General features: G+C 42.9%; 46 protein-coding genes, 1 tRNA gene, 1 pseudogene and 1 other annotated feature. Of the genes and pseudogenes, 41 read left to right on the plus strand and 7 right to left on the minus strand.

All coding sequences use genetic code 11. The features are described 5' to 3' along the window. Positions 1-187: 187 nt before the first annotated feature. Together ADH27_RS06435 and ADH27_RS06440 are read right to left on the minus strand one after the other, a co-directional pair. Positions 188-586, minus strand: coding sequence for a DUF6556 family protein (locus ADH27_RS06435; RefSeq protein ID WP_048716729.1), 399 nt, complete (start codon positions 584-586; stop codon positions 188-190). A gap of 102 nt (positions 587-688) precedes the next feature. Then, positions 689-1,252 carry a hypothetical protein gene (locus ADH27_RS06440; RefSeq protein WP_048716731.1) on the minus strand — a complete coding sequence of 188 codons (564 nt, stop codon included), beginning with the start codon at positions 1,250-1,252 and terminating at the stop codon, positions 689-691. Positions 1,253-1,490: 238 nt separating this feature from the next. Here ADH27_RS06440 and ADH27_RS06445 point away from each other — a divergent pair, with 238 nt between their 5' ends. Then, complete coding sequence (locus ADH27_RS06445; RefSeq protein WP_048716734.1) at positions 1,491-2,633, plus strand: cysteine desulfurase family protein; 1,143 nt, start codon at positions 1,491-1,493, stop codon at positions 2,631-2,633. A gap of 21 nt (positions 2,634-2,654) precedes the next feature. Continuing rightward, positions 2,655-3,875 carry a tRNA uracil 4-sulfurtransferase ThiI gene (gene thiI / locus ADH27_RS06450; protein WP_048716737.1) on the plus strand — a complete coding sequence of 407 codons (1,221 nt, stop codon included), beginning with the start codon at positions 2,655-2,657 and terminating at the stop codon, positions 3,873-3,875. Between the two features lie 129 nt (positions 3,876-4,004). Here thiI and ppdK read toward each other — a convergent pair whose 3' ends face one another. Continuing rightward, positions 4,005-6,626 (minus strand): pyruvate, phosphate dikinase, encoded by a 2,622-nt coding sequence (ppdK, locus tag ADH27_RS06455; protein WP_048716740.1) that lies wholly within the window; start codon positions 6,624-6,626, stop codon positions 4,005-4,007. Positions 6,627-6,865: 239 nt separating this feature from the next. On the opposite strand from ppdK, the gene ADH27_RS06460 reads away from it, so the two are divergent. From ADH27_RS06460 to proC, 11 genes and pseudogenes are all read left to right on the plus strand, one after another. Next, complete coding sequence (locus ADH27_RS06460) at positions 6,866-7,504, plus strand: helix-turn-helix transcriptional regulator (protein WP_048716742.1); 639 nt, start codon at positions 6,866-6,868, stop codon at positions 7,502-7,504. A gap of 2 nt (positions 7,505-7,506) precedes the next feature. Beyond that, a complete protein-coding gene (locus ADH27_RS06465) occupies positions 7,507-8,319 on the plus strand; it encodes a pyruvate, water dikinase regulatory protein (RefSeq protein WP_048716744.1) in 813 nt (270 codons plus the stop codon). Positions 8,320-8,372: 53 nt separating this feature from the next. Continuing rightward, positions 8,373-10,283, plus strand: coding sequence for a fructose-bisphosphatase class III (locus tag ADH27_RS06470; RefSeq protein WP_048716746.1), 1,911 nt, complete (start codon positions 8,373-8,375; stop codon positions 10,281-10,283). Positions 10,284-10,470: 187 nt separating this feature from the next. Further along, positions 10,471-10,557, plus strand: a sequence feature (ribosomal protein L21 leader region). 33 nt (positions 10,558-10,590) lie between these two features. Continuing rightward, positions 10,591-10,905: a 50S ribosomal protein L21 gene (gene rplU / locus ADH27_RS06475; RefSeq protein ID WP_003007734.1), complete on the plus strand. Its 315-nt coding sequence runs from the start codon at positions 10,591-10,593 to the stop codon at positions 10,903-10,905. A gap of 15 nt (positions 10,906-10,920) precedes the next feature. Further along, entirely contained in the window at positions 10,921-11,265 is a 345-nt protein-coding gene (locus ADH27_RS06480; protein WP_006596492.1) for a ribosomal-processing cysteine protease Prp, read from the plus strand. A 17-nt stretch (positions 11,266-11,282) separates the two neighbouring features. Continuing rightward, positions 11,283-11,576, plus strand: coding sequence for a 50S ribosomal protein L27 (rpmA, locus tag ADH27_RS06485; protein WP_003002805.1), 294 nt, complete (start codon positions 11,283-11,285; stop codon positions 11,574-11,576). A 447-nt stretch (positions 11,577-12,023) separates the two neighbouring features. Then, on the plus strand, positions 12,024-12,926 hold the full coding sequence (locus ADH27_RS06490; RefSeq protein ID WP_048690250.1) for a LysR family transcriptional regulator: 903 nt from the start codon (positions 12,024-12,026) through the stop codon (positions 12,924-12,926). A 3-nt stretch (positions 12,927-12,929) separates the two neighbouring features. Beyond that, on the plus strand, positions 12,930-13,391 hold the full coding sequence (gene lspA, locus ADH27_RS06495) for a signal peptidase II (RefSeq protein WP_048716749.1): 462 nt from the start codon (positions 12,930-12,932) through the stop codon (positions 13,389-13,391). Further along, on the plus strand, positions 13,381-14,271 hold the full coding sequence (locus ADH27_RS06500; RefSeq protein WP_048716752.1) for an RluA family pseudouridine synthase: 891 nt from the start codon (positions 13,381-13,383) through the stop codon (positions 14,269-14,271). The genes lspA and ADH27_RS06500 overlap by 11 nt, the downstream gene beginning before the upstream one ends. Positions 14,272-14,390: 119 nt before the next feature. Beyond that, positions 14,391-14,522: pseudogene (locus ADH27_RS10175) on the plus strand (gamma-glutamyl-phosphate reductase); the annotation flags it as partial. A 3-nt stretch (positions 14,523-14,525) separates the two neighbouring features. Beyond that, a complete protein-coding gene (gene proC, locus ADH27_RS06505) occupies positions 14,526-15,341 on the plus strand; it encodes a pyrroline-5-carboxylate reductase (RefSeq protein WP_048716754.1) in 816 nt (271 codons plus the stop codon). Between the two features lie 34 nt (positions 15,342-15,375). Here proC and ADH27_RS06510 read toward each other — a convergent pair whose 3' ends face one another. Next, a complete protein-coding gene (locus tag ADH27_RS06510; protein WP_048716757.1) occupies positions 15,376-16,899 on the minus strand; it encodes an ATP-binding cassette domain-containing protein in 1,524 nt (507 codons plus the stop codon). A 318-nt stretch (positions 16,900-17,217) separates the two neighbouring features. On the opposite strand from ADH27_RS06510, the gene hemW reads away from it, so the two are divergent. From hemW to ldcB, 20 genes are all read left to right on the plus strand, one after another. Further along, positions 17,218-18,348 (plus strand): radical SAM family heme chaperone HemW, encoded by a 1,131-nt coding sequence (gene hemW, locus ADH27_RS06515; RefSeq protein WP_048716760.1) that lies wholly within the window; start codon positions 17,218-17,220, stop codon positions 18,346-18,348. A gap of 3 nt (positions 18,349-18,351) precedes the next feature. Continuing rightward, positions 18,352-19,110: an acyl-ACP thioesterase domain-containing protein gene (locus ADH27_RS06520; RefSeq protein WP_048716761.1), complete on the plus strand. Its 759-nt coding sequence runs from the start codon at positions 18,352-18,354 to the stop codon at positions 19,108-19,110. Next, positions 19,092-19,796 (plus strand): hypothetical protein, encoded by a 705-nt coding sequence (locus tag ADH27_RS06525; protein ID WP_229099923.1) that lies wholly within the window; start codon positions 19,092-19,094, stop codon positions 19,794-19,796. The genes ADH27_RS06520 and ADH27_RS06525 overlap by 19 nt, the downstream gene beginning before the upstream one ends. Then, a complete protein-coding gene (locus tag ADH27_RS06530) occupies positions 19,786-20,556 on the plus strand; it encodes a TIGR01457 family HAD-type hydrolase (RefSeq protein WP_048716764.1) in 771 nt (256 codons plus the stop codon). The genes ADH27_RS06525 and ADH27_RS06530 overlap by 11 nt, the downstream gene beginning before the upstream one ends. Continuing rightward, positions 20,549-21,178, plus strand: a complete 630-nt coding sequence (locus ADH27_RS06535; RefSeq protein WP_048716767.1) for a TIGR01906 family membrane protein — start codon at positions 20,549-20,551, stop codon at positions 21,176-21,178. The genes ADH27_RS06530 and ADH27_RS06535 overlap by 8 nt, the downstream gene beginning before the upstream one ends. A gap of 12 nt (positions 21,179-21,190) precedes the next feature. After that, entirely contained in the window at positions 21,191-22,150 is a 960-nt protein-coding gene (locus ADH27_RS06540; protein WP_048716770.1) for a CPBP family intramembrane glutamic endopeptidase, read from the plus strand. 355 nt (positions 22,151-22,505) lie between these two features. Continuing rightward, positions 22,506-22,913, plus strand: a complete 408-nt coding sequence (locus ADH27_RS06545) for a hypothetical protein (protein ID WP_048716774.1) — start codon at positions 22,506-22,508, stop codon at positions 22,911-22,913. Positions 22,914-23,143: 230 nt separating this feature from the next. Next, positions 23,144-24,145 carry a hypothetical protein gene (locus ADH27_RS06550; RefSeq protein ID WP_048716777.1) on the plus strand — a complete coding sequence of 334 codons (1,002 nt, stop codon included), beginning with the start codon at positions 23,144-23,146 and terminating at the stop codon, positions 24,143-24,145. Between the two features lie 62 nt (positions 24,146-24,207). Continuing rightward, positions 24,208-25,053, plus strand: a complete 846-nt coding sequence (locus ADH27_RS06555; protein ID WP_048716779.1) for a CPBP family intramembrane glutamic endopeptidase — start codon at positions 24,208-24,210, stop codon at positions 25,051-25,053. A gap of 118 nt (positions 25,054-25,171) precedes the next feature. Then, positions 25,172-27,004 carry an excinuclease ABC subunit UvrC gene (gene uvrC / locus ADH27_RS06560; RefSeq protein WP_048716782.1) on the plus strand — a complete coding sequence of 611 codons (1,833 nt, stop codon included), beginning with the start codon at positions 25,172-25,174 and terminating at the stop codon, positions 27,002-27,004. 95 nt (positions 27,005-27,099) lie between these two features. After that, positions 27,100-27,948: a metallophosphoesterase family protein gene (locus ADH27_RS06565; protein WP_048716784.1), complete on the plus strand. Its 849-nt coding sequence runs from the start codon at positions 27,100-27,102 to the stop codon at positions 27,946-27,948. A gap of 11 nt (positions 27,949-27,959) precedes the next feature. Beyond that, complete coding sequence (locus ADH27_RS06570) at positions 27,960-29,591, plus strand: hypothetical protein (protein ID WP_048716787.1); 1,632 nt, start codon at positions 27,960-27,962, stop codon at positions 29,589-29,591. A gap of 125 nt (positions 29,592-29,716) precedes the next feature. Continuing rightward, positions 29,717-30,322 carry a nitroreductase family protein gene (locus tag ADH27_RS06575; protein ID WP_048716790.1) on the plus strand — a complete coding sequence of 202 codons (606 nt, stop codon included), beginning with the start codon at positions 29,717-29,719 and terminating at the stop codon, positions 30,320-30,322. Positions 30,323-30,458: 136 nt separating this feature from the next. Next, on the plus strand, positions 30,459-31,865 hold the full coding sequence (pepV, locus tag ADH27_RS06580; RefSeq protein ID WP_048716794.1) for a dipeptidase PepV: 1,407 nt from the start codon (positions 30,459-30,461) through the stop codon (positions 31,863-31,865). Between the two features lie 52 nt (positions 31,866-31,917). Further along, the gene (locus tag ADH27_RS06585) at positions 31,918-32,520 is read left to right on the plus strand and encodes a uracil-DNA glycosylase family protein (protein ID WP_048716797.1); all 603 of its coding nucleotides are present in this window, start codon (positions 31,918-31,920) and stop codon (positions 32,518-32,520) included. A gap of 24 nt (positions 32,521-32,544) precedes the next feature. Further along, positions 32,545-33,036, plus strand: a complete 492-nt coding sequence (locus ADH27_RS06590) for a prolyl-tRNA synthetase associated domain-containing protein (RefSeq protein ID WP_048716800.1) — start codon at positions 32,545-32,547, stop codon at positions 33,034-33,036. Positions 33,037-33,057: 21 nt separating this feature from the next. Beyond that, a complete protein-coding gene (locus ADH27_RS06595) occupies positions 33,058-33,339 on the plus strand; it encodes a rhodanese-like domain-containing protein (protein WP_048716802.1) in 282 nt (93 codons plus the stop codon). A 98-nt stretch (positions 33,340-33,437) separates the two neighbouring features. Beyond that, entirely contained in the window at positions 33,438-34,694 is a 1,257-nt protein-coding gene (locus ADH27_RS06600) for a DUF6574 domain-containing protein (RefSeq protein WP_048716806.1), read from the plus strand. Between the two features lie 78 nt (positions 34,695-34,772). After that, positions 34,773-36,563, plus strand: coding sequence for a TcaA second domain-containing protein (locus ADH27_RS10430; protein ID WP_223355909.1), 1,791 nt, complete (start codon positions 34,773-34,775; stop codon positions 36,561-36,563). 10 nt (positions 36,564-36,573) lie between these two features. Then, the gene (gene ldcB, locus ADH27_RS06610; RefSeq protein ID WP_048716809.1) at positions 36,574-37,347 is read left to right on the plus strand and encodes an LD-carboxypeptidase LdcB/DacB; all 774 of its coding nucleotides are present in this window, start codon (positions 36,574-36,576) and stop codon (positions 37,345-37,347) included. A 101-nt stretch (positions 37,348-37,448) separates the two neighbouring features. On the opposite strand, the gene ADH27_RS06615 is transcribed toward ldcB, so the two are convergent. From ADH27_RS06615 to ADH27_RS06625, 3 genes are all read right to left on the minus strand, one after another. Further along, positions 37,449-37,691 (minus strand): type B 50S ribosomal protein L31, encoded by a 243-nt coding sequence (locus ADH27_RS06615; protein WP_023023047.1) that lies wholly within the window; start codon positions 37,689-37,691, stop codon positions 37,449-37,451. A 221-nt stretch (positions 37,692-37,912) separates the two neighbouring features. After that, positions 37,913-38,926 (minus strand): hypothetical protein, encoded by a 1,014-nt coding sequence (locus tag ADH27_RS06620; RefSeq protein ID WP_048716812.1) that lies wholly within the window; start codon positions 38,924-38,926, stop codon positions 37,913-37,915. 179 nt (positions 38,927-39,105) lie between these two features. Then, complete coding sequence (locus ADH27_RS06625; RefSeq protein WP_048716826.1) at positions 39,106-40,044, minus strand: DHH family phosphoesterase; 939 nt, start codon at positions 40,042-40,044, stop codon at positions 39,106-39,108. 176 nt (positions 40,045-40,220) lie between these two features. Between ADH27_RS06625 and ADH27_RS06630 the strand changes: the two genes are divergently transcribed. The 8 genes from ADH27_RS06630 (at position 40,221) to ADH27_RS06665 (ending at position 46,085) form a co-directional block, all read left to right on the plus strand. Further along, the gene (locus tag ADH27_RS06630) at positions 40,221-40,664 is read left to right on the plus strand and encodes a flavodoxin (protein ID WP_023026746.1); all 444 of its coding nucleotides are present in this window, start codon (positions 40,221-40,223) and stop codon (positions 40,662-40,664) included. A gap of 133 nt (positions 40,665-40,797) precedes the next feature. Further along, positions 40,798-41,070, plus strand: coding sequence for a chorismate mutase (locus ADH27_RS06635; protein WP_048716815.1), 273 nt, complete (start codon positions 40,798-40,800; stop codon positions 41,068-41,070). 9 nt (positions 41,071-41,079) lie between these two features. Beyond that, positions 41,080-42,291, plus strand: coding sequence for a chloride channel protein (locus ADH27_RS06640; protein WP_048716818.1), 1,212 nt, complete (start codon positions 41,080-41,082; stop codon positions 42,289-42,291). A gap of 117 nt (positions 42,292-42,408) precedes the next feature. Further along, entirely contained in the window at positions 42,409-42,756 is a 348-nt protein-coding gene (rplS, locus tag ADH27_RS06645; protein ID WP_003003254.1) for a 50S ribosomal protein L19, read from the plus strand. Between the two features lie 44 nt (positions 42,757-42,800). Further along, positions 42,801-42,872 (plus strand) — tRNA-Arg (locus ADH27_RS06650). Between the two features lie 648 nt (positions 42,873-43,520). Continuing rightward, positions 43,521-44,507 (plus strand): ABC transporter ATP-binding protein, encoded by a 987-nt coding sequence (locus tag ADH27_RS06655; protein ID WP_003010129.1) that lies wholly within the window; start codon positions 43,521-43,523, stop codon positions 44,505-44,507. After that, on the plus strand, positions 44,504-45,298 hold the full coding sequence (locus ADH27_RS06660; RefSeq protein WP_003013825.1) for an ABC transporter permease: 795 nt from the start codon (positions 44,504-44,506) through the stop codon (positions 45,296-45,298). Before ADH27_RS06655 ends, ADH27_RS06660 begins: the two co-directional genes overlap by 4 nt. Position 45,299: 1 nt before the next feature. Next, positions 45,300-46,085, plus strand: a complete 786-nt coding sequence (locus ADH27_RS06665) for an ABC transporter permease (protein ID WP_003013947.1) — start codon at positions 45,300-45,302, stop codon at positions 46,083-46,085. Positions 46,086-46,137 lie beyond the last annotated feature (52 nt).

The following is a 46,137-nucleotide window of genomic DNA, read 5'->3' on the forward strand; positions in this document are numbered from 1 at the left end:
AAGATAAGTTCTCCTAGAATCTAAAGATTCTGCGTCAAACTTCCTATTTTGACTTTATCCGCAGACGCCCTTTGTATCTTAATTAGTCATGGAACTTCTTCGAAGTTCGCTGACGTCCGTACTCACCTAAGGAAAGTTTTTTTAAAAGTACTCTTTTCTATAATAAAAAGACCAACTGGTCTTTTTATTAATTAGCAGATGATTCGGTATCCGTAGCAGACGGTGTTGTGTCTGCAGGAGCTTCACTGGCACTGGTTTCTACCTGTGACGAGTCAGTTTGTTCAGAGCTTGCTTCGGATGCTTGGCTACTGCTAGCACTGGTATCTGTTCCCGTAGCACTTGAATCAGTAGCAGATCCATCCTTTTCATGGACAACAACAACGCTAGTGGAGCCATCTTTTTTCTCCTCTGTTTTAGCTGTTGGTTTCATGATACTGTAAATAGTAAAGGAAGTAACGATAATACCGAGAAGACTAGCAATCGTTGCGACAATCATCTGGAATAAAGAAAGGCTCTGTTTCACTTTTTCGCTTCTTGATGGTCTGTTGCTGTCTTGGTGTTTTTCTTTTCGTGAGTATTGTGACATATTCTATTTCCTCTTCATTTCATTTTTTGTTCTTTTATGTGAACACTTTAGTCATTATACGTTATTTTTATGAAAATGTCTAAGAAGAAATGGAAGAGATTTTTAAAATTTCAAATTGCTTTCAAACTGGACGCTTTGAGTCTCGCTTGCCTCAGAGGACGTTTCAAAGTTTGCCTGTTCTTTTTCAGAGACGGAAATTGGTTGGTTTGTTTGACTAGGCTGGCTGATGATTTCATGGTTACTAAAACTAGAGGAGTCATTAGGAGAGATAAACTGACCGTTCGCCTGAACCTCTATCTTGTTTGGATCCGGGATAGAGTAGTCAATCTTACCCTTGAATTCCTTGGTTTTTGAAATCACTTTTACATCTTTGACACGGATGATACGACGGAACCAGCCATTGTATTCGACCAAGCAATTGAATTTGATGTAGCTATCGGATTCACCAGGGATTGGTTGGATAAGGCTCATTTCGCGGAGGCTGCCTTCATCTTCCCTAAAGTAAGGTGGCTTCTCCAAGGGCTGTTGTAGGTCACACTGTCCTTTACCGTGACAGGCTAGTCGGGCAGAAGGGAGGGAAAATGGAAGTGGTGGTAGGACAGTGAGCAGTCCTCCAAGAGCAAGACTTCCACCTAGGGCAATGGAAAAATAGATCGGTCGTTTCATGCTTGTCTCCTTGTAACTTCAATCAGTTCCAGTTCTGGACTTGAGTAGGTCATAAAAAACAACAGGGGGTCTTGTAAGCGTTTTACAAAACTCTCCATCTTCATCATAAGCTATTTTGAAAAATTTACAAGTTTTCTGTCTGAAACTAGGAACAAAATGAAGCCTGCCAAATCCTTGTCCCTCCAACCTATAAATGTTACAATAAGATGATTGAAAATTGACTAGGAGAGAGTGGAAGATGATTTACTTTGATAATTCAGCAACAACCAAACCTTATCCCGAGGCCTTGGCTACCTACACGGAAGTCGCAAGCAAAATTTGGGGCAATCCATCTAGCTTGCACAACCTGGGAAGTCAAGCGACCCGGATCTTGGAGGCATCCCGCAAGCAGATTGCTTCCCTCCTAGGCAAGAAAGCAGAAGAAATCTATTTCACCTCAGGTGGGACTGAAGGAGACAACTGGGCGATCAAGGGAGTTGCTTTTGAAAAAGCTCCTTATGGCAAGCATATCATTGTCTCAGCTATTGAGCATCCAGCTGTGAAGGAATCGGCCCTTTGGCTACAAGGTCAAGGATTTGAAGTGGATATTGCTCCAGTCGATGCGCATGGCTTTGTCCAAGTAGAAGAGCTGGAAAAACTCTTGCGTCCGGATACAACCCTCGTTTCGATCATGGCTGTCAATAATGAAGTGGGTTCTATCCAGCCGATTCAAGCTATTGCAGACCTATTGGCGGATCGTCCGACCATCACTTTCCATGTCGATGGGGTTCAGGCGCTGGCTAAGGTTTCAACCGCTCTCTATTTGCCAGAACGGGTGGATCTAGCGACCTTCTCCAGTCACAAGTTCCATGGACTTCGTGGGGTTGGTTTCCTCTATCTCAAAGAAGGCAAAAAGATCAGTCCCCTCTTAACAGGTGGCGGACAAGAAAAGGACCTTCGTTCGACGACTGAGAACTTAGCTGGAATTGCAGCGACTGCCAAGGCCTTGCGCTTGGCGATGGAGCGTCAAGAGGATTTTGAGCGTAAATGCCATCAGTTGAAGGAAGTCATTCGTGAGGAATTAACTCATTACCCAGATGTGACTGTCTTCTCAGGAGATGAGGGCTTTGCACCCCATATCTTAACTTTTGGTATTAAGGGAGTGCGAGGAGAAGTCATCGTCCACGCTTTCGAAGAGTATGAGATTTATATCTCGACAACCTCTGCCTGTTCTTCCAAGGCTGGCAAACCAGCTGGAACCCTGATCGCTATGGGAGTCGATAAGGCTCTGGCGCAAACAGCTGTCCGTCTTAGCCTCGATCTCGAAAATGACATGAGTCAGGTCGAGCAATTTTTGACCAAGTTCAAACTGATCTATGAAAAGACGCGAAAGGTGCGTTAAGGAAAAGAAAAGGAAGTTACTATGCCATTAACTTATTCAGAAATTATGATCCGCTATGGGGAGCTTTCTACTAAAGGAAAGAACCGGATGCGCTTTATTAATAAATTGCGTAATAATATCTCAGATGTCTTGTCCATTTACCCAGCTGTCAAAGTGACAGCCGATCGGGACCGGGCCCATGCCTATCTAAATGGAATGGATTATGAACAGGTAGCTGAATCCCTCAAACAGGTCTTCGGGATTCAAAATTTTTCACCCGTTTACAAGATTGAAAAATCAGTCCCAGCCTTGATTTCAGCCGTTCAAGAAATCATGCAGGATATTTACCAAGAAGGGATGACCTTCAAGATTTCCAGCAGACGAAGTGACCATTCTTTTGAGTTGGATAGCCGTGAGCTCAACCAAACCTTGGGTGGCGCTGTCTTTGAAGCGATCCCAAGTATCCAAGCCCAAATGAAAAAACCGGATATCAACCTCCAAGTAGAGATCCGGGAAGAAGCAGCCTATATCTCTTATGAAACCATTAAGGGAGCAGGTGGTCTGCCAGTTGGGACATCTGGTAAAGGCATGCTCATGCTATCTGGTGGGATTGATTCTCCAGTAGCGGGTTACCTAGCCTTGAAGCGTGGTGTGGACATCGAGGCGGTCCACTTTGCTAGCCCGCCTTATACCAGCCCGGGTGCGCTGAAAAAAGCCCACGATTTAACTCGTAAATTGACCAAGTTTGGGGGCAATATCCAGTTTATCGAAGTACCTTTTACTGAGATTCAAGAAGAGATTAAAGCCAAGGCGCCGGAAGCTTATCTCATGACCCTGACCCGTCGCTTTATGATGCGCATTACAGACCGTATCCGTCAAATCCGTGGAGGCCTAGTCATCATCAATGGGGAAAGTCTTGGTCAGGTAGCTAGCCAAACGCTAGAGAGCATGCAGGCTATCAATGCCGTGACCAATACGCCCGTCATTCGTCCAGTGGTGACTATGGACAAGTTGGAGATTATCGATATCGCCCAAGCCATCGACACCTTTGAAATCTCCATCCAGCCTTTCGAAGATTGCTGTACCATCTTTGCTCCGGATCGTCCAAAGACCAATCCAAAACTCAAAAATGCGGAGAAGTATGAGGAACGTATGGACGTGGAAGCTTTGGTGGAGCGGGCTGTCGCAGGTATCATCGTGACAGAAATCACGCCTCAAGCGGAAGCGGATGAAGTCGATGAGCTGATTGAGGATTTGTTGTAAGAGATGAAGGTGATCAGATCTCACTAAGAGCCCTGACCACTGGCGTGAGTTTGATAAAGAAAAATAGCACCCTTGAATGTAGATGCGATGCTTCTAGCTTCAAGGGTGCTTTTCTAATGTAAGGGGGACTTAATTCTGTCCTTCTTTGAGTGCTGCTTGAGCGACGGCTAGTCTAGCAGCAGGAACCCGGTAAGGAGAGCAGGAAACGTAGGTGACTTGTATGTCTTGGAAGAAGGAGATTGAAGAAGGATCTCCGCCAACTTCGCCACAGATACCGATAGTGAGGTTCGGTTTTACTTGACGGGCCTTGCTGATAGCAATTCTCATTAATTCACCGACTCCCTCCCTATCGATTTTTTGGAAGGGGTCAAAAGAAAGAATATCCTTGTCCTTGTAGTGGCCGATGAACTTGCCAATATCATCCCGAGAGAAGCCATAGGTCATCTGGGTCAAGTCATTGGTGCCAAAGCTGAAGAAATCTGCTTCTTGAGCCAGCTTATCAGCAGTTAGGCAGGCGCGGGGCAGTTCAATCATGGTACCAATTTCATAAGGGAATGGCTCCTGACCATACTGTTTGAAAAGCTGTTCAATATGCTGAACAAGATACTCTTTGATACATGCTAATTCTTTTTGATCAGCAATTAAAGGAACCATGATTTCCGGCTTAATCTTTTGACCTTCTTGATGCAATTTGATAGCACTTCTAAAAATAGCTTCTGTCTGCATCTTGTAGATATCCGGCTTGGTTATGCCGAGACGGCAACCCCGGTGTCCCAACATCGGATTGCTTTCCTGCAGACTTTCAATACGGTCGGCAAGTTTATCAGGAGATTTTTTTAGTTTGCTTGCTAATAATGCAATTTCTTGGGAATCCTTAGGTAGAAACTCATGCATAGGTGGATCGAGCAGGCGGACAATCATCGGTTTATCTTGGACGGTTTGGAACATTTGGTAGAAATCTTTTTCTTGGAATTCTAGGAGCTTATTGAGGGCTTCTTTTGTTTCTTTTTCGGTATCCGCTAAGATGAGGCGACGCATTTCAAGAATCCGTTCTTGTCCAAAGAACATGTGTTCCGTCCGGGCCAACCCGACCCCTTTGGCCCCAAAGTTCATGGCGGTCGTCAAGTCTTTGACGGTTTCTGCATTGGCTCGAACTTGGAGGATGGCGACTTCATCTGCCCAAACAAGCAAGCGCTGGAGGTCTTGGTTGTTCTCAACTAGGACAGTAGGAAGTTCGCCACGATAAATGCGACCAGAATAACCATCGACGGAGATGAGATCTCCCTCCCTTAGTACCAGATTGCCACAGGAAAGGGTTTTATTTTCTTCACTGATAGTCAATTCCCCGCAACCTGCGACACAGCAAGTTCCCATGCCACGAGCTACAACAGCAGCGTGGGAGGTCATTCCCCCTTGGCTGGTAACAATAGCTTGGCTGACAATCATGCCTTCAATATCTTCTGGGGAAGTTTCTTGCCGAACCAGGATGACTTTATTACCTTCTTGATCGATTTCTTTAGCTCGGTCGGCGGTAAAGACGATTTGGCCAGTAGCTGCACCTGGACTGGCTGGTAGGCCTTGAGCTAAGAAGGGTGATTTCTCTAAAGCAGTTTCTTCAAAGACTGGATGAATCAGTTGACTGATGGAAGTAGGAGCGACTCTCAGGAGAGCTTCTTCCTTACTAATTAGACCTTGATCCACCATATCTAGAGCAATCTTTAAAGAAGCTTTGGCTGTTCGTTTACCATTTCGGGTTTGGAGGATGTAGATCTTGCCTTTCTCAATGGTAAATTCAATATCTTGCATATCCTTATAGTGATTTTCAAGGATCTTGGCGTAGTCTCTGAAAGCCTGATAGGTTTCAGGTTGGATTTCTTTTAAGGCTGCAATCGGCTCAGGAGTGCGGATCCCAGCGACCACATCTTCCCCTTGAGCATTGAGCAAAAATTCACCAAACAGTTCTGTCTCACCAGTTGCAGGGTTTCTAGTGAAGCAAACCCCTGTACCACTGGCTTGGTCACTATTTCCAAAGACCATGGCCTGGACATTGACAGCTGTTCCTAAATCATGAGGGATCTGATGAAGCTCCCGATAAATTCTAGCCCGATTGTTGTTCCAGGATTTGAAGACAGCTTGGATGGCAGCGAAGAGTTGTTCATGAGGGTTCTCAGGAAATTCTTGCTTGTGTTTGGAGTAGAGATCTTTATAGTGCTGGATCAATTCCTGTTGCTGGGCTAGGTCAAAATCATGGACCTTTTTATTCTGTTTTTGTTCAAAAGCTGCTAGTTGATCATCAAAAAGTCCCTTATCGATGCCATAGACTACATCAGCAAACATCTGGAGTAGACGGCGATAGCAGTTGTAGGCAAAATCTAGATTGGTTTCTTTGGCCAGTAATTGAGTCCGCTGATCATTGAGACCAAGATTGAGAATGGTATCCATCATCCCAGGCATAGAAAATTTAGCCCCGCTTCTGACAGACACTAAGAGTAAGTGAGGATCTTCTCCGCTAAAAGACTTACCCGTTTTTTCTTCAAGTTTAGCAACCGCTTTCAAAACTTCCTCTTTCAAAGAGGACTCAAAGAAGTCGGGATTATCGAGATAGTGGATACAACTTTTTGTGGTGATGGTAAATCCAGGAGGAACCGGTAGTCCCAGATGGCTCATCTCAGCTAAATTAGCGCCTTTCCCACCCAGTAGATCATTGGCCTTCGCACTTCCTTCTTCGAAGGAGTAAATCCATTTTGTCATATAAGCCTCCAAAAAACTAAATATGTGTCATATTTAAGACAAAATCATTGTATTATACATCACATATATTTGTCAAACAAAACATACATCTTTTTATGTTGACTAATTGGATTATTCTGCTATAATGTTTATTAAAAATGATGATTATTTAAAACTAAATGATGAAAATATGACAAATATTGCTTTAGAGATGCCTGATATCATCATCATGGAGCTAGAAATAGAAAGGCTAGGAAATTTTGAAATTAAGTGAACGACAAAAGAAAATAGTTGAAATTGTAAAAATGCATCAGCCCTTAAGTGGGGAGAAGATTTCTGATTTATTGGATATTTCAAGAGCGACCCTGCGACCAGATTTGTCCTTTTTGACCTTGGTTGGTATATTGAAAGCGACTCCCAAAATTGGCTATACTTATTCTGGATTAGATCTCGAAACACTTTTCTTTTTTGATACTTTTCAAAAAGAAGTGGCAGAGATCATGACCTCTCCTGTATTAGTCACCCATGATTCCTATATTCAGGATGCCATTATCACCCTATTTATGTATGATGCCGATGTCCTTTATGTTATCGATGAAGACAAGCTCTTACTGGGTATTATGTCCCGTAAAGATTTATTGAGGGCATCTCTTAATTCGAGTATCCAGACCACCCCTGTAGCAGTTTGTATGACTCGAATGCCACATATCATTACCTGTACAAAAGACATGAACATCCTAGAAGCGGCTGCCCTCTTGCAGGATCATGCCATCGATTCCTTACCGGTAGTCGATGAGGATAATAACCGAAAAATTGTGGGAACGGTGACCAAATCAGTCTTGCTCGATTACATTATCTTACAAGCAAGAAATGCTGAACTGAAGAGTGAAGAGGAATAAATATGAAAAAAGAGATCATTGTATATAGTATTTCAGATTCTTTGGGAGGGACTTCCCAAAAATTATTGTCAGCAGTTACCGCACAGTATCCAGATATCATTTTTAATAATAGTTACCGTTTCCCTTTTATCAATCAAGAAGAGGAACTCTTGGATATCTTATATGATGCCTTGAAGGATAATGCACTTGTCATCAGCACCTTGGTCAATAGTCAGTTAGCATCAGTAGCTAGAGAATTTAGCCAAAAAAATGGTCTGGCTTATTTAGATCTCATGCATCCATTCTTTGAAATCATCCAAGAAAAGACCGGAACCAGACCAATCGAAGTTCCAGGAACCTTGCACCGCCTGGACAGTGATTATTTTAAAAAGATTTCAGCAATCGAATTCGCTGTGAAATATGATGACGGTAAGGCACCCCAGGGGTTTTTAGAAGCCGATTTGGTCCTGCTTGGTGTTTCCCGTACCTCAAAAACTCCCCTGAGTATTTACCTGGCCAATAAGGGCTACAAGGTTGCAAATCTACCTTTGATCCCAGAAGTTCCCTTACCTCAGGTCTTAGATAAGGTTGACTCTCGTCGTTTGATTGGTCTGATCTGTGAGCCCGAAAAATTAATGAAAGTTCGAAGTCATCGCTTGGATTCTTTAGGATTAACACAAGAAACAAGTTATACGGATTTAGAAAAAATCTATCAAGAATTGGATTATTCCAAGAAGGTCTTTAAACAATATGGCGCTCAAGTCATCAATATGACGGATAAATCGATTGAAGAGACAGCTTTCCTAATTGAGGAGCAAGTAAAAAAGATGAACTGATTCTTGAATCAGCCTAGATTGGGTTGTAACTGCAGATTCCTTGGAGAAATGATATGGAGCAATATAAGCGTATTTTACTAGAGAAATTTGATTCTCGTCAAAAAGTCATTACTGAACTCACTAATCTTGAGGCCATTTTAAACCTACCCAAAGGGACAGAGCTCTACATAAGTGATATTCATGGAGAATTTGCGGCTTTTGATTATATTTTGAGAAGTTGCGCTGGAATTTTAAATGAGAAAATTAATGATTGCTTTGCAGCTTCCTTGTCACAAGAGGAAAAGAACACACTGTCAGCTCTGGTATCTTATCCAGAGAGGGTTTTGGAAGAAGTGAATAAGGAGAAAGAGTGGTATAAATCAACGATTTCTCAACTCTTGACTCTATTGAGTTTTGTAGCAGCTAAATATAGCCGTTCCAAACTGAGAAAGGCCTTGCCCCAGGAATATGCATATATCATTGAAGAATTGATCTATAGTGATCTTACGCTAGCCGATAAACATTCTTATTACCAGACTATCTTAAGTTATGTTATTGAACTAAGAGAAGCGGATCCCTTTATCTTGGGAATTGCCAGCAGTATTCGTCGCTTATTGATAGATCACCTGCATGTGGTAGGAGATATTTTTGATAGAGGGGCTGGAAGTGCCCAGGTAATGGATGAGCTCCTTCAGTTTCATTCCTTAGATATTCAATGGGGCAATCACGATATCATTTGGATGGGAGCTTTCTTTGGATCCAAGGCCTGTTTATTGAATGTATTGCGCATTGCAGCACGGTACGGTTATTTATGGGATATCGAAAAAGCCTACGGCTTAAACATTCGATCCTTAACCCTGTTTGCGGATAAAACCTACAAAGCCAATCCTAAGTTTAGGCCCATCCTTGGGACAAGAGCAGAGGAATTTACAGCTGAAGAAATATTGCAGCTGGAAAAAGTCCATCAAGCGCTGGCCATTCTCCAATTTAAGATAGAAACTCAATTGATGAAGAGACGGCCGGAATTTCAGATGGACAATCAAATCTTGCTGGATAACATTGATTATTGGAAGAATACAATCAGCATTGACGGGAACAGCTATTCCTTGAAAAACACCTGCTTCCAAACCATAGATCGGGAAAATCCTTCTGAATTATCCTTAGAGGAAAAACAAATAGTAGACAGCATGCTGGCTTCCTTCCAAGGATCTCCCAAAATGGCCAAACATATGGAGCTGTTAATGAAAAAAGGTTCCATGTATAAGGTTTACAACCACCACTTGCTTTTTCATGGCTGTATTCCCTTGAAACCCTCTGGGGAATTTCAACCTCTAGTTCTTCATCAAGCCCAGTATGCTGGGAAAGAATTACTAGACTTTTTCGAATACCATATTCGACTTGCAGCAAAAAACAAAGAAGTTGGGGACGACCTTTCAACCGATATAGTATGGTATTGCTGGCGAGGGCACTTATCTCCTCTCTTTGGGAAGAATAAGATGACGACCTTCGAACGGTATTTTATTGAGGAGACAGAAACGCATAAGGAAATAGAAAATGAGTATTTTAGCTATCGCAATTCAAAAAAGATTTGCCAATTAATTTTAGAAGAATTTGGTCTTGAAGCCAAGGTATCTCGCATTGTGAATGGACATACACCAGTGAAGACAGGAAAAGGGGAATCGCCTATTCGAGGTGAAGGCCTACTCTTTGTCATTGATGGGGGTCTTTGCGAAGCATATCAAAAGAAGACAGGTACAGCAGGCTATTCACTCCTTAATAATTCCTATGGTTTTCAACTGGTAACCCACCAGCCCTTCCAAGACATTCAAAAGGTAGTAGATTCGCCATTTGAGCAAACTTCCTTGAAGAGGGTAATTGAAGACCTGGAGGACCGTACCCTCATCCAATCCACCACCATCGGTCAGAACTTACTAGAACAACAGCAAGAACTGATCCAATTGCTCCATGAATTTTATGATGGGTGAGATCATTCATCAAAGGAAACAACTAAATCATAAATAGCTCCTTTATAAAGATAGCTGAGATTTATAGAAGCCGTTTAATTCTTGTAAACACTTAAAAGAAATTTTTAAAAGAAAATCCGTTTTCAAGGAACAAAAATGCTTGTCTTTGTCTGATAGAAGTGATATACTTAGAGAGTTGACTATGCACATGCCTGTGCAACCGCTCGATCATCGTTGCTCATCCTTTGAGCTTAAGTGGTTCGTCCCACGATGCTAGGCGAGTCTTCACAAAATACGGGGAAACCCAAAAATACATAGGAGGTGCATAATGAGCACATACGCAATCATTAAAACTGGCGGAAAACAAGTTAAAGTTGAAGTTGGTCAAGCAGTCTACGTTGAAAAATTGAACGTTGAAGCTGGTCAAGAAGTTACATTTAACGAAGTTGTTCTTGTTGGTGGTGAAAACACTGTTGTCGGAACTCCACTTGTTTCAGGAGCTACTGTTGTTGGAACTGTTGAAAAACAAGGAAAACAAAAGAAAGTTGTTACTTACAAGTACAAACCTAAAAAAGGTAGCCACCGTAAACAAGGTCACCGTCAACCTTACACTAAAGTTGTCATCAACGCAATCAACGCTTAATTTTTAGGAGAACACATGATACAAGCAGTCTTTGAACGAGCCGAAGATGGCGAGCTGAGGAGTGCAGAAATTACTGGTCACGCCGAAAGTGGCGAATACGGCTTAGATGTCGTGTGTGCATCGGTTTCTACGCTTGCCATTAACTTTGTCAACTCAGTTGAGAAATTTGCAGGCTATGAACCGGAACTAGAATTAAACGAAGAAGAGGGTGGCTTCATGCGGGTCACAATCCCGACAGACATTCCACCTCATCAAAGAGAAATGACCCAACTATTCTTTGAATCATTTTTCTTAGGGATGGCAAACTTATCGGAGAACTCATCCGAGTTCGTCCAAACAAGAGTTATCACAGAAAACTAACATGGAGGAAAACAATTATGTTGAAATTGAATCTTGCTAACTTGCAACTTTTCGCCCACAAAAAAGGTGGAGGTTCTACATCAAACGGACGTGATTCACAAGCTAAACGTCTTGGAGCTAAAGCAGCTGATGGACAAACTGTAACAGGTGGATCTATCCTTTACCGTCAACGCGGTACTCACATCTACCCAGGTGTGAACGTTGGACGTGGTGGAGACGATACTTTGTTCGCTAAAGTTGAAGGCGTAGTACGCTTCGAACGCAAAGGTCGCGATAAGAAACAAGTTTCTGTTTACCCAATCGCAAAATAAAAAGCGAAGAAACGGATTTAAAAACTCTCTGATTCATCAGAGAGTTTTTTTGCTATGTGTAAATTATTAGTTGCTTATCTGATTTCTAATAAGTCTTTTTATTTTTCATAAATTCAGATCATAAAAAAATTTTTAAAACTTTCCTTAGGTGAGTACGGACGTCAGCGAACTTCTACGAAGTTCCATGACTTAGTTTTGAACCTAAGGTTTCAAAACTCCCGAGTGCTTGAAACATGATTGTTTCAAGCACTTTTCTCACAGCGGAAAGTTTCAAAATTTGCTTGAAATACTCCATCAAATAGAAATTATTTAATACTTAACACTTTTCTTATAATATTTATGAGTAAAAATTCCACTCCTAGTCTCTCTCTCTCGATTGATGTCCCTATCTTTTTTCATCCTCTAGATTATGGTATAATGGAGTGATATTGTTAGAAGGAAGAAGACATGAATATTCAACAATTACGCTATGTTGTCGCGATTGCCAATAGTGGTACTTTTCGTGAAGCAGCTGAAAAAATGTACGTCAGTCAGCCGAGTCTGTCCATCTCTGTGAGAGACTTGGAGAAGGAACTGGGCTTTAAGATTTTCCGTCGGACTAGTTCAGGGACTTTCTTGACCCGCCGCGGGATGGAATTTTATGAAAAGGCCCAAGAATTGGTCAAGGGCTTTGATGTTTTTCAAAACCAATATGCCAATCCTGAGGAAGAAAAGAAGGAATTCTCAATCTCGAGTCAGCACTATGATTTCCTTCCCCCTTTGATTACCCAATTCTCAGTCCTTTATCCTGAGAATAAAGACTTCCGGATTTTTGAGTCTACGACAGTTCAAATCCTGGATGAAGTGGCTCAGGGTCATAGTGAATTGGGGATTATCTACCTCAATAAGCAAAATACTAAAGGGATCATGCAACGGGTGGATAAATTGGGCTTGGAAGTCGTTGACCTGATTCCTTTCCAGACCCATATCTATTTGCGTAAGGGCCATCCATTAGCCAAGAAAGAATCCTTAGTGATGGAGGACTTGGCACACCTACCGACTGTTCGCTTTACCCAGGAAAAGGATGAGTATCTCTACTATTCGGAGAACTTTGTCGATACGAGTAGCAGTTCCCAGCTCTTCAATGTGACGGACCGCGCAACCCTGAATGGGATCTTAGAGCGGACCGATGCCTATGCGACTGGTTCTGGCTTCTTGGATAGCCAGTCGGTGAATGGGATTACGGTTATCCCCTTGATCGATGATCTGAATAATAAAATGGTCTATGTCAAACGGGAAGAGGTAGATCTCTCACCAGTGGCTGAGAAGTTTGTCCAAGTCATGGAAGCTTACTTTGATGAGAAGAGGTAGGCAATGAAGAGAAAAGTAAGTATTTTTATTAGTATCCTCCTCTTGATCCTTCTGGATCAAGCGGTGAAGGGATATGTCGTCAAGGAAATCCCACTGGGGGGTATGCGTCGCTTCATTCCCAAAGTGGTCAGTTTGACCTACCTCAAGAACTCTGGAGCGGCCTTCTCCATGCTAGAAAACCAACAGTGGTTCTTTACCATCATTACTTTGATTGCGATGGGGGCAGCCTTTGTCTATCTCTATCGTCATATCAAAGGCTCCATTTGGCTTTTGTTGGGGTTGACCTTGATTATTTCAGGGGGAATTGGCAACTTTATTGACCGGCTCCGTCAGGGCTTTGTCGTCGATATGTTCCACTTGGATTTTATGAATTTTGCCATCTTCAATGTAGCGGATATCTATTTAACCATCGGGGTGGGACTGCTACTGATTTATCTATTGAGAGAGGAGAGCCATGGAAGTTAGAGTAGAAGTCGCTGGAGCGCGACTGGATAAGGCCGTCTCAGAGTTGACTGAACTCTCACGTGGCTTGGCCAATGAGCAGATCAAGGAAGGAAAGATCCTCGTCAATGGTCAAGTCAAAAAGGCCAAATATACCGTAAAAGAAGGGGATGTTATCAGCTATGAAGTCCCTCAAGTGGAAGAAGTGACCTACGAGGCAGAAGATATTCCCTTAGAGATTGTCTATCAAGATGCGGATGTCGCAGTGGTCAACAAGCCCCAGGGCATGGTGGTCCATCCGAGTGCCGGTCATACCAGTGGGACCCTGGTCAATGCCCTTATGTATCACATCAAGGACTTGTCAGGGATCAATGGTGAGCTTCGTCCGGGGATCGTCCATCGGATTGACAAGGACACCTCTGGCCTTCTCATGGTGGCCAAGAATGATGTGGCCCATGTAGCCTTGGCAGATGAGCTCAAGGCTAAGAAGTCCCTGCGCAAGTATTGGGCTATTGTCCACGGCAATCTTCCCAACGATCGGGGTGTCATTGAGGCGCCGATTGGACGGAGTGACAAGGACCGCAAGAAGCAGGCTGTGACAGCCAAAGGAAAACCAGCTCTGACCCGTTTCCGTGTCTTGGAGCGTTTCGGAGATTATAGCTTGGTCGAGTTGCAATTGGAGACAGGCCGGACCCACCAGATTCGGGTTCACATGGCCTACATTGGCCATCCGGTCGCTGGTGATGAAGTCTATGGCCCTCGCAAGACTTTGAAAGGCCATGGCCAGTTCCTCCATGCCAAGACACTGGGCTTTACCCATCCTCGGACGGGAGAAGTCATGGAGTTCTCAGTGGAGGTACCGGAGATCTTCCAAGAAACCTTGGAGCAGCTCCGTCAAGGATAAGCATTCAATCATCAAAACGAGTTTACCTACTGTGGTTAAACTCGTTTTTTTGTGGGGAAACGGCGCTCCTGGTCTGCTCTTAGTAATTTTTAAGGCTTTCATGGTATAATGTTACAATCGAAGGCGGAGAGTTTGGCCTAGGCTGTGAGATGGGGATCTCGACCCAGAAGTTGCATGCGCGTGGTCCCATGGGCTTGCGTGAGCTGACCAGTTATAAGTATCTGGTCACTGGAAATGGTCAAGTGAGGTAAGTCATGAAAGTAGCATTTATCGGTCTTGGGAATATGGGAGCTAGTCTGGCCAAAGCGGTCGCAAAAGAAGTGGCTGCGAAAGATCTGCTCTTGGTCAACCGCTCCCCTCAAAAAGTGCAAGAGTTTATCGGCCAGTATGGGGGAACAGCGTCTCATGTTCAACAGGCCTTTGAAGAGGCGGAGGTCATTTTCTTAGGGGTCAAACCCTACCAGATCTGTCCTCTCCTAGAAGAGTACCAAACTGTCCTGTCTCAACGTTCCAATCTCTTACTGGTTTCCATGGCTGCAGGCTTAGAGCTGGACAAAATGGAGGGTGTGGTTAAAAATGATCGCGTGGGGCTCATTCGCATCATGCCCAATACGCCCGTAGCCATTGGTCAAGGGGTTATCAGTCTGGCTCGCTCTCAAGCAGTGACAGACCAGCAAGTAGCCCAGGTCAACCAGCTCTTAGCAAGAGCAGGGGCCCTCTACGAAATCGAGGAAACATTAATGGATCCTGCAACGGCTGTCGCAGGCTGTGGTCCAGCCTTTGTCTATCAGATGATCGAGGCGATGGCAGATGCAGGAGTAAGCTTAGGCCTTACTCGAGAGCAAGCCTTACAGATGGCGGCCCAGACCTTCCAAGGAGCTAGTCAAATGGTCCTAGAGACAGGCGAGCACCCAGCCCGCTTGCGAGATGAAGTTTGTAGCCCAGGTGGCTCTACCATCGCAGGAGTCAATCGCTTAGAACAAGTCGGCTTACGGGGTAACATTATTGCAGGAGTGGAAGCAGCTTACAAACGCACCCAGGAAATGGGACAAGAGGCAGCGAAGAAATAGAAAAAAAGATTGGTTCTGGCCAATCTTTTTTACGTTAGAGCGACTCTATTTCTACCAAACCGTTTTCGGTCAGACGATAGATTTTTTGGCAGACTTCTTTGAGGAAGGTCCGGTCATGGGAGACTGTAACTAGTCCGCCTGGGTAGTCTGCGAATAGGCGTCGAATTTCTGGTTGGGAAGTGGGGGAAAAATTGCGGGTAGGCTCGTCCAAGAGCAGAAACTGGGGACTTGTGAGTACTAGTTGCAGGAGAAAGAGTTTTCCTTGCTGGCCACCAGAAAGTTCTGAGATCGGATGGTGCATTTCCGAATAGGTAAAGTTGAGGGAGGCTAAATGCAATTGAATGGTGTTGATTTCTTCGCGATCGCCTGAATGCTGTAGAAATTGAACCGGTGTCTGAGTCAAAGGAAGGCCTTCAGTGTAATCTTGAGGCATATAGGCAGTACGGATGCTCTCATTCTTCTGTAAGATCTCCCATATCATTTTTAGGAAAGTGGATTTCCCTACACCGTTAGAACCGATAATCCCTATTTTGTCCTGCCCTTGAAGAGTGAGGGAGAGGTTCTTAATCAGGACCCGATCACCAATTGCGAGCTCTTCCTGATCTAAGAGAAGGACTCGTTTTTGAGGAGACAAGGGAGTGAGGTGAGGAAAATGCAGATTGATGACTTCCTCATCATAGGGTTGGGGAGTCATAGATTGGAATACTCGCTCGTAGCGCTTTTCTTGTGAGAGGAGGGACTTCATTTTCTTTGCTAGGAGACGTCCGGCAGTGCTATCCTTGGTGTTTCGTAAGGAAGTTTCAACTTGCTGACGGACGCGGCGATGCTTCTCCATTGTTTTCTTGTAGGTTCGTTGATCATTGGCAGCTTGCTGAGTCTGTTGCTTGAATTGTTGCTCCCTCTGGCTACTGTAGTCTTGATAGCCTAGGTGCTCCACAATCGTTTCAGCCTCCTTGAGGTGTTTGATCTGTCTTAGGTGGATGATCGTATCCGCCGTCTGCGTCAAAAAATCCTCATGATGGGAAATAAATAGGATGGTTTGGAGGCTCGTTTGGATCATCTGCTGGAGCCAGTCCAGGGTTTCCAAATCCAGATCATTTGAAGGTTCATCTAAAAATAACAATTCATGAGGACGACAAAGTTCGTGAAGCAGTTGGACTTTAAGGGCTTCTCCTCCAGATAGACTTCCAATAGCTTGGTCGCTTGTAAATCGGTTGCTATCAAACTGCAATTGATCAGCCAGTCTGTAGAGGGTGGCATAGTCTAGCTCGTCTTCTCCAAAAAAATATTCTTCCAATGTTTTTCCCTTCAATGCTTCCGGCAAAGTCTGGGGAATATAGGCATAGGAGTGAAAAGAAGTGGTGATTTCGCCTTCTATGGTCAGATAATCTGGTAGGGATTTTGGGGACATGAGGACTTGAAGTAAGGAAGATTTTCCATTTCCTTCTTCGCCAATAATGGCAACTTTTTCTCCTTCATGAATGGTTAGGGACAGATCGCGAACCAAATCTCGTAAATCTTTTGTATGGCGGATGGTGAGGTGGGATAGTTTTAGCATAAGATTCCTTTCTACTGGGACAAAAAACAGCTCTACCTATTTAGTAGAGCTGTATTCAAGTGGAACCCAAGCAGAAAAAGACCTAATATAGCCAACAAGAAGTTGGAGAATAGGCAAGAGGGTACACAAAAAGAGATAGAACAAGCAGTCCACTAAATAAAGTATCTTATTTAACGAAACTTAGTTGTTCATATCTCCTTACCTCCGAATGTGATTAGCTTTATTCTATTCCTTTCATTCCTTCTTGTCAAGGAAATCCTTACTTTACCCTCCCTTTTCTGCTCGGGCTTTGGTGCGAAATGTGGTATAATAAAGGTTATGCAAGCTAAACCGTCCTCTGCCTATGTGCATATTCCATTTTGTACCCAGATTTGTTATTATTGTGACTTTTCGAAGGTTTTTATCAAGAATCAGCCGGTCGATGCCTATCTGGAACACCTAATCCAGGAGACGCGGTCTTATGAGATTGGCAAACTCCGGACCCTCTACATCGGTGGTGGGACCCCGACAGCTCTATCTGCCCAGCAACTGGCCTATCTCTTGACAGAATTGCCCAAGGTCATGGACCTATCGGAGGTAGAGGAGTTTACCATCGAGGCCAATCCTGGAGATCTGGATCCAGATAAGATCGCAGTCCTCAAGGACTCTCAGGTCAATCGGGTCTCTCTGGGAGTCCAAACCTTTGATAATAAAATGCTGAAGAAGATTGGTCGGAGCCACCAGGAGCAGGATATCTATGACAATATCCGTCACCTCAAGCAGGCTGGCTTTAATAATATTTCGATCGACTTGATCTATGCTCTGCCCGGTCAGACCATGGACCAGGTCAAGGAAAATGTCGCTAAGGCGATCGATCTGGACATTCCCCACATGAGTCTCTATAGCTTGATTTTAGAGAACCACACGGTCTTTATGAATCGGATGAGACGGGGCAAGCTTCCTCTACCGAAAGAGGAGCTGGAAGCAGAGATGTTTGAGTACATCATTGAAGAGTTGGAAAAAGCAGGCTTTGAGCATTATGAGATTTCCAATTTCTCCAAGCCTGGTTTTGAAAGTCGCCACAATCTGGTCTACTGGGATAATGCAGAATACTATGGTCTAGGAGCAGGAGCTTCTGGCTATGTGGATGGGATTCGCTACAAGAATCACGGGCCTATCCGGCATTATCTAGAGGCCGTTGAGGCAGGTAAGGCTCGAATCACAGAGGAACACCTGACACTAGAAGAGAAGATGGAAGAGGAGTTGTTCCTCGGTCTACGGAAAAAAACCGGTGTGTCCAAGGCACGTTTTGAAGAAAAATTCGGTGTGTCCTTTGACCAACGCTATGGACAAGTGGTGGCCAGTCTAACGGAGCAGGGACTTTTGGTTCCAGATGACAAGCAAGTTCGGATGACCAAGAGAGGTTTGTTCCTTGGTGATACCGTAGCAGAGAAATTTATATTGGAGTAAACGATGGCTAAAATTTATCAGTATGACATGAAGGTTCCCTTTGATATGAGCGATGTGAATGGCTTTATCAAGATGCCACAGCTCATCCTCCTGTCCTTGCAGGTCTCAGGCATGCAGTCCATGGAGCTGGGGGTCAGTGACAGGGACTTGCTCGAGCAGCGCAATCTGGTCTGGATCATCACCGACTATGACATCACGGTTCATCGCCTACCGGTTTTTGATGAACTGATTACCATTGAGACTCAAGCCCTCGCCCACAATCGTCTCTTTTGCTACCGTTCCTTTGTCGTTAGAGACCAGAAGGGGGAAGCGATTGTCGAGATGGTGGCGACCTTCGTCTTGATGGACCGGGACAGCCGAAAAGTCCAATCTGTACCGGAGGAGATCACAGAGCCGTATGAGTCACCATTTGAGAAGAAGATCCGCCGTGGTCCACGCTATCCAGAGCTGAATGGGGCTATGGAGCAGGACTACCATGTGCGTTTCTATGATCTAGATATGAACGGCCATGTCAACAACAGCAAGTACTTGGACTGGGTCTTTGAAGTCATGGGAGCGGAATTCCTAACCCAGCATATCCCCAAACGGGTCCATCTCAAGTATGTCAAGGAAGTCTTGCCTGGAGGTATGATCACCTCTAGCGTCGAGCGGGAAGGGATGATCAGCAATCATGTCATCTCATCAGAAGGCCAAATCCACGCCCAAGCCCTCATCACTTGGGAAGAAATAGATAAGGAGACATTATGGAAAAACGAAGATTAAAACAGAAAAAAGAAGACTTGATGGAGGTTCAACGGCGGGTTGTTGCTTATGCTCGTCGTAAGAAAAATCCCCTCTATGTATTAGGAGATGGTTTCTTAACCTTAGTCGCAGCCTTTTATATCTTTATTGAAGAAGCAGTTCGCTTTGTCCGCTATCGGTTGAGTTTTGAAGCCTTTATGCGTTTTCTCAAGGAAGATGTTCGCTGGTATCGTGTTTGGATTCATTTGATTTTGGCCTTTATCCTGCCTGTTGTTGTCTTTTCTTTGAGTATCACCAGCCAATCGGGTAGCTTCTGGAGTAACTTCTTTGATAAGCTCTCCCAAGGTGTCCTCTTTAGTACGACTGTCAGCCTCGCAGCGACTTTAATGACAGATTTTATCGAGACCATGAAGCCTATCCAGGCAGGGAAAGAAAGCAATGAGGAAAAAGAGACTGGAGTCTATACCATTACCATTGATCAGGCTAAGATCGGTGGCTTGATGGTGACCATCGTCATCTTGATGATTTCATCCTTCCTCTTTACTCAGGCTGGAAAAGCAAGTATCAATTTCTTCGGTTTGGTCCTTCAATTTGCCTTATATGGGGCTTGTTTGCTTCTGTATGGAGCAGGAGGCCAGTTTCAGGATCAGGACAAAGTAGCAGAGGAAGCAAGTGAAAAAGGAGACCAAGAATCCCATGACTTATAAGGGTTATTTAATTGACTTAGATGGAACCATCTACAAGGGGAAAGAACGGATCCCAGCTGGGGAAGCCTTTGTTCACGAATTGCAAGAGCGTCAGATCCCCTATCTCTTTGTGACCAACAATACTACTCGGACACCGGAAATGGTTCAAGAGATGCTGGCAGGCCAGTTCAATATCGAAACGCCACTGGATACCATCTATACAGCGACACTAGCAACCATTGATTATATGGTGGACATGAATCTTGGGAAAACTGCCTATGTCATTGGAGATGTGGGCTTGAAACAGGCCATTGCTGAAGCAGGTTTCGTCGAAGATACGGTAAATCCATCCTATGTCGTGGTGGGTCTTGACTGGGAAGTGGACTATGAGAAATTCTCCATCGCGACTTTGGCTATTCAAAAGGGAGCCCATTTCATCGGGACAAATCCAGACCTCAATATCCCGACAGAGCGCGGAATGATGCCAGGGGCTGGTGCTCTAAATGCCCTGATTGAAGCGGCAACGCGCGTGAAGCCAACCTTTATCGGAAAGCCCAATGCCATCATCATGCATAAGGCCATCGCTCACTTGGGACTAGAACGCGAAGAAGTGGTCATGGTAGGTGACAATTACCTGACTGACATTCGAGCAGGGATTGACAATGGCATTCCTACTTTGCTGGTGACGACTGGCTTTACCAAGCCAGAAGAAGTGCCAGACCTGCCCTTGCCACCAACGCACGTCCTATCGAGCTTAGCGGAGTGGGATTTCGATGCGTGACCGGTTAAACGTAACGGGCTTTGTCCTCTGGCTCTTAGCAACGGTGATTTTGGGGACCATTCTACTAGCCTGGTTGATCTATCCCATGGAGATTGGCTGGTTACGAATTCAGAATCGGACCGGTTTGGCTCCAACAGTCATCCAGAAGAATTTTCAGATCCTTATGCAGTATTTGACCAGTCCTTTTACCTGGAAGCTGGACATGCCGGATTTTCCATCCTCTCCGGATGGTCTCCATCATTTTCAAGCAGTAAAATACCTCTTTCACCTGACCCAGGCCCTGTTCTTGGTCTTGTTGCCAGTAGCTGTACGATTTATTCGAACAGTGATGCGTAAGGGCTACGCAGGCCTCTATCGCCCTTTATTTGGTGGGATGGTCCTCTTGCCTATCGCCATAGGAGGAGTGACCCTCTTTATTGGCTTTGATCAATTCTTTACCCTCTTTCACCAAGTCCTTTTTGTCGGAGATGCTACCTGGCTCTTTGATCCTTATCGGGATCCGATTATTCTAGCTTTACCGGAGGACTATTTCCTACATGCCTTTCTGATTTTCTTTGTATTGTATGAAGGGGCTTTTGGATGGTGCTACGGGTGGAGTCGGAAAAGAAAAACAGTAGATTAGTGGAGTGAATGGATGAAACAGTTCAATCGATTTATAGACCCCAAAAAGGATTTGGGAAGCTTTTCAGGGATGGTTTGCCTCTATCTCTTGGTCATGGTCTTTGTCAGCATCATTTCGACCTTTGCCGTTACCCTCTTTATGTTTGGACGGTATGGATTGGAGATGGCAGAGAAGCAGGAGTATGTAGAAAAAATCATCAATGGAAATGGGATTAGCTACTTGATATCTGTCAGTATAGGTGTCCTCCTATTTGCCCTTTATCGGCAAGGATCCCTCTTCAAAGGAGATGTGAGACAAAAGGGACGCAAGATGACCTGGCAGACTTTCTTAGTGTTCATTGCCTTCTTGGGGTTTGCCCAATTGGCTTCTAGTGCCTTATCTCAGCTATTGGACCACATGATGGAAACCTTGGGCTTTTTCAAGCCTCAAGAGGACATGTCTGAGCAACTCAGCCAATCTTGGAGCCTCTTGCTCTATGCGACCCTAATAGGTCCTATCACAGAGGAATTGGTATTCCGGGCCGCTGGACTGAGAGCCTTAGAAAAGTATGGAAAAGTCTTTGCGATCGTCATGACAGCCTTGGCTTTTGGAATGTTCCATGCCAATTTTGATCAATTGTTCTTTGCGACAATTATCGGCTTTGGCTTTGGCTACTTGACTTTCGAGTATTCGATCTGGTGGGCTATTTTCTACCATATCTTTAACAACCTGGTCCTCTCTCAAGGGCTTCATTACCTTGGTACGCATGTCAATATGAATGTAGCCGAGTGGGTTCAAATTCTAGTCTTTTTAGGTGGAACCATCTCCTTTACCATCGTCTTGATTTTAAAGAGAAAAGCTATTTTTCACTACATACAAGAAAACCGACCAGCACCAGGTGTCTTCCAAAGAAGCATGTATTCCTTCTGGTTTTGGGTCTTGGTCCTTGGGACAACTCTTATGTCCTTACTTCCATATTTAAGAGGATATTAATATCAAAGAGGGGGCGTTTTAGATCCCTAACAGATTGAAGATAAAGTCTTCTAAAAAATTTTCCTTAGGTGAGTACGGACGTCAGCGAACTTCTACGAAGTTCCATGACTTAGTTTTGAGTCTAAGGTCTCAAAACTCCCGAGTGCCTGAAATTCGAATTATTTCAGGCACTTTTCTCACAGCGGAAAGTTTTTTATCTTCTTAAATAACTAAAATAGTCATTTTTTTATAAACATCTAACTATTTTATTTAAAACAATAGTTTGTTTCCACTGAAATAAAGAAAGTGGAAGTGGAAAATTAAAAATTGGAATGAACGAATTTTAAAATATTAAAAATTGGAACAAAGTCTACTGATGAAAAATAAATCTAAAAAATGGAAATGGTTTTTGTTGATTATTCCTGCACTTATGATTTTAGGGATTATCACGAATACTCTTGATGATATGAAATCAAAAGATGGAATTTATTATCTGACAGTAAAAAATGAATCTACTAAAACAGCCTCACTAGATAAAACATCATGGATAAAAATAGAAGGAGAGCAGATCACTCTAAAGGAAGGTAGTTCAGAACGTACCTACTCTTATGATACTGAAAATGATGAATTTGTTAGAGATTCTGTGAAGTATTCTTGTTTGATATATGATGGAATTTTAACACTTTCAGGAGATCAGCCACAAGGTGAATTGCCTGAATATGTCAGCCCTAATAGCAGTTGGTATTCGGGATATGAAAAAGGTCAAGTTGAAATAAAGGATTGAGATTGGATGTCTGATCTATCTTTTAAACATTATTTTTAACTTGGTCAAGGTGAATATAAAAAATACAGACATAATGCATAGAGGCTAATACCCCTCTTTTTTGCTATAATAGAGAGAGTAGAAATGATGGTAAGCGATCGGGTTGATAGGAAATTGCTTGCTGCATCATCCCTTGGTCTAGATCTAGCAACAAGGACACGAAAGAAATTGTCAATGGAATAAGGAGATTTATGGTTAAAGATTATAAAGAACTAAGAAGACGCTACAATATTCCATTGATAGTCCTACTGGTAATTCTAGCTCTACCATTTTTATATGCAGTGCAAGTGACTCAAAGTAAAAAAATTGCTCTCATTTGTTTTTTGATTTACTTACCATTTGAGCTGGTTCTAGTTATCATTAAAGATACTCTTTTAATTAAGAAGTTGAATAGTCTTATCTATAAGGACATAAATCTTGACTTGATGGCAAGCTATATTCTGAACCAAAAAAGAAAGAGTATCAAAACGATTAAAGCGCGTGTACAGGTTGCCACTATTTTCTATTTCTATAGGATTGGTGACTTTGGATCCATTGAAGCAGTTGTAGACGAACTCAAAAAGATTCAAAAGTTTACAGATGTTGAACAAGTAAAATTAAACGAAATTCTATTGAATGCAAACTTGTTTTCTAGACCTGATTTGAAGGAAGATGAGTTCGAGGAATTGCTCTCTAACTTTTTAGCAGATTATGAACCACTCAAGATGGCATACAGAGCTCGCTATGATCTACTGGTCAAAAAAGAGCCCAATGATGCCGTTCTAAAGGAAGTGACAAACAACAAGTTCTCACAATTGGAATCTATGTATCTGAAGGCAGTTAATGTATACCTTAAAGGGAATAGAAATGAGGCAATGGAGTTCTTTCGTACCATTGTGAAAGAAGATGAGAGACTTTATCTGGTCAGAATGGCTCAGGCCTATCTAGCTAGTTCAAGTTCAGAGGAGAAAAGTGTTTCGCTTGATGCAGGGCAAGAAGAAGTCACTGTGAAACTATTGCGAATGAAGCTAATAGAAGTGAAAACAGTCGAACGAGATACAGCAGCTAAATCTAATAAAGGGCTTGCTTTTTTCAGAGGCTGGAAAATCGCCCTTCTTTTAATTCCGCCATTTTTATTGTATGCGATGGTTTTAGTCGTAGTAGAAGTCGTCACAAGACTGGTTAAGTTCGTCCTATCGAAATTTGAAAAATAGATAATTGGACTGAGTGAGATATTGAAATTAACTTTTATAAAAGACTTTTTTGAAAGGAAGATATGCTAAATCAACTAATAAAGAAACCTATTTTAAGTTGTTCAATTATATTTGTTATCTGCTCAGTAGCAAGGCTAATTGAATACTTCTATATTAGGACGGATGAAACCTTCTTATCTGAGAATTTTCTACATAAGCTTTTTGGAATTCTTCTACTGTGGGGAATCCTTTCAATTTGTAAATTAAGATGGAAAGATATTGGTTTCAGTTCTGACGGAACCGTGAGTGGTATAGGGAAGGGCCTGCTCTTTGGTTTAGTTTGTTCCGTCTTTGCATATACAGTTGAGTGCATTGTTCTCTTGTTTCTTCATGGTAATGTTCACTTATCGTTTTACGCCAGTGTTTTTTCCTTAACAAACGAAAAAGTATCTCAAGCAGGAATCTTACTTATTCTCTCAAGTGTGTTGTTTAACCTGATAAATGTCTGGATGGAAGAAGGAATATTTCGTGGCCTTTTCACAAAAATTCTTGAAGGGCTTTCTTACCGCAAGAGTCTATTCTTTATAGCCTTCCTATTTGGAATATGGCACTTGGTAATGCCCTTAAGAGATTATCTTCAAGGAGAGTCGTCACTCGTAAATCTCATCGTCATGGGCATTGGCTATGTTATCTTAGCGGGAATGATGAGTATCAAATGGTCCTTACTCTACAAAATGACAGGTTCCTTATGGTTTGGGTTAGGAGATCATTTTTTCAACAATCTTGCTTCAAATCTAGTTCATGTGGTTTCAAATTCTGAAGCAGATAGTTTGCAGATAGTAAGAATCCTTCTGTGGCAGTTGTTGTCATTTGTAATTGTTTTGAGCATTTATACAAGCAAGTCAAAGACTTTAGATAACGAATTATAAATCTCCATTAGAAATTTCGAAACCCTTTAACAGTTTATGAAACGACGATTTAAAACGAATGATATGATATAACATTATAAGAGGAGCATAGCCTCCCTTTTTTGCTATAATAGAGAGTATGAATAACTTGATTAAATCCAAGCTCGAGCTTCTGCCGACTAGTCCGGGCTGTTACATTCACAAAGACAAGAACGGTACCATCATCTATGTGGGGAAGGCCAAGAATCTTCGCAATCGGGTGCGGTCCTATTTTAGAGGGAGCCACGATACCAAGACGGAAGCGCTGGTATCTGAGATTGTGGATTTTGAGTTTATCGTCACTGAGTCCAATATTGAGGCCTTGCTTCTAGAGATCAACCTCATCAAGGAGAACAAGCCCAAGTACAATATCATGCTAAAGGACGACAAGTCCTATCCCTTCATCAAGATTACCAATGAGCGCTATCCGCGCCTCATCATCACGCGCCAGGTCAAAAAGGACGGTGGTCTCTATTTTGGTCCCTATCCAGATGTGGGGGCTGCTAATGAGATCAAGCGGCTCTTGGATCGGATTTTTCCTTTCCGCAAGTGTACCAATCCTCCTTCCAAGGTCTGCTTTTACTACCATTTAGGGCAGTGTATGGCCCACACGGTCTGCCACAAGGACGAGGCCTATTTCAAGGGCATGGCCCAGGAGGTTTCTGATTTCCTAAAAGGACAGGATGACAAGATCATCGATGAGCTCAAGGTCAAGATGACTACCGCTGCGCAAAACATGGAATTTGAGCGGGCGGCCGAGTATCGGGATCTGATCCAGGCTATCGGGACCCTGCGGACCAAACAGCGGGTCATGGCCAAGGATTTGCAGAACCGGGATGTCTTTGGCTACTACGTGGACAAGGGCTGGATGTGTGTGCAGGTCTTCTTTGTCCGTCAGGGTAAGCTAATCGAGCGGGATGTCAATCTCTTCCCTTACTACAATGATCCGGACGAGGATTTCTTGACCTATGTGGGGCAATTTTACCAGGAGAAATCTCATCTGATCCCCAATGAAATATTGATTCCTCAAGATATCGATGAGGAAGCGGTCAAAGCCCTTGTGGATACTAAGGTACTCAAGCCCCAGCGTGGGGAGAAGAAGCAGTTGGTCAATCTGGCCATCAAGAATGCGCGGGTCAGTCTGGAGCAGAAGTTCAATCTCCTTGAAAAATCGATGGAAAAGACCCAAGGTGCCATTGAAAACCTTGGAAAACTCCTGCAAATTCCAACCCCTGTGCGGATCGAGTCTTTTGATAACTCCAACATCATGGGGACCAGTCCGGTCTCAGCCATGGTGGTCTTTGTCAATGGGAAGCCAAGCAAAAAGGATTACCGAAAGTACAAGATAAAGACTGTCGTCGGGCCAGATGACTATGCCAGCATGCAGGAAGTCATTCGCAGACGTTACAGTCGTGTCATGCGGGATGGCCTGACACCACCAGATCTGATCGTCATTGATGGGGGTCAGGGCCAGGTCAATATCGCTAAGCAAGTCATCCAAGAAGAGTTAGGACTGGATATTCCCATTGCAGGCCTGCAAAAGAATGACAAGCACCAGACTCACGAATTGCTCTTCGGCGATCCTCTTCAAGTTATCGAACTCTCTCGGACCTCGCAGGAATTTTTCCTCCTCCAGCGGATCCAGGATGAAGTTCACCGTTTCGCCATCACCTTCCACCGCCAGCTACGGTCTAAGAATTCCTTCTCCTCTCAGCTGGATGACATCGAAGGTTTGGGACCAAAACGCAAGCAGTTACTGATGAAGCACTTCAAGTCACTGACCAAGATCAAAGAAGCTACTGTGGATGAGATCGTCACAGTCGGCATCCCACGAGCAGTCGCGGAGGCAGTGCAAGTCAAGCTCCATCAAGGAAATCAAGCAGAAGCAAGTCCCTTGATGGAAGTGGCGGAGCCCTCCCAAGGATTTGAGTAATTGCACCATCCATTTTCATGGATGGTTTTTACGTTTTACTCCTAATTTTGTTATACTAGATTCAAATCTAATTAGATTTCAAATGAGGTGTAATAATGAACCATAGAATCGCCATTTTATCTGATATCCACGGAGATACAACAGCCCTGGAGGCAGTGATTGCGGATGCGCGTGCTCTAGGCGCGACGGAATACTGGATTTTAGGAGACATTTTGCTACCGGGGCCTGGAAGAGAGGACCTTTTTGAGTTGCTGGATGCGATTCCCATTACAGCAGCTGTTCGTGGAAATTGGGACGATTGTATCCTAGAGGCTTTGGATGGCGAGTACGGGCTTGAGGATCCGCAGGAGATCCAGCTCCTCCGACTTACTCAGTACCTCATGGAAGGCCTGGATCCTAAACGGATCGATTGGCTTCGATCCCTTCCTTTGGTAGAGAAGAAGGAGGTCAATGGTATTCGCTTTTCACTAAGCCACAACTTGCCAGAAAAGAATTACGGTGGGGACTTGCGTCCAGCAAATGCGACGGAGAACTTTGACCAATTGCTGGATGATCAGACGGATATGGCGATCTACGGGCATGTCCACAAGCAGTTGCTTCGCTACGGCAGCCAGGGCCAACAGATCCTCAATCCGGGGACTATTGGCATGCCTTATTTTGACTGGGAACCAATTCAAAACCACAGAGCTCAGTATGCTCTGATCGATGTCGAAGAAGATGGAGTGACCAACCTGCACTTTCGTAAGGTAGCCTATGACTATGAAGCAGAGCTCCAAGATGCCAAGGACAAGGGCCTTCCCTTTATTGAGATGTACGAAGAACTGAGACGCGAGGATAACTATCGGGGCCATAACATCGAGCTTCTAACTTCCTTGATTGAACAACATAACTATCTAAAGGAGGCTAATGCTTTCCTTCAGTCTATAAAAACGCATAAGGGGTAAGTAATAAAGAAATGGGTTTAACTGTTGATCAGCATAGAGAGCTTGTGGTAAATGATATCCGACAAGCCCTTCAACATGTTTTTGGTGAGCATTTCGAAATTGTAGATATAGAAACGACGGCCCGGAGTGCTTATGGTCCGACATTTATTCTTGAGGTTCATCTTGAAGAATATAAGACAGCAATAAATATGTTGGTTGAAGGTAACGATGTATCACTCCTCTGGGGTCCTGAAAGATTCGGGATGGAGTTTTTGTATGATCGAGATCGTTTTCGATATAGCTTCGGAAAGATCAAAGCTTATCTGGATCAACCAGGCCTGATGTTATCTGAAGCACTGACTCCTGATAATCTCTTAAAAAAGCGTTTCCTCCTTAAAAGAATGATAGAATCTACCTTTGAGGGAATAGCAAAAATAGACTTTTGGAGAAGACCCTTCGAAAAGAATGAACCATTTAGGGTTGTCTTTACTTGTTTGTTGCCTCATTATCCAGCTTTTTTTAGCCTTGAGATAGCGGGGCAGCAGTTTGTCCTTGAAGAGATAGACCCCATGCTTTCTAGTATAGAGGACCAAGCATTTCCAATCCATCAGCCTATTGATCTAACCGTATCCAATATGACTTCTTTCTTGGATTGGTTTAAAGATAGTCTAGAAGGGAATGCTTCCACTGATACGTTTTCTGGTTTAACACTCCCCCTTGATTCTGCTACCATTGAAGAGAAAGTTTCCCAAGTACAAGAGATAATCCGATCGACGTTTACAAAGGATATTTCTTTTATGGAAGCGAACAAACTGGTTAAGTCTAATTGTTTTTATGGCATTGATTTTTCAGTTCGATCTGAATATTATGATGTGATATTTTCAATTAGCTTGGTTGGACGACACTTTGCTCTTCGTGTTATGAAGCCAGATAAGCCAGATAAGAAAGACAATTGGATGATCAATGGCTTTCCTTATCTGCTGGTGGAGGAAAACCTTAGCAAAGTCATCAGGGAAGCGGAAGCCTATTTTGCAAGACAGGTAGAAGCAGTTGAAGCGAAAGTAGGGTCAACTGAAAGCAATAGTGAAGTAAACCCAAGCACCCAAGCTCCAGTAGGAGTGGACCAAGCTAAGGACAAAGAAGAATTGCTCAAAAAAGAGTATTTAGGATTGAGAAAGCTATGGAAAGTCCAATTCCTGATTTTCTGTCTTTTGTTGATTGCCGTCTTCGTCCTAGAAGTGTATATGGGGGGAGCTGGCTATAAGGCCTTTAAGATGAAAATTAAGTATAGTTGGATTTCTGTCCATAGTTTTTCATTTCTCTTTCTGACCTTGTATGCATTGTTGACCCTCTTCCCGACTCAAAAGAGAGTCTATGATCTCTTACCTCAATCCCCTAGTTGGAAATCTCTTTCGACCAAGGGTGTTCGATTGCCTAAGAAGGAAACTGGCTGGACCTCTTTAGTGATTCTGATCTTGCTTCTTCTGGGGACCATTGATTTCCTCAGTCGCAAGCCGGAACCAAAGGTTGAAAATCCGTTGAACTATCGAGAAATCAACAATCTCTATGAGGAAGAAAGAAATTCTCACTACGACGACATCATCAACAAAATCCAAGACTCTAGTGGCCAGTTCTTTGAAAAAGAAAGTCCCGTGTCGGAATAATCTGAGTCCATAGAAGGGCGAGTAGCCTAGTTGAAAAGGAAACAGGATCCTCAATGAAAAAACTCTGCAAGCTCTTTCATTTTGTGTTAAAATAGAGGTAATAGAATTAGAAAAGGAAGTTGACTATGAAATTCCTAGAACTCAACAAAAAACGTCATGCGATCAAGCATTTCACAGACCAACCGGTCGATCCAAAGGATGTGCGGACAGCTATTGAAATTGCGACCTTGGCGCCAAGTGCGCACAATAGCCAACCATGGAAATTCGTGGTCGTTCGTCAGAAAAATGCGGAATTGGCTAAACTAGCCTATGGTGGGAACTATGACCAAGTCATGGAAGCACCTGTGACCATCGCTCTCTTTACAGATACCGATTTGCAACGTCGAGCTCGGAAGATTGCGCGTGTCGGTGGGGTCAAGAACTTCTCAGATGAGCAGTTGCAATACTTCATGCAAAACCTTCCTGCAGAATATGCTCGCTACAATGAACAACAGATTAGCGATTACTTGGCATTGAATGCTGGATTGGTCGCAATGAACCTGGTATTGGCCTTGACGGACCAAGGAATCGGCTCAAACATCATCCTTGGCTTTGACAAATCAAAAGTCAATGAAGTCTTGGAAATCGAAGAGCGTTTCCGTCCAGAACTCTTAATCACGGTTGGTTACGCAGCAGAGAAGGTAGAACCTAGCTACCGCTTGCCAGTAGACGAAATTATCGAAAAACGCTAATAACAACAGAAAGAACCGGATGGTCCTCGTCTCGTACGATACAAGTCCGGTTTTCTAGAATCCTTTGCCAGGCTAGTGGATAGTCACTGAAGGGATTCTAGAGGATTCAATTTAAATCGAAATAACGGAGGAATGCATGACAACAATTGACTTTAAAGCAGAAGTAGAAAAACGCCGCGAAGAAATGATGGCTGACCTTTTCAGCCTCTTGGAAATCAACTCAGAACGGGATGACAGCCAGGCGGATGCGACTCACCCTTACGGACCTGGACCCGTCAAAGCCCTTGAGAAATTCTTGGAAATTGCTGAGCGTGATGGCTACGAAACAACCAATGTAGACAACTATGCTGGACATTTCACCTTTGGACAAGGGGAAGAAGAGCTTGGAATCTTTGCCCATATGGACGTGGTGCCTGCAGGTAGTGGCTGGAATACAGACCCTTACAAACCTGAGATTATCGATGGCAAGCTCTATGCGCGTGGTTCATCAGATGACAAGGGGCCTACAGTAGCTTGTTACTACGGCTTGAAGATTATCAAGGATCTGGGATTACCTGTATCTAAGCGCGTGCGCTTCGTGGTCGGTACTGATGAAGAATCTGGCTGGGGCGATATGGACTACTATTTCAAACATGTCGGTCTTCCTGATCCATACTTTGGCTTCTCTCCAGATGCGGAGTTCCCAATCATCAACGGGGAAAAAGGAAACATTACTGAGTACCTTCACTTCGGTGGTCAAAATACAGGTCAAGCGCATCTTCATAGCTTCACCGGCGGTCTTCGTGAAAACATGGTCCCAGAGTCAGCGACAGCAGTCGTTTCTGGGCAATTACCAGACCTAGCTGGTCTCTTGGAGGCTTTTGCCAATGACCACCAACTTCGTTATGAAGTGGCAACAGAGAATGACGGTAAATTTAAAGTCACCATTATCGGGAAATCTGCCCACGGCTCTACTCCAGAAGCTGGGATCAATGGAGCAACTTACTTGGCTCTCTTCTTGAACCAATTTGACTTCGGTGGAGATGCCAAAGCTTACTTGCAGGTGTCAGCATCTCTTCTTCACGAAGACTTTGCTGGTGAGAAGCTTGGCATTGCCCACACGGATGAAAAGATGGGGGCTCTCAGCATGAATGCGGGTGTCTTCAACTTCGACGAAAACAGCTCAGATAACACCATTGCCTTGAACATTCGTTACCCTAAAGGAACAGATCCAGAAACCATCAAAGCTGGTCTTGAAAAAGTAGAAGGAGTGGCATCTGTCAGCTTGTCTGCCCACGGCCACACCCCTCACTATGTTCCTATGGAAGATGAATTGGTCTCAACGCTTTTGCGTGTCTATGAAAAACAAACCGGACTGAAAGGTCATGAGCAAGTAATCGGTGGCGGAACCTTTGGTCGTCTATTAAAACGCGGGGTTGCCTTCGGTGCCATGTTCCCAGACTATGTGAACACAATGCACCAAGCCAATGAATTTGCGGATGTAGAAGATCTCTACCGTGCAGCTGCAATCTACGCAGAAGCCATCTACGAACTCATCAAATAAGATGCTACTCAGTCGGCACTTGCTGGCTGAGTTTTTGCTTAGAGGAGGAGAAATGGATCAACTGGAGCGGATCAAAGAGGCCATTATGGCCGATCCACAAAACAAAAACTATACGGATAAAGGGATCGAGCCCTTGTTTGCGGCACCAAAGACTGCTCGGATCAATATCATCGGACAGGCACCTGGACTGAAAACACAAGAAGCCGGCCTCTATTGGAAGGACAAGAGTGGAGACCGTCTTAGGGAGTGGTTGGGAGTCGATGAAGAGACCTTTTACCATTCGGGTCTATTTGCGGTCATTCCCATGGACTTTTATTTCCCAGGGCATGGCAAGTCAGGGGATCTGCCACCTCGCAAGGACTTTGCGGAAAAGTGGCACCCTCTGCTCCTTAAGGAGTGTCCGAATATCGAGTTGACTCTCTTGATCGGCCAGTATGCCCAAGCTTACTATCTCCATGAGAAAGTCAGTGGCAAGGTGACCGAGCGGGTAAGCCGATACAAGGACTACCTGCCCAACTATTTCCCTCTGGTCCACCCTTCGCCCCGCAATCAGATCTGGATGGCCAAGAATCCCTGGTTTGAGGCAGAAGTGGTGCCGGCTCTTCAGGCTCGGGTCCAGCAGATTTTAAGAGAGTACAAAAAGAATAATGAGTGATAACCACCAATAGGAGGAATTCCCATGGATGCATATCAAAAAGTCAAAGCCAAATTGGACGAGCTCGGGATTGAATTTGATGTGGTGGAGCATCCACCAGTATTGACTACCGAGCAGGCCGATTCCTATATTGAAGGTCTCGAAGGGGTCCGGACAAAGACCATGTTTTTAACCAACAAAAAGAAAACCCAGTACTATCTGCTCATCATGGATGACCAGAAACTCTTGGACATGGATGACTTCAAAGAGCAAGTAGGAGCCAATCGGATCCGCATGGCTTCAACTGAATCTCTGGCAGAAAAAATGCAATTACCAGCAGGGACGGTATCTCCATTTGGCTTGTTAAACAATGAAGAAAAGGATATTCTCGTCTATTTTGATCAGGACATTGTGTCAGAGGAAATCATGACCTTCCATCCTAACACGAATGAAAAGACGATCTTTATCAAAACCCAAGACCTATTCCACTTTTTAGAATCCATTGATTTTAACTATGAAATACTAACCTTGCCATAGTGGCAACAAAAAGGAGAAATCATGAAAGAAATTCCATTTAATGACTTTTTTACAAAGTACCAAGCAGAAGAAATTAACGTCGTCGATGTTCGCGAGCAAGAGGAGTACGATGCTCTTCATCTGGACGAAGTGACCTTACTTCCCTTATCAGTATTGGCAGAACGCTATTCAGAGCTGAACAAAGACCAAGCCTATTATGTCATCTGCAAGTCTGGTCGGCGCTCAGCCCGTGCCTGTCAATTTTTGGAAGAAGCGGGCTATGATGTAACCAACGTCCAAGGTGGCATGGATGCATTTGACTAGTTGGGATGGCCCAGCTTGTGAATTCCGGTAGAACATTGAATTCTAGCTAAAATTTTTATATAATATATCTGTATTTTGTTTTATAAGGAGATTATTTTATGATCAAACAGGATTGGCTTGATTACTTTGAAGCTGTGAACGGTCGTTCAGCAACTGAAGCAGAGATCGCTCAAGCGTTGGCTGCAGGTGAGTTCCAAGAAGAACAGGTAGCCCAAGAAGCTTCACAATTTGTAGGTGCTCCAGTAGCTCCAGACCAAGTAAACGCTGGCTTTGTTGCTGCTCCAGCTGCACCAGAAGAAGTGACTTCACAGTACGTTGCTGCACCAGAGGCACCAGTTCAAGAAGCGCCACAATTCACTGCTGCGCCAGAGGCACCAGTTCAAGAGGCGCCACAATTTGCTGCTGCACCAGAAGCGCCTGTGCAAGAAGCGCCAGTGCAAGAAGCGCCACAATTTGCTGCTGCACCAGAAGCGCCACAATATACTGCTACGCCTGAAGCACCAGTTCAAGAAGCGCCACAATATACTGCTGCGCCAGAAGCACCAGTTCAAGAAGCGCCACAATTCAATGCTGCTCCAGAAGCACCAGTCTTTGGTGCTCAACCAAACGGCTTCCAACAAGCGCCTCAACAACAGCCACAACCAGGATTTGGTCAACCAGCTCCAGGGCAAGCTCCAGGTCAAGGCTTCCAACAAGCACCTTATCCAGGTCAACCTCAACCAGGTCAAGCCTATTATGTACAACCTGCTCAACCAAACGCTTTTGGTCAAGCGATGAAAGGATTCTGGTCATGGATCGTTTCTGCTTTGGCTCGCCCAACAGTAGAAAATCAACCAAAAATCTTGAATGGTATCCTTCATTATGTGTTAACAGCATTTATCCTTAGCCTCTCACTATTCTTCGTGGCGAGTGCCTTCCCATACGCTCAGGTAGGATTTACTGCTTACTTGTTGATTGTCATTGTAACTTTCTTTACACTTTACGCCACTCAGTTAACTGGTTTCTTGGTTCGTAACCTTGTCTTGCAAGATAAAGAATACACCTACAAACGTTCATTTGATGAGTTTGCTCGCTTGTCTATCTATGCCTTGCCTGCATCCCTCATTGTCTTGATCCTTTCTCTAGTCAAGTACTTTGAAGGATTTAGCTTCCTTCTATCTTTGATCTTCGTTCTCTATTTCTTGGGCTTGCTATATACTGTTTACCAAGGTTTGAACAGAACAAAATTCAAAGCTGACAAATTCTTGTTACTCCTTGCTTCTACAGCAGTCATTCTTGTCATCTTCACCATTGTTGGCATCATTGACAGACGCATTTTAGAACAAGTATCCTTCTATATCGCTTCCTTCTTCTAATCAGATAGGGAAACGGTCATAATATCTTGTTCAACAACTATCGGATAAAAATAATTTAGGTTTTAGGAGAACAAACCGATGAACAAAAAATGGGTAGAATTATTTGAAAAAGTAATCGGTCGCAAACCTACTCCTGAAGAATTCATTGCCGGAAGAGATTCCGGCTTTGATTTTAAGGCAATCAAATCAATTGCCGGAGTAGCTATCGACCAAGTGGCGCCAGAAGTGCCAGGGCTAGGAGAGCAGGAAGTGGTAGAAGCAGTTGTAAATCCACTCCAACAGGCCTGGGAAGAGCGTTTCTTCGCCCTCTATGGACGTGCGCCACTTCCAGAAGAGATTGAATCAGCTCGTAGCCAGAACTTTGAAATCGTAGAAGGACCTGCTCCAACGATTCACTTGGATGAGACCAATCAAACAACACAGGTCTTCGCGCCAGTGGAGAGTCCATCAGAAGCTCCAGAAAGTCTGTCCCAGCCAGTTGAAGCCCTAGTGCCAGTAGAAGCGCCAGAGCAAGAAGAAGCTGGCAAGAAAGGCAAGAAAAAGAAAGAAAAGAAAGTCAAAAAAGAGAAAAAGGGCAAGAAAAAGAAAGTTTTCTTCTTCAGTATTTTGGCTTTGTTGGTCTTGGCCTTGTCTGGACTAGGCTATTACTTCTCAACAACTACGGGCCCACAGGTGACAGTAGACAAATTGGTCACAGCCATTGAACAAAAGGATTACCGGGAAGTGGCTAGCATCCTATCAAATGACAAGGACAAGTGGACCAAGGAAGAAGCTCAAGGCTTGCTTGACTACATGACGGCTCAGAAGATCGATGTCATTTACGAATTAGATCATATCGCCCAGTCTTCAAAAACAGGGATCGTCAAGGACAAAAATCAGAATCTACTGATTGGAATCGAGAAGGCGGATAAGAAATTCGGTATCTTCCAAGAATACCGCATCGCAACCTATCCACTTGAAGTCACAGCAACTACGAATCTGGATGATGCCAAGCTTAAGACCAGTGAAAAAGAGTCGACAGTGCTCAAAAAGAACCAAACCACCAAACTTGGAAAGGTTCACTTTGCGCCACGAGACATGCAACTGGACGGTAAGACCGAAGTTGGAAAGATTTCTAGTGAGGTCAAGCTAGATCCAGCTCAAGCTTCTAAGAATAAGCTGGACTTGACCTTCAATTCTGAGAAACGACTTCTGGAAATTGAATTCCCAGAGGAAGTCAGCAATCCAACGGATATCAAGGTAGCCGTGAATGGCAAGGAAGTCGGCACAAGTACTTTATTTGAAGTCGACGTCGTAGCCCATCAAGAAATCGAGGTCCATGCAGTCTTTAGTCTCAACAATGAGAGCTATACAACTGAAAAGACCAAGGTTACAATCGGTGAAACTCCTGATGACGATGAAGTCATCACCTTGAAGCTTTCTAAGGATGTGGCTAAACGATTGAAAGATGCAGAAACAGCTCGTAAAGCCAAGGAAGAAGAAGCCAAGAAGGCAGAAGAGAAGAAAACTGCTATCACCTCCTTCCTCCAAGACTACCGGACAGAAATCTTCTCATCTGTCTCAAGTAGATCCAACACCTACTCCAAGTACTATGACACTTCAAGTGATGCCTACAAGGAAATGGTGGAGTGGACGACAGGTGGAGGCGTCAAGAAGGCTGAAATCGACTACTATACACCAGGTGTTTTCAACGTTCTCAGCGTTACCGAAGAGAACGGAATGATCATCGTGAAAACCCACGAAGAATATACTGTACACTATGTGACCAGCCGAAAAGATAGCCAGAGTAGCAAGGACAAGACCTACACCCTAAAACCTGTGGGGGATACTTACGTGATTACGGCTATTGCGGTCACGGCTGGTAATTAGGAGGTTTATGATGAAATTAAGCATGACAAAATGGACGCTTGCTGGCCTGGTTCTGTTGAGCCTAGGTGCTTGTGGCCAACAAAAGGAATCAAAGAGCTCATCTCAAAAAGAGCCTGCTTCCAGTAAGCAAGTCGCTCAGTCGTCAGCCGGCAAAGAAACCAGTGCTTCTGAAGCAACTTCATCTGATGATAGCGACAAGTCAACGAAGAAGGCAGGCGAAGTCACAGTAGACAAAGGCGTTTCTTTCAATGGTTCTTACTACAGTGTTCAAGGAAAGTCTGGGGATATCGTCATCGCCAACAAGCACTACCCCTTAGCTGCAGACTACAATCCAGGTGAGGATCCGACAGCTGTTGCGGCCTTGCACGAGTTGATTGCAGCCATGCAGGCAGAAGGCTATGCTATCAGCGATCAATACAGTGGTTTCCGCAGTTATGAGACCCAGGTTGTTCTCTACCAAAGCTATGTCAATCAAGACGGAGCAGCTGCAGCAGATCGCTACTCAGCTCGTCCTGGCTATAGTGAGCACCAGACAGGTCTAGCATTTGACCTCATCGATACTAGTGGCAATCTGGTCCAAGAAGCAGGCGCAAGCAAATGGTTGCTCAAGAATGCTGCTAAGTATGGCTTTATCGTCCGCTATCAAGAAGGAAAAGAAGCGAGCACAGGCTACATGCCGGAAAGTTGGCACCTTCGCTATATTGGAGAAGATGCAAAAGACGTCGCAGCTTCAGGAAAAAGCCTAGAAGAATACTTTAACTTTACCGGTGGCGACTACGAATAATACAAAAACCGCCCTTTCAGGAAGTCTGAAGGAGCGGTATTTTTGTGCGGACAAGGACAAGAAAAAACCACTGCCAAGTGGAAGTGGTTTTGATTGGTTTCTTATTTGAGACCGTATTTTTTGTTGAAACGATCCACACGTCCATCTGCTTGAGTGAACTTTTGACGTCCAGTGTAGAATGGGTGTGAGTCTGATGAAATTTCAACACGGATCAATGGGTAAGTTTCACCTTCGAATTCAACAGTCTCGTTAGAGTACTTAGTTGAACCACTAAGGAACTTATAACCAGTAGTAGTGTCCATGAAGACAACAGGGCGATATTCTGGATGGATATCTTTTTTCATTTTGCAATAATTCCTTTCTGCCATGGTCTCTTTCCGAGCCATAGATTGTTACTAAGTTAGTTTATCAAAAACAAATGAGTTTGGCAAGGATTTTTACCAAATTTTTCGTATTTTATAAAGAAAAAAAGTGGGAGAAGCCTATCCTGTTAGGTAAGCTTTCCCACTCCGACTAACAACCCTAGAAAGGAATAGTTAGCCATATAAGATCAATAGAAATCTTTTTATTCTTGACCAGGTTCAGTAGTTGGCTGTTCTGGTTGTTGAGGTTGCTGTTGCTCTTGTGGTTGCCAAGCTTGTTGAGGCGCTTGTTGGAACCCTTGTTGAGGCTGTTGAGGCGCTTGTTGGAACCCTTGTTGAGGCTGTTGAGGCGCTTGTTGGAACCCTTGTTGAGGCGCTTGTTGGAACCCTTGCTGAGGTTGTTGAGGCGCTTGTTGGAACCCTTGTCCCGGAGCAGGTTGACCAAATCCTTGTTGCGGTTGTTGCCATTGTTGTTGTCCAGGTTGACCAAACCCTTGTTGAGGCGCTTGTTGGAACCCTTGTCCTGGGGCAGGCTGACCAAATCCTTGTTGCGGTTGTTGCCATTGTTGTTGACCAGGTTGACCAAACCCTTGTTGAGGCGCTTGTTGGAACCCTTGTCCTGGAGCAGGTTGACCAAATCCTTGTTGAGACGCTTGTTGGAATCCTTGTCCTGGGGCAGGCTGACCAAACCCTTGTTGCGGTTGTTGCCATTGTTGTTGTCCAGGTTGACCCGGTTGTTGTGGTGATTGGACAGATGATGCAACAGACTGTGCGAATCCTCTACTTGTTGATGCAAGTTCTTGGAATGTCCCTTTAGTGATTTTACCACCAGACATAGCAAGGAGTCCTGTGACCACAATAGCAATACTTGCAATGACTGCAATAATCAAACCAAAACCAATAGAAAAGCCATCACCGAATTGAGATGAAGCACCAAAGACTCTAAACATAGTGATGATCGTAATTAAGCTTTCAAGAATACCGATAGCAATGACACCAATAGAAAAATTCTTGTTCATTGGTGGAGCAATGTTTGGAAGGCAAGCTAGAACGATGGCACCAATAGCTAGGACAACGATGACCCATCCAAATTCACCTTGAATTCCACTGAAAGAATAACTTCCGAAGGATCCACCATTTAATGTACTCCATGGCAAAAAGGTAGAAATGGCAGTAAGAGCTGCTGCGACGATGATAAAAATACGATGTTTATGCATAAAACGTCTCCTTTTTTTGTGATTATTATAGCATAAATTAGCTCAAACTGGAATGGAAATTTAAGAAATCGTTCACATTTTTCTAAATGTTATTAAAATTCATTCGTTTTTGTGTAAAATGAAAAAAGGCCAATCGTCTCCACTAGAAACGACTGACCTGCTTGCTTGATTTTCACTATCTATTTGGCCTTGGCAACTTCCTGTAGTTCTCGATAGATTTGCTCGTTTTCTTCTAAGGAATAAGAATTGGCTCCACTGGCGAGTGGGTGACCTCCACCATCGTGGCGTTTGGCAATCTCATTGATCACCAGAGCCTTACTTCTCATACGGACGCGGTAGTGGCCGTCAGCTTGCTCGACAAAGATAGCCCAGACGCTGACGTCTTCGATCCGACCAGGTGCTGAGACGATCGCAGCAGTCTCGGCATCTGTGATTTGGTAATGTTTGAGGAGCTCCTGGGTCAGGGTTACGCGACTAGCTCCATTTTCATCGATTTCGAGATGATCATAGATATAGCCTTGAAGCTTGGCGATCTTGGAGCTCATGCTGTCCATCTGACGAGAAAGACCTGCAAAATCAAAGTCAAAGCTACGAAGGTGGGCAGCCATCTCGAAAGTCCGGCTGGTCGTCGAAGGGTAGAGAAAACGTCCAGTGTCTCCGACAATACCAGCATAGAGGAGACGGGCTGCTTCTGGACTAATCTCAAGCTGTTGTTCAAGAGCGAAGAGGGTGATAAGCTCACTCGTAGAGCTTGAATCTGTGTCTACCCAGAGGAGATCTCCGTAGGCATCATCGTTTGGATGGTGGTCGATCTTGATCAGAAAATCGCCACTCGTGTAGCGTTTGTCATCGATGCGAGGAGTGTTGGCAGTATCGCAGACAATGACCAAGGCACCTGCATAGTCCTCATCTGTAACAGTATCCATGCTAGCCATCCAAGCAAGTGTCGGCTCGTTATAGCCGGTAGCTAGGACTCTTTTGTCTGGGAAGTTGGTCTGGATGATCTCTTTCAGACCAACCTGGCTTCCAATCGCGTCAGGATCCGGATTCATATGGCGGTGAAGGATTATGGTATCGTAGTGGTTGATTTTCTCTAAAATGTCCTGTGTGATCTGCATATAGTACCTCATTTAATTCTCTTTCAATTTTAGCATAAGGAGGGCATTTGGAAAAGAAAAAGGTTGTCTAGCCTCTGGTGTAGAATTTCCGAACAATGCTAGGCTCTTAGTACTTGACTATGCAAAATGCGCGCGAAAGTGGTATAATGTCATAAGATTATTATTTGGAGGGAATTATGACATTAGCAAAGATTGTTTTTGCAAGTATGACAGGAAATACAGAAGAGATTGCTGATATCGTAGCAGATAAGTTTCGTGATCTTGGTGTCGAAGTAGAAGTCGACGAATGTACAACAGTAGACGCAGAGGACTTTCTTGAAGCTGATATTGCAGTCGTAGCGACCTATACCTACGGTGATGGTGAGCTTCCTGATGAAATCGTAGACTTTTATGAAGACTTAGCGGGTCTTGACTTGAATGGTAAAATCTACGGTGTTGTTGGATCCGGTGATACCTTCTACGACGAGTTCTGTAAGGCAGTCGATGACTTTGATCGTGTCTTTGCAGCGACTGGTGCGGTTAAAGGTTCTGAGTGCGTAAAGGTAGACTTGTCAGCTGAAGATGAAGATATTGAAAAATTAGAAGCTTTTGCAGAAGAAGTCGTAGCAAAAGTGGGCTAATCCATAGCTAAGAAAGGTGTTTGCATGTCGCAGGCGCTTTTTTTATGGTTGAAAATCTTCAATAGCTGGATAGGGCTAGTAAGATTGCACGATTTTTGATAAAATGGGTAGCAAAAAGTAAGGAGGCCAGTGTATGGAACTAGAGAAGATTCGCCAAGAGATTGACAGTATTGATAAAGAATTGGTCCGTCTATTAGAACGCCGGATGCACTGTGTGGAAGATGTCATTCGCTACAAAGAAACCCATCAAAACCCAGTCTTGGATCGAGCTAGAGAAGATGAGGTCTTAGCCAATGTAGCCGGCTTGGTCCAGGAAAAACGCTATGAAGAGACCATCCTTGCCACTTATCGGGATTTGATGAAGCGCTCTAGAGGCTACCAGGCCGATCAGTTAGATGCGGACTAGGGTGCAGAGATGACGATGAGTAAAAGAACCTTAGTTTATACCCTAGATGCCCTTATAATCGGGGCAATCGTTGGGGTGATTGATACCCTCTTTGGGCGTGTCTTGATCGGGATTGGAGAAGTTCGTACAGACTATCTCCTCTATCTCTTGCCCTTTCTGGCTCTAGCAGGTATTTTGATCACCTATCTCAATCGCACCTATGGGGGCAAGAGTCAAAAAGGGATGGAGCTCCTCTTTGAAGTGGGTGAGGGAAGGGAGAAAGACATTCCCAAGCGCTTGATCCCTTTGACTATTCTTTCTACCTGGATGACGCATCTCTTTGGTGGGTCAGCTGGTCGCGAAGGAGTAGCGGTCCAGCTCGGTGGGACGGTGGCCCATGCTCTACGAAGAGAGGATCTTGGCCCAGACGATTCACGGGTCTATTTGGTCACTGGGATGGCTGCCGGCTTCGGCGGGCTCTTTCAGACGCCTCTAGCTGCCATCTTCTTTGCTATGGAGGTCTTAGTGGTTGGAAGACTGGAGTGGCGGGCTCTCTATCCTGCTACCATCGCAGCCTTTGTCGCTAGCTGGACCTCTTACACCTTGGGGCTAGAGAAGTTCACTCAGGTCATTTCAGACAAGCTCTCCCTATCGCCTCACGTATTCTTGCAGTTGCTGGTCTTAGGAGTCATCTTTGGTCTGACAGGTAAGCTCTTTGCCTATCTTTTGGGGCAGTTAAAAACTAGCTTTGCCAAGACCTTTTCCAATCCCTATGTGCGGATTGGAGTGGTCGGTCTCAGTCTGAGTATTCTCTTGTATCTGATTGGGACAGGTCGCTATACAGGACTGGGAACCAACCTGATCTCCCAAAGCTTTGAAGGTGCCGATAGCAAGAGCTTGATCACTGGGGCAGACTGGATCCTCAAGCTCCTCTTTACGGTAACGACCATAGCGGCAGGCTATAAGGGAGGAGAAGTGACCCCGCTCTTTTCTATCGGGGCAAGTCTAGGTGTATGGCTAGCTCCTTTCTTTGGACTGCCGGTTTATCTGGTAGCTGCCTTGGGCTATGCGGCAGTCTTTGCCGGGGCGACCTCAACGACCATTGGCCCCATCTTGATCGGATGTGAGGTCTTTGGTTTTCAGCATTGGCCAGCCTTTCTCTTGGTCTGTCTGGTCGCTACGCGTCTCTTTCCAGCCCTGTCTATCTATGGTGGACAAAAAGTTGCGAAAAAGTTGCAATAATCCTTTACAAACGGACATTCTTTTGGTATTATAAACTTTGTGCGTAATGGAAGCACAAAAATACAGTTTATCCGCTGAGGGAGTAACCCTCAAGATTGACGAAGATAGGAGAATAAAATGAATCCATTAATCCAAAGCTTGACTGAAGGTCAACTTCGTACTGATATCCCTGCATTCCGTCCTGGTGACACTGTTCGTGTACACGCGAAAGTTGTCGAAGGATCTCGTGAACGTATCCAGATCTTTGAAGGCGTTGTTATCGCTCGTAAAGGTCAAGGACACACTGAAATGTACACTGTTCGTAAAATCTCTAACGGTGTCGGTGTTGAACGTACATTCCCAGTACACACTCCACGTGTAGAAAAGATTGAAGTAGTACGTTACGGTAAAGTACGTCGTGCGAAATTGTACTACCTTCGTGCATTGCAAGGTAAAGCAGCTCGTATTAAAGAAATCCGTCGTTAAGACGAACAAGGAGGCGGGAGTGATCTCGCTTCTTTTTTTTATAGGTCCCCTTAGTTCAATGGATATAACAACTCCCTCCTAAGGAGTAGTTGCTGGTTCGATTCCGGCAGGGGACATTTTAAGAAGCGTAAAGAAACATAAAGAATATTCAAAGTCTTTATTTATAGGCAATCATCACAATTTAGTTTTTTAAAATAGTATAGTATATTTTGTTTTTTTGACCAAAGTGTGACCAAAATTTGACTAAATATTTGTTTTGATTTTGATGATTATGAGGTTAAGTAGATCATAGGAGTAAGTCTTTATAGGTATAAGTTATTTATGCTCGCTATGTTAGTTAAATAATTAATTTTTGACTGATTTATCTCTGTTTAATGTAAATTAGTTATGAGGAATATTGTCTTATTTATATACGAATATATAATATAATGATACAATAATATTATATAGAAAATTGTAGATATTAGACTGACTATAAAAAATGGAGGTAATTTATGAATAGCAAGGAATGGATTATGGAATTTGAATCTTTAAATGTATGATTACTATAACCGTTATAAAATCAATAAGAAACGTTGTGGTCGGAATTTTTGATATCTTCTAAGAGTAGTCAGAGGATTATTGATTTAATAACAGAAGTACACGAAGACATATATTTAACATCTATTATTTTACCCATCCCGAAGATTTTAGCTCAATCTTTAGCATTTTGGTAAAGTATGGAAAAAGTACAAGTAAATATATTTTATCGAAAGGAGAGATATATGAGTGAAATAGTTATTAATGCTCAGAATTTATCTAAAAATTTTTATAATTTTGATTCAAGACTCCCATTTATCAAGAGATTTTTGAAACGTAATCAAATAACGATTCGAGCTGTTCAAGATATTAGTTTTACGATTAAGAGAGGGAGTATAGTTGGCTTTATTGGGAGTAATGGAGCTGGTAAATCCACAACGATTAAAATGTTGACTGGGACTCTTTATCCTAGTTCCGGAAAATTAGAAGTGAATGGAGAAATTCCATTTAAAAGAAGTATAAATTTTAGAAAAAAAATTTCAATAGTAGTAGGAAATAAATTACAGTTATTTCAAGATGTTTCGGCTATGGATTATTTTCAATTGATTGGTACTTTATATGAGGTAGAACCGGCGATTTTACAAGAACGAATTCAGGAATTAAGCAATTTGTTGAATGTAAAAGATCAGCTTTACCAGCAGGTCCGGACCCTCTCTCTTGGACAAAAAATGAAAATGGAGTTTATCGCGGCATCTTTAACAAGTCCGGAAATATTATTTTTAGACGAGCCTACTATAGGGTTAGATATACAGTCTAAAAAAGATATCAGAACATTTTTAAAGAAAATGAATGAAGAATGTCATACTACTATTATTTTAACGAGTCATGATATGGATGATATTTCGTCTGTTTGTGACGAATTAATCGTCATTGACAAAGGAAAAATTATTTTGCAGGAGTCAATGGATGTTATTTTATCTAAATTTTCTGATTTTAAATATTTAAAGATAAAAATGACATTAGATTTGGTACCAGAGTTATGCTCTGTTAAAGGAGTAGTAGTCATTTCTCAAACAAAATCGGAATGTATACTAAAAATACCTAGAGATTTTGTCTTTGAGACATTAGAATCAATCAATAAGCTTGTAGATATAGAAGATTTTGAAATATCAAATCTTTCTTTAGAAGAAATTATTTTACAAAACTATTTTACAAAAAAGGAGCACAATTGAAAAAAGAAATGTCTATTATTCTGATATCATTTCGATCTATTTTGAACTATAAATCAAGTGTACTATTGTTAATGTTACAGGCAAGTATACAAATTATGATATCAGTATTTTTATGGACGTATATATATCAGAGTAACCAGATAAATATAGCAGGATATGATTTTACCTCAATGGTTCAATACTATTTGGGGACTATAATTTTTTCATATTTTGTTTTTTATCCAGTTGATTGGGAAATCAATGACGATGTTCATTCAGGAAATTTTTTTAGCATATTAATAAAACCTGTTACTTTTTATAAGTATTATTTTTGTAAAATGCTTGGAGATAGGCTTGCTCATTTATTATTTATCATCATTCCTGTCATTTTATTCTCCAGTGTTTATTACAAGAATGAGTTATTAACCATTGAAATTCTTATTTTAGGAAGTATTGCAATTATTCTATCTATGGTTCTATGGTTTTTAATATCATGTTGTGTAGGTATGCTTTCTTTTTGGTTAGAAAATATATTTTTTGTCCTTACTGTTAAAGAAATAGTAATTCAGTTTTTATCAGGAATATTATTGCCTTTAAGTTTTTTTTCAAATAATTTTCGTCTGTTTTTAGATGTATTACCTTTTAAATACTTAGTATATGAACCGCTTCAGATGTTTAGTAATGATACATATAAATTAATAGACTATTTGAGAATTATTTGTATTCAATTGATTTGGTGCATCATTTTTTATATTATATCAAGATTCATATTGAGAAAAGGAGTGGAGCACTTCTCAAATGTGGGAGGATAAAATGTTTAGAATAAAAGTAATTTTTAGGCTACTTCATTTTGGTTTTAAATCTGATATGAATTTTCATTTTGACTTCTTTTGTGGTCTATTTTCGTCGATACTGTGGATTGGTTTACCTATTGTATTTTTTAGATTGATTTTCTTAAACATAGACTCTTTTAATGGTTGGGACTATTATCAAATTTTATTTTTGGTAGGTTCCTACACTATTGTAGATGGAGTTATGATGGGATTGTTAATTAGAAGTATGGGAATTTTAGAATCAGATATTTTGAGTGGTAACTTGGATCAAATTTTATTGAGGCCGTTTGATACTCAGTTGTTCTATATTTTTAGATCATTTAATTTAGTTCAATTCGTGAATACTTTTTTTGGTCTTGCGATCATTTTTATAAGTTATGGAAATTTAAATGTACATTTAAATTCATTAAAAATATTATTTTATATCCTTTCTTTAATGTGTGGTTGTATTATATATTATTCAATTTGGTTTCTAATAACGATTAGTTCATTTTGGTTCCCAACTAAATTTTCAAAAGTAGATGTATTTTTGAATTATATTGGAATTTCTAAGTATCCATATAATATTTTTACAGGTATTAACAGATTGATCACTATGTTATTTGTTCCCAATTTATTAATTGCCAATCCTGCAGTATTAATATTTTTAGGGAAAGATACATTGAACCTATTTTTCTATCAAATAGTTTTTACAGTTTTTTTGATTATTATCAGTCGTACAATTTTTAGAAAAGGATTGAAAAAATATGAAAGTGCAGGAAGATAAACAATGTTGTTCAGTTATATGTTTGACTAAAGGAAGTGATTCGCTGTACTTT

The organism is Streptococcus sp. 343_SSPC, from assembly GCF_001072385.1.
Lineage (GTDB): Bacteria > Bacillota > Bacilli > Lactobacillales > Streptococcaceae > Streptococcus.

Excerpts from the sequence above, each read along its gene's own strand:
- ADH27_RS06435 (WP_048716729.1), bottom strand. The coding sequence starts at position 586 with ATGTCACAATACTCACGAAAAGAAAAACACCAAGACAGCAACAGACCA.
- ADH27_RS06440 (WP_048716731.1), bottom strand. The coding sequence starts at position 1,252 with ATGAAACGACCGATCTATTTTTCCATTGCCCTAGGTGGAAGTCTTGCT.
- ADH27_RS06445 (WP_048716734.1), top strand. The coding sequence starts at position 1,491 with ATGATTTACTTTGATAATTCAGCAACAACCAAACCTTATCCCGAGGCC.
- thiI (WP_048716737.1), top strand. The coding sequence starts at position 2,655 with ATGCCATTAACTTATTCAGAAATTATGATCCGCTATGGGGAGCTTTCT.
- ppdK (WP_048716740.1), bottom strand. The coding sequence starts at position 6,626 with ATGACAAAATGGATTTACTCCTTCGAAGAAGGAAGTGCGAAGGCCAAT.
- ADH27_RS06465 (WP_048716744.1), top strand. The coding sequence starts at position 7,507 with ATGAAAAAAGAGATCATTGTATATAGTATTTCAGATTCTTTGGGAGGG.
- ADH27_RS06470 (WP_048716746.1), top strand. The coding sequence starts at position 8,373 with ATGGAGCAATATAAGCGTATTTTACTAGAGAAATTTGATTCTCGTCAA.
- rplU (WP_003007734.1), top strand. The coding sequence starts at position 10,591 with ATGAGCACATACGCAATCATTAAAACTGGCGGAAAACAAGTTAAAGTT.
- ADH27_RS06480 (WP_006596492.1), top strand. The coding sequence starts at position 10,921 with ATGATACAAGCAGTCTTTGAACGAGCCGAAGATGGCGAGCTGAGGAGT.
- rpmA (WP_003002805.1), top strand. The coding sequence starts at position 11,283 with ATGTTGAAATTGAATCTTGCTAACTTGCAACTTTTCGCCCACAAAAAA.
- ADH27_RS06490 (WP_048690250.1), top strand. The coding sequence starts at position 12,024 with ATGAATATTCAACAATTACGCTATGTTGTCGCGATTGCCAATAGTGGT.
- lspA (WP_048716749.1), top strand. The coding sequence starts at position 12,930 with ATGAAGAGAAAAGTAAGTATTTTTATTAGTATCCTCCTCTTGATCCTT.
- ADH27_RS06500 (WP_048716752.1), top strand. The coding sequence starts at position 13,381 with ATGGAAGTTAGAGTAGAAGTCGCTGGAGCGCGACTGGATAAGGCCGTC.
- proC (WP_048716754.1), top strand. The coding sequence starts at position 14,526 with ATGAAAGTAGCATTTATCGGTCTTGGGAATATGGGAGCTAGTCTGGCC.
- ADH27_RS06510 (WP_048716757.1), bottom strand. The coding sequence starts at position 16,899 with ATGCTAAAACTATCCCACCTCACCATCCGCCATACAAAAGATTTACGA.
- hemW (WP_048716760.1), top strand. The coding sequence starts at position 17,218 with ATGCAAGCTAAACCGTCCTCTGCCTATGTGCATATTCCATTTTGTACC.
- ADH27_RS06520 (WP_048716761.1), top strand. The coding sequence starts at position 18,352 with ATGGCTAAAATTTATCAGTATGACATGAAGGTTCCCTTTGATATGAGC.
- ADH27_RS06525 (WP_229099923.1), top strand. The coding sequence starts at position 19,092 with ATGGAAAAACGAAGATTAAAACAGAAAAAAGAAGACTTGATGGAGGTT.
- ADH27_RS06530 (WP_048716764.1), top strand. The coding sequence starts at position 19,786 with ATGACTTATAAGGGTTATTTAATTGACTTAGATGGAACCATCTACAAG.
- ADH27_RS06535 (WP_048716767.1), top strand. The coding sequence starts at position 20,549 with ATGCGTGACCGGTTAAACGTAACGGGCTTTGTCCTCTGGCTCTTAGCA.
- ADH27_RS06540 (WP_048716770.1), top strand. The coding sequence starts at position 21,191 with ATGAAACAGTTCAATCGATTTATAGACCCCAAAAAGGATTTGGGAAGC.
- ADH27_RS06545 (WP_048716774.1), top strand. The coding sequence starts at position 22,506 with ATGAAAAATAAATCTAAAAAATGGAAATGGTTTTTGTTGATTATTCCT.
- ADH27_RS06550 (WP_048716777.1), top strand. The coding sequence starts at position 23,144 with ATGGTTAAAGATTATAAAGAACTAAGAAGACGCTACAATATTCCATTG.
- ADH27_RS06555 (WP_048716779.1), top strand. The coding sequence starts at position 24,208 with ATGCTAAATCAACTAATAAAGAAACCTATTTTAAGTTGTTCAATTATA.
- uvrC (WP_048716782.1), top strand. The coding sequence starts at position 25,172 with ATGAATAACTTGATTAAATCCAAGCTCGAGCTTCTGCCGACTAGTCCG.
- ADH27_RS06565 (WP_048716784.1), top strand. The coding sequence starts at position 27,100 with ATGAACCATAGAATCGCCATTTTATCTGATATCCACGGAGATACAACA.
- ADH27_RS06570 (WP_048716787.1), top strand. The coding sequence starts at position 27,960 with ATGGGTTTAACTGTTGATCAGCATAGAGAGCTTGTGGTAAATGATATC.
- ADH27_RS06575 (WP_048716790.1), top strand. The coding sequence starts at position 29,717 with ATGAAATTCCTAGAACTCAACAAAAAACGTCATGCGATCAAGCATTTC.
- pepV (WP_048716794.1), top strand. The coding sequence starts at position 30,459 with ATGACAACAATTGACTTTAAAGCAGAAGTAGAAAAACGCCGCGAAGAA.
- ADH27_RS06585 (WP_048716797.1), top strand. The coding sequence starts at position 31,918 with ATGGATCAACTGGAGCGGATCAAAGAGGCCATTATGGCCGATCCACAA.
- ADH27_RS06590 (WP_048716800.1), top strand. The coding sequence starts at position 32,545 with ATGGATGCATATCAAAAAGTCAAAGCCAAATTGGACGAGCTCGGGATT.
- ADH27_RS06595 (WP_048716802.1), top strand. The coding sequence starts at position 33,058 with ATGAAAGAAATTCCATTTAATGACTTTTTTACAAAGTACCAAGCAGAA.
- ADH27_RS06600 (WP_048716806.1), top strand. The coding sequence starts at position 33,438 with ATGATCAAACAGGATTGGCTTGATTACTTTGAAGCTGTGAACGGTCGT.
- ADH27_RS10430 (WP_223355909.1), top strand. The coding sequence starts at position 34,773 with ATGAACAAAAAATGGGTAGAATTATTTGAAAAAGTAATCGGTCGCAAA.
- ldcB (WP_048716809.1), top strand. The coding sequence starts at position 36,574 with ATGAAATTAAGCATGACAAAATGGACGCTTGCTGGCCTGGTTCTGTTG.
- ADH27_RS06615 (WP_023023047.1), bottom strand. The coding sequence starts at position 37,691 with ATGAAAAAAGATATCCATCCAGAATATCGCCCTGTTGTCTTCATGGAC.
- ADH27_RS06620 (WP_048716812.1), bottom strand. The coding sequence starts at position 38,926 with ATGCATAAACATCGTATTTTTATCATCGTCGCAGCAGCTCTTACTGCC.
- ADH27_RS06625 (WP_048716826.1), bottom strand. The coding sequence starts at position 40,044 with ATGCAGATCACACAGGACATTTTAGAGAAAATCAACCACTACGATACC.
- ADH27_RS06630 (WP_023026746.1), top strand. The coding sequence starts at position 40,221 with ATGACATTAGCAAAGATTGTTTTTGCAAGTATGACAGGAAATACAGAA.
- ADH27_RS06635 (WP_048716815.1), top strand. The coding sequence starts at position 40,798 with ATGGAACTAGAGAAGATTCGCCAAGAGATTGACAGTATTGATAAAGAA.
- ADH27_RS06640 (WP_048716818.1), top strand. The coding sequence starts at position 41,080 with ATGACGATGAGTAAAAGAACCTTAGTTTATACCCTAGATGCCCTTATA.
- rplS (WP_003003254.1), top strand. The coding sequence starts at position 42,409 with ATGAATCCATTAATCCAAAGCTTGACTGAAGGTCAACTTCGTACTGAT.
- ADH27_RS06655 (WP_003010129.1), top strand. The coding sequence starts at position 43,521 with ATGAGTGAAATAGTTATTAATGCTCAGAATTTATCTAAAAATTTTTAT.
- ADH27_RS06665 (WP_003013947.1), top strand. The coding sequence starts at position 45,300 with ATGTTTAGAATAAAAGTAATTTTTAGGCTACTTCATTTTGGTTTTAAA.